This is a genomic window from Vibrio sp. 10N.261.52.C11, assembly GCF_041471405.1.
Classification (GTDB): domain Bacteria; phylum Pseudomonadota; class Gammaproteobacteria; order Enterobacterales; family Vibrionaceae; genus Vibrio; species Vibrio crassostreae_C.
Window position 1 is genome coordinate 1 of record NZ_JBFROI010000010.1, and the last position, 57,671, is coordinate 57,671.

Genomic DNA, 57,671 nt, shown 5'->3' on the forward strand with positions numbered 1-57,671 from the left:
TAAAGTAATTATATGAAATATAAAAATGAATGAATCATAAATAAAGTTCAAGAATGAACTCAATATTTCACTGAGAGGTGTCAAATGAACAGCACACTTTTTCTTACAGGCTTCGGCGTGTACGTATGTTTTCTAATTTGGTTAGGCTGGTTTGTCTCGCGTAATCAAAAATCTGGCGAAGATTTCTTATTAGGCGGCCGTGGCCTGCCATTATTCTTAGTACTTGGTACAACGGTTGCGACTATGGTCGGCACGGGTTCAAGTATGGGCGCGGTTGGCTTCGGCTACGCAAATGGCTGGGCAGGTGCTCTGTACGGAATTGGCGGTGCTGTGGGCATCCTATTGCTTGCACTTTGGTTTGCTCCGGTTCGTAAACTGAACTTCATGACCATGAGTGAAGAGCTGGCTTATTACGTTGGCGCTAACCGAATCGTAAAAAACGTGGTTGGCCTACTTATCTTTATCGCGTCAATCGGTTGGTTAGGTGCGCACATTCTAGGTGGCGGCATGTACCTAGCGTGGATTGCAGACATCGACCTTAACCTTGCGAAAATTATTATTGCTGCAGCTTTCACTATCTACGTTGTTATCGGTGGTTACACAGCAGTTGTATGGACCGATACGATTCAAGCAATCATCCTTTTTGCTGGCTTCATCCTAATGGCGGTAATGTCTGTTGATCACATTGGTGGCATGGATAACCTTTACGCTGCGATGGACCCTGCTGCTACAAGCTTTTTAGCAATCGATAAACTGGGCATTCTGCCTGCTGTTTCTCTGGCTGTGGTTATCGGTGTGGGCGTACTTGCAACACCTTCATTCCGTCAGCGTATCTACTCTGGTAAAGATGTTTCAACTATCCGTCGCTCATTTGTCGCTTCTGGTGTGTTGTACCTTTTCTTCTCTATTATTCCAGCAATCATTGGTATGGCTGCGCACGCAATCGACCCATCATTGGATAACCCGAACTACTCGTTCCCATACGTAGCTGCAACGGTTCTTCCAGTTGGCGTAGGCATGATTGTTCTTATCGCAGGTCTATCTGCAACCATGTCGAGTGCAAGCTCAGATGCGATTGCCGGTGTATCTATCCTACTGCGTGACGTGTACGTGATGTTCACAGGCCGCGTACCAAACAAAGAATCAATGTTGAACTACTCTCGTCTAGCTTTGGTTGTGGTGATTGGCTTCGCACTACTGTTCGCACTGACGTCAAACGACATCATTGGCTACATCACTAAGATGATTTCAACGGTTATGTCGGGCATGTTTGTGTGCGGTATGTTGGGTAAATTCTGGAAACGCTACAACTGGCAAGGTGCGCTTGCAACACTAGCGGGTGCTTCTGTAGCTTCATTCGTAGTAATGTTAAACGCTGACTACACAGCCTTCTGGGGCAACCCAGTTATCCCATCATGTCTGTTTGCTCTAACGGCAGGTGTGGTTGTGAGCCTAGTGACTCCGGCTAACCAAGTAACACCTGAAATGGCAAAAGCGATTCTTGATGACGAGCGTGCTCTGATGGAGATGGAAATGTCTGAGACTGGCGTACTTGAAGAAGAAGCGGCACCTCAACGTCCTGCAAATCAAACAAGCTAAACCTAGTCTCCACAACTGGTTTGCTTAATTCAGGCCCTGCTTAGTGGCAGGGCCTTCTCCCACATATATCTCTCTATTTTAGGATCGGCTATGCCTGCATCTTCTCTGTTCAATATTGCTTTCTTCGGCGAATGTATGGTCGAAATCAGCGGCTCTCCATTAACCAAAAAGTTTGGCGGTGACACACTTAATACCGCACTTTACCTTTCTCGCTTAACTCAACATCAAAACCTCTCTGTGCACTATGCGACAGGTCTTGGTAGCGATGAACTGTCTCAAAATATGATTGATAGCTGGCAGCTCGAAGGTATTCAAACCAATTTCGTTGAACGCATTGCGAACAAGCTTCCTGGACTCTACATGGTCGAAACCGATGAAACGGGTGAGCGACATTTTCACTACTGGCGCAACGATGCGGCGGTAAAGTTCTATTTTCAAATCGATAACTTAAACAAGCTTGAAATCGCCCTGACAGAGAAGCAAGTCGACGCGGTTTACATCAGCGGTATCAGTATCGCGATCTTGGATGATGTCTCTCGCGAGCGTTTATTCAAAGCGATTAGCGTGTTCTCAAATCAAGGCGGCAAGGTGATTTTTGATAATAACTATCGCCCGCAACTTTGGAGCACTGAACAAGCTCAACATTGGTACGCCAAGTTACTGCCGCTGGTGGACATCGCCTTGATTACCGAAGACGACGACCTGCTTGTCTGGGGTAACTCAGAGAGCGTTCAACAACGCTGCCTTCGTTTGGGTTGCCAAGAGATCGTCATCAAACGTGGCTGCGAGCCATGCAAGATTGTTCAAGTTGAACAGGGCAACATTATTGAGAATTATGTCTCAGCGACTCGTGTTTCTAACGTGGTCGACACCTGTGCTGCGGGCGATTCATTCGCTGCGGGCTATTTAGCTGCGCGTCTTACTGGCGAGAGCGCCACCGACGCAGCCGAACTTGGCCATCAACTGGCTTCCATTGTTATCCAATACTCTGGCGCCATCATCCCTGTGAGCGCTATGAATCACTTAATTAAAAAATAGAAAAACAAAGCGAATTTATTATGTCTCAAGAAATGATCAACACACTTATGCAGTTCAAAGTTATCCCTGTTATCCAAATCAACAAGGTGGAACATGCGATTCCACTGGCAAAAGTGTTGGTAGAAAACGGCCTACCCGTTGCTGAAGTTACATTCCGTACAGACGCGGCAGCAGACGCGATTCGTGCAATGCGCGATGCGTACCCAGAGATGTGTATCGGTGCAGGCACAGTATTAACGCCAGCACAGATCGACTTAGCGAAAGAGTCAGGCAGTGAGTTCATTGTGGCTCCGGGCCTGAACCCAAACACCGTAAAACGCTGCCAAGAGATCGGCATGCCAATCGTTCCGGGCGTAAACAACCCAAGCCAAGTAGAGCAAGCGCTAGAGCTTGGTCTTAACTTCTTGAAGTTTTTCCCAGCAGAAGCGTCTGGCGGCATCAACATGGTGAAATCTTTGCTAGCGCCTTACGTTGATGTGTCACTAATGCCAACGGGCGGTATCGGCAAACACAACGTGAATGATTACTTAGCCGTTGATCGCGTCGTATGTTGCGGTGGCACGTGGATGGTTTCTCCAAAGATGATCGAGAACGAACAGTGGGATGAGATCGCGGTGTTGGTTCGTGAAGCGGTTGAGTTGGTTAGCTAATCATAAGTTTGTGAGCTCATTCGTTTTTCACAGACGATAGGCTTTGAGCTCACGATAAACAACAGCAGTGGCTGAAGGTTCTGTTTTGTGAATCGCCTCCGATAAACAAAACAGAACGTCCGTTATATAGGAAAACTAATAATGAAAAAAACTATATTGTCTCTATTGATTTCAAGTTCAGTAGTGTCCCCAATGGCGTTAGCAATGGCTCCGAATACCGATCTAAATTTAATGCCGTATCCACAAACAGTCGAGCTGCAAGCTGGGCAAGTTAAGGTCGACGGTAACTTCAAGGTTTACATCAAAGGCTTTAACTCTGATCGCGTTGAATACACCGCGAAACGCTTTATCGATCGCCTAGAGCGCCAAACTGGCGTGCCGATTCTAAACTGGCAGGTTGATAGCGCAGACGAAGCGAACCTGATCATTGATATCGACGCGGCGCCAAAGTCTGAAGTACAGAACATCGACTCTGTAGAGTCTTACAAAATTACGACTCAGGGTGAGCAAATCACGCTGAGCGCACCAAGCCCATATGGCGCTATTCACGGCATCGAAACCCTTTTACAGCTCGTTGAAACCACAGCAACTGGCTACCATATTCCTGCCGTAACCATTGTTGATGAGCCCCGCTTTCGTTGGCGTGGAGTCTCTTACGATACCTCGCGTCACTTCATTGAATTTGATGTGTTGATTCGTCAGCTAGATGCGATGGCTTCTGCGAAAATGAACGTGTTCCATTGGCACTTCTGGGACGATCAAGGTATCCGCATTCAAACGGAATCTTGGCCACGTTTGTGGTCTGAAACCGCTGATGGTAACTACTACACCAAAGACCAAGTCCGTTACTTAGTGGAATACGCTCGTAATCTTGGTATTCGTGTTATTCCAGAAGTTTCACTGCCGGGACACTCTTCTGCTGTGGCGCACGCTTACCCACGCTTGATGTCGGGTGGTGAAGGTCAAAGCTACGAACAAGAACGTGGCTGGGGTGTATTTGAGCCATTGATGGACCCACTTAACCCAGAGCTCTATGAAATGCTGGGCGACGTGTTTGATGAAGTGACAGAACTGTTCCCAGACGAGTACTTCCACATTGGTGGCGATGAGCCGAACTATGCGCAATGGAAAAACAGCGAAAAGCACCAACAGTTCATCGAAGAGAACAATATCGATGGCGAGCGCGGCTTACAGTCTTACCTCAACGTAAAAGTTGAAAAGATGCTGGAAGAGCGTGGCAAGAAGATGACGGGTTGGGATGAGATTTGGCATAAAGATCTGCCAACTTCTATCGTGATTCAAAGCTGGCAAGGACACGACAGTATCGGTCGTGCGGCGAAAGAGGGCTACCCAGGTATTCTGTCTACGGGTTACTACCTAGACCAACCTCAGCCAACCAGTTACCACTATCGCAATGATCCAATGCCAAGTGGCATCACGGTTGACGATAAGCTGCACAGTGGTGAGAAGTTTGTGACTTACCAATGGCAAAAGCCTCGCTCTAAAGGCAGCCCACGTAAGGGAACACTGACTATCATTGAAGCGCAAGACGGTACTTTCCGCGCGTTCAGTGATTACAACGGTAAGTCTCGTGAAGAGATCTACATCCTTGATTATGTGCCGGGTAAAACCTTTGTCGGCCACTTCGATAACTTCATGTCGTATACCGAATTCAACCTGAACTTGAATCCAAATGGGTTTGCGGAAGGCAGCTATCAGTTAATTGGTAACGTGCGCTGGCCAACCACAGGCGAAGTGATTGCGAGCAGCGATGTAGAAGGCAGCGTGATCCCTGAGCCAAACGGAGGCTACCCCGCGGAGCTAACCGACAAAGAAAAAGAGCTGATTTTAGGCGGCGAGATCACCATGTGGCTAGAAAACAAAGACAGCCTCACGGTCGAAAACTACCTATGGCCTCGCAGTTATGCAATTGCAGAACGTTTCTGGTCGGATGCAGAACTGACAGACGAACGCAGTATGTATAAGCGCATGAAAGCAATGGATACATGGTCGGAAGTATCGGTAGGGCTACGTCATCACGCAGATGCTGATATGCTGTTGAAGCGCATTGCCAAAGGCCAAGATATTCACGACCTGCGCGTGCTAGCGAAATACACCGAGCCGGCTCAATACTATGCTCGCAACTGGGAAAAGTGGAACTCCACTGAACCTAAGGGCACCTTGTACAGCCAATACGAGCGCCTAAATCGCTTCGTGGATGCTTTGCCAGTAGAAAGCTACGCGGTGTATGAGATGCAAGACTTGGTCAATGAAGTGGCGACAGGCAATCAACAGGCGCTAGAGCAACTTGCAGAGCATTATCAGCAAGCAAAATCAGCTGCACTAGCGGCGGAAACTGTCTTCGCTGGTAACGTGTCTTCGGTCGATACCGTGGTGGTTGCAGAGAAAACCGTTGAAGTCGCAGACTTGGCGTTAACCTTGATTGCTAAAGCACAAGCAGGCGAGAAAGTAAGAGCAGCAGACGTGAATGCCTATCAAGCGATACTGTCTGATTCGGCGAAAATCTACGACGAATCGATTATCGCGATTGTTCGCCCGACAGAGCTTTTGTTGAAGCAGTTGGCTGAGTAAGTCGTTAACGGATTAGTGAATAAGTCACACGCCAATAAGTGAATCAAAATCGCCCTCTGTGGGCGGTTTTTTAGTTCTAGCGCTTCAATAGAATGTGGAGTTCAAGGTCTGTGTAAGTAACTACTCACTATCGCTATTGTTTAGTGTTAACGTAAATGTCATGCCTTGGTCTGAATTGTTCTTCGCTATTAATGTGCCTTGCATATCGCGCACGTTGTTCGCTGTGATAGCCAACCCGAGCCCCAAGCCTTCGCCCATCTTTTTGTTGGTATGAAATGGTTCGAAAATGGTTTCGAGTTGATCTTCAGACACACCACAACCGTTATCTTGAACCTTGATGATCACGCGTTGTTGCTCGGTATGAGCGCTGATCACAATGGTTGCTGGTTTCTGATTCTGCGTGGCATCGACAGCGTTTCTAAGCAGGTTACCAAGCACTTGACGAAGTCGCGCCTCTTCTCCCATTACCATCGAAATATTGGAAGCGACACGCACACGAATATCGACGCTGTCTAGCTCGGTTTGATGAATACGCAGGGTTTCTTGCAGTGCGTCTGTTAGGGAAACAGGATAAGGTTTCTCAAGCCTTTGAAAGGCGAACGACTTCAGCTGGCTAGTCATGTTAGCCATTCGGTCGATTAGGCTCATCACCAGATCCATGTTCGCTTTCAGCATCTTAGTCTCGCCTCTTTCCATCAGCAACTGGTTACTCGAAAGTAGGGTTTTTAGGCCAGTAAGCGGCTGATTGAGTTCATGAGTAATCGCACTCGACATCCGCCCTAGTGCAGCCAGTTTGCTAGATTCGACAAGTTCTTGCTGCGCATCTTTTAGATCTTGAGTTCGCTCTTCGACCCGCAGTTGTAGCGTTTTATTGGCGTTTTGCACCGCAATTTCGGCTTTCTTACGTTTGCTGATATCGATTACGGTACACAGGTAGTAAGTCGTCGCATGCCAAGGAAAGGCGCTAATAGAGAATAAAACAGGGAAGTAGCTGCCATCGCTGCGTCTTGCCATGGTTTCGACGCTAGTTATCTCGGCCAGCTCTTGATGCTGCTCTAAGTTTTTGAGCAGTTGCAAGGTGGTTGAATTCGGGTTACCTGCCTCAAATAACTGCCACGCCTTGATGTTATTGATCATTGAATCAGATAGTGAAAAGTAGTTCTTCGCCATCAGGTTGATATCGTGAATGCGTCCGTGTTTATCGATCAGTATTAACCCAACATGGGTTTTATTGATCATCCCAGACAGTCGTTTCTCAGACTCTTCGATAAGCTTTTGGATTCTCAGATTGCTGAGCTTTTTCTGGCGTCTTTGGTAAAGAATAACCAACAGTAACAGAATGAAAAGACAGCCAACCGCCACACTCCAGCTGATCCAGTTCGTGGTCTGGTTGAGGCTGGTTAATGGCGTTAGGTAGGTTAAACGCCAATTCAGATCGTCTAACTTGATGGACTGAATTAGGTAATCTTTATCTTGCAATCGCCACACGCGAATATGGGTTTGGTCATACAGCTCACGTTTTGTCGCTGTGGGCTGAGAATTGAAGGTGTCATTGAACCAATCGGCACTCAACCTGTTGTCACTGGAGAGAAAGAACTGATCGCGAGGGTTCTGAAACAGTATCGCCTCACCATCGGCAAACCATTGATCGGTTAACAATGACAAATCGATTTGCACCGCGACAATGCCAACCACATCAGAGGCTCGATATACGGGTGCCGCTATGAAGTAATCGGGTGTCACGCCTTTGTTTTTTGTCACCACTGAAATCGCACCACCTTGTTGGTGGATCTTCGAAACAATTGTACTGGCGTTCTTATTGCTCAGTTTGCTTCTTTCAACACTCGATACCAACAAGTCCCCTTCGCCAGAAAGCAGATACCAGCCCTTGGTGTTGGCGGCTTTATCCAATTGAATCAGCTGCTTCTTAATGCGTTTTTCTAGGCGGGCTTCACCATCAATGAAGCGCACACTGGTTTCATCATTGGTTACTAGGTAGGGCAGATAATAGAAACGCTTAAGGGTTCGCCTTGCTTCGGCAATGTAGCCAAGGAAGCGCTGTTCGGCATAGCGTTGGGCTTGTTCAAGCTTCCACTGGCTGATGCCATTCTTGGTGGTGACCTGCACCAAACCAATCAATAAACAGGTACACAGGAATAACCAATATCGATTGTTATTCATCATTTCTGATCAAATCCCTTTAAAATTAGTGGCTTGCCTCTTTGAGCTAGTGGTTTGACAAGGTTTTATGTTTGCTTTTTAAGCGAATGGAGAGTGAGACAAATCGAAGCTAACAAACATTATTAAACTGTTAAAGGAGTGTTATTCAAAGTGGGAGCTAGCTCCTTTTCGTCTGAGGTTTTTTTACATACCGTGGACGATATTAATCAGATGTAGAGTGGCGGAACCAAACTATGCAGCGTATTGCTTTAATTGAAGATGACGCGATTGTGCGTCAAGCAACCAGCCAATGGTTGCAGCTGGCGGGCTTCGATGTCACCGCATTTGAAGTAGGACAAGATGCGTTAAACGCCGTAGAGCAGGGTGATTTTCAAACCATTATCACCGATGTTCGTTTACCTGATATTGATGGTGTTGATCTGCTAGGGCGTTTCAAAGGTCTTGTGCCAGATGTGCCTGTTATTTTGATTACTGGGCATGGTGATGTCGATATGGCGGTGAAAGCCTTACAGCAAGGTGCCTATGACTTCATTGAGAAGCCATTCGACCCAGAGCGTCTGTCTCAAACGGTATCGGAAGCGGTAGATAAACATCAAAGTGGCCAAGACAGAAACAGTCGTCAGAACTATCTGGATAACCTTAAGGGCATTGAACAGGTGCTGATCGGTCGCAGTAAAGTGATGTGTGAACTGCGCGAGCAAATCCAGAAAGTCGCTTCCATAGACACCAACGTGATCATCTATGGTGAAACGGGTTGTGGTAAAGAGCTGGTCGCCTCTTGCTTACATGAATTCAGCCAACGTAAAACCCATCCGTTTGTTCCGCTCAACTGTGGCGCAATCCCAGAAAATCTCTTTGAAAGCGAGCTGTTTGGACACGAAGCCGGAGCGTTTACTGGTGCGGCCAAACGACGCATTGGTAAGCTGGAATTTGCCGACAAAGGCACAGTGTTCCTTGATGAAATAGAGAGTATGCCGCTGTCGATGCAGGTAAAAGTGCTGCGCACCTTGCAAGATAATGTCGTCGAACGCGTGGGGGGGAATCAGCAACAACATGTTGATCTACGAGTGGTCTCTGCCTCGAAAAGCGATCTACTGAATCACCCCGACTTTCGCCAAGATCTATTCTATCGTTTGAATGTTGCCCAGCTGCATTTGCCTCCACTCAGTGAGCGTGAAGAAGATGCCTTACTTTTGTTTGAACACTTCACCCAAGAAGCCAATTCCGAAACACGTATAGCCAGTGAGGCTGATCGCTATGCACTGCTCTCGTATGCGTGGCCGGGCAATGTGCGTGAACTGCGTAATGTTGCGATTCGTTTTGCATTGGATGAAAGCTTGACCGTTGGGGATATTTTGGCGTGTCGTCCCAATTCTGTCACAGAGTCCACAACGGCGGGCATCCCTTTGGCGGTTCAAGTACAGAGCTTTGAAAGGAAAGTGATTCATGATGCCTTAGTTCGTTATAAAGGGCGTATCAATGACGTGATGCAAGATTTGGATTTACCTCGTCGAACATTGAACCAAAAGATGGTGCGTTATGGGTTAAATCGAAGTGACTATGTTGACCCTTAGAGAGCGGCTTCATCGCAGTGCTTGTTGATTTTTAATGAGCAATAAATGGCTCATTGCATATTGATCAATTTACATACATTGATCACACAACTGCAACATGGTGTGACTTGCTTCCCGATCTACAGGTGTTAATTCCGGTAGCCGATAAGCCAAAAATGGCTTACTTAATAACAGGGGAATAAGCAAAAAACGGCTTATTTTAAATAGGTTTTAAAATAAAAGTAAATTAAAACAAATGGTTAAAAACTGGCATTGTGCTTGCTATCTAGTGATTGTTGTTAACAAAAATATAACGTGAATAACCCTACATGGAGAGTAACAATGAAATACAACAAGCTGGTTAAAACTTTAGCGCTAGCAATGGCTTCTCTTGGCCTTATCAGTAATGCGTCAGCTGAAGAAGATCGCAGCTATATTTTAGCGACGGCTTCAACGGGTGGTACCTATTATCCAGTGGGTGTGGCCTTAGCGACATTGAGTAAAGTTAAGCTTGCGCCTAAGCAGCATTTTTCTTTAGCGGCTATCAGCTCTGCGGGCTCGGGTGAGAACGTAAAGTTGTTGAACGAGAACGAAGCTCAGTTCGCTATTCTACAAGGTTTGTATGGTGCTTGGGCTTGGCAGGGTTTAGGGCCATATGAGAAATCTGGCAGACAAACTCAACTGCGTTCAGTTTCCATGTTATGGCAAAACGTAGAACACTTTATTGTGCGTTCAGATCTAGCAAAAACAGGTACGGTAAGCGATCTAGAGAACCTAAACGGTAAGAAATTCTCTATCGGTAAGAAGAACTCTGGGACTGAAAACTCAGGTCGTCAAATCATGCAAGGCTTATCCGTGGACCCAGAACAATTTAAACTCGCCTTTATGGGTTATGGTGGCAGTGCGAGCGCATTACAAAATGGCACAATTGATGGCATGAATACGCCTGCTGGTGTGCCTGTTGGTGCGGTAACACAAGCCTTTGCTGCCTTGGGTGAAGATATTCAAATCTTGTCGTTTACCGATGCACAAATCAAACAAGCGAATGGTGATTACAATATTTGGACCAAGTATGAGATCCCAGCAAACACTTATCCAGGTGTCGATAAACCAATTACTACGATTGCCCAACCTAACTTCCTAGCGGTTCGTGAAGACATTTCTGAAGAAGATGTGTATCAACTGACCAAAGCTATCTATGAAAACCTACCTTTCCTACAAGGTATCCACAAAGCAACCAAAGCAATGGCACTTGAGAAAGGGATCGCAGGCCTTCCTGTTCCGCTTCACCCAGGTGCTGCTCGTTACTATAAAGAAGTGGGTATAGAAATCCCTTCTGAGTTGATCGTCGACTAACCCTTTGTCTTCGATTAGCCATTTATCTTTAACTCGCTATTTGGCGTGAACTGAATATTCGCGTTAATTAATTGCTTGGTGCGTTTTCATCTGTTTCGGCTACTTTGTTTGATTTGACCGTCTCCGGCTCGTTCGATTATTTGAAGTGAAAACGCACCACCTTACTTTATGGATTTTCTCTGCGCGTTTGGCTGTGGAGAGCAGGAGTTTTCTATGAGCGATTCGCTGCAGCAGGAACTGAAAAAATTCGAATTGCCTACCCGAACAGATTTCCCTTGGGTAGGCAAAGCAATAACGACAATGGGAGTGATACTCTCCCTCCTACATATTTGGTTTAATACCTTATCTACCTTGCCAGAGCTTTGGATTTCGGCGACGCATTTCGCTGGTTTCGCAATCATTTGCGCACTTTGGTATCCCGCCCATGTCTCGCTTAAAAAAAGCAAAATAGCATTAGCTATCGATATTGGGATTGCCTTGGCTGCTTTAGCTTGCCTTATCTACATTCCCTTTGCCGAAGATGCGTTGTATGACCGAGGCGTAAAATTTATCGCCAGTGATTGGTTTTTCTCTATCTTGGCGATTGCCATCGTCATTGAGCTGATTAGACGCACTATGGGCTGGTTCATTCCAGTGCTTATCTTAGTGTGCTTAAGTTATGTAGTGCTTTGGGGACAATGGACCAGCGGTATTTTTCATTTTCCGGGTTTAAGCCTTGAGACGTTACTTTATCGAAGCTTTTACTCATCAGAAGGGATGTTTGGTTCGATCTCAAGAATCAGTTGGACCTTCGTGTTCATGTTCATCTTATTTGGCGCATTTTTAGTTCGATCTGGTGTCGGCGACTACATTATTGATGTATCCCGTGCCGCGGCGGGCAAAGTGATTGGTGGCCCTGGTTTCATTGCCGTTATTGGCTCCGGCTTGATGGGCTCTGTCTCCGGGTCGAGCGTAGCAAACACAGTATCGACGGGCGTGATCAGTATTCCCTTGATGCAAAAGGCAGGTTTCCCTTCGCGCTTCGCGGCAGGTGTTGAAGCGGCTGCATCTACTGGCGGGCAGCTGATGCCACCTGTGATGGGTGCGGGCGCGTTCATCATGGCCTCTTACACGCAAATTCCTTATGTCGATATTATTGCGGTTTCCTTCGTTCCTGCGCTTATCTACTTTTTGTCTGTGGCATTCTTCGTGCGCATCGAAGCAAAACGCAGTGGTGTGCAAAAGGTGACTTCTGGCTGTGAACCTCTATTGAAAGTATTGCTGTCGGGTTGGCACAACCTGATCCCATTAGCGGTGTTAGTGACTCTGTTGGTGAAGGGCTTTACGCCGACTTACGCTGCGGGCATCTCGATTCTGTCTGTCGTGGTGGCTTCATGGTTCTCTAAAAATCACAAAATGGGTCCAAAGGCGATCATCGAAGCGCTTTCTCAAGGCGCAAAAAACATGGCGACCACGGCTGTGTTGCTAGTGGGCATTGGTCTGGTGATCAACGTGATCAGCACGACTGGTATTGGTAACACCTTCTCGTTGATGATCAATAGCTGGGCGAACGGCGATTTGTTGGTGATGATCGCCTTAATTGCACTGGCGTCTTTGATTCTGGGCATGGGGTTACCAGTAACCGCGGCTTATATCGTGTTGGGTACTCTGTCTGCACCAGCTTTGTATAAACTGATTGCTGAAAGTCAGTTGCTCGACCTGTTGGTTTCGGGACAGTTACCGGAACAGGCGAAAGCTATCTTCATGTTGGCTGCGCCAGATAAGCTTGATTTGCTGAACGCGCCAATGGCACTTGAAACAGCCAAAGAGATGATTGCGTTAGTCCCTGCTGATTTTGTGGAAACTCTGCTTGAACAGAGCCTTGGCTTAGAAGCGATCAGCCTTGCACTGCTTTCTGCCCACTTGATCATTTTCTGGCTATCGCAAGACAGCAACGTGACTCCGCCTGTTTGTTTAACTGCATTTGCGGCTGCAACCATTGCTAAAACACCCCCGATGAGAACGGGATTAATGGCATGGAAGATAGCCAAAGGCTTGTATTTAGTACCATTGTTGATTGCCTACACTAACTTGGTAAGTTGGGATGTGATCTCCGTGTTAGTCACGGGTGGCTTTGCTGTTATTGGTACTTACGCGTTTATCGCGGCGATTGAAGGCTATCTAGAGAGCGAAGTTAATATTATTACTCGAGTAGCGTTGGTTGCGGTAGGTATAGCTCTAGTATGGCCTGATGTTTCAGTCGTGATCCGTTTGGTATGTGTTGCCATTTTTGTTGGCATCTTTATCTACAGCGGTCGTAAATACGATGCTAATCAAGTGAAAATGGAATCAGAAAGTGAGGAAAAAAAGTTACCTCAAACCGGGTCTAACACTGTCGCGTCTTCCCTATAATTAAAAGGATTGAATGTAGGAATATTATGAACTCAATATACGACTATATTATCGTTGGTGGCGGCATTGTTGGCGTGTCGACGGCTTGGCAATTACAGCAAGCTCACCCTGATAAAAGTATCCTTTTAGTCGAGAAGGAACGTGGTTTCGCGCAGCACCAAACTGGCCATAATAGCGGGGTGATTCATGCTGGTGTTTACTACGCTCCGGGCAGTTTAAAGGCGGATTTTTGTAAACGCGGCGTAGAGCGCACCATCGCCTTTTGTAGCCAACACGATATCCCCGTCGAAAACTGCGGTAAGTTGTTGGTCGCGACCAATGAGCAAGAAGTGGAGCGAATGAATGCGCTCTATCAGCGTTGCCACGATAACGATATTGATGTTGATTTGTTGGATCAAGCTCAGCTCAAACTTGCCGAGCCAAATATCACGGGTTTGGGTGCGATTTATGTCAAAACCACCAGTATCGTCGACTACAAAAAAGTCACCGAAGTGATGGCTCAAGAGTTTGTTGAGGCGGGTGGTAAGCTTAGCCTTGGTACGGAAGTGATCATGGCCGATGAGCAAGAAGATGAAGTGCAGTTAACGTGCAAAGTAGATGGTCAGACTCTTCAACTGAACAGTCGATTCTTGATCACGTGTTCTGGCTTGATGGCCGATAGAATGACCAAGATGTTAGACATCGAAACCGACTTCCAAATCGTGCCTTATCGCGGTGAGTATTATCAGTTAGACGCTAAGCACAACCAAGTGGTGAATCATCTTATCTATCCGATCCCTGACCCAGAACTGCCTTTCTTGGGCGTGCATTTAACACGCATGATTGATGGCTCCGTAACAGTAGGGCCAAATGCAGTTCAAGGCTGGAAGCGAGAAGGTTATGGCAAGCTTAACTTTAGCTTCAAGGACACTTGGCAGATGCTGAGCTTTGCGGGTTTTTGGAAAGTGACTGCGAATCACTTGAAAACGGGTTTGGTCGAGTTTAAGAACTCGTGGTGGAAACCGGGATATCTAAAGCTAGCGAACAAATACTGCCCGAGTATTACGGTTGATGATTTTAAGCCTTATCCTGCTGGGATTCGTGCTCAAGCGGTACTGAAGGATGGCACCTTGGTCCATGATTTCCTGTTTGCCGAAAGCCCAAGAAGCTTACATGTATGTAACGCGCCATCACCGGCTGCGACCTCTGCAATGCCGATTGGTGAGTACATCTGTGGCAAGGTAATGAAAAAGACGGCTTGATGATAACTAAAGGTTATTAAGTTGAGATGCTCTCCGAAGACAATAAAAAATCCGCAAGCTCCAATCTATTTATGATCGTGGGCTCGCGGGTTTTTAGTTTTCGCCATGTTTGTTCGGATTAACGTTAGTTAGTCAGTCAATTAACCTTACAGCCAATCAGGAACGAAATTAGCAACGATAGATACGTCGCTGAAGTTGCGATAGCCACGCACCATGATGTTGAACTCACCCGCTGGCTTGTTCAATACACACTGTTCGTTGCTGCTGTTCTGGTATGGGCGGCAGTCGTAGTTCGCTTTCGATACGGTGCCGTTGTGTTTCACATATAAGTCGGCATCGCCACTACGAGGGCCTGTTAATGTTACCGTTAACTGACCTGCACTTTCCGTCGTAAATGTGAAAAATTGCTCTTCACCATATCCTGCAGAAAGCCCTTCAACGGGGACGTCATTTTGCAGCTCTTTAGGGCCAGCAACCGGTGAATCAAGGCTGGTTTCGACAAGGTAAGCAATCGCCAACTTAGCGAACTTGGTCGCGTGTGTTGCGGTTGGATCGGAATTCTCAAGCGTGTCGTGTTGGGTATGAATACTTGGGTTGTAATCATTGAACATGCTTTCGAATGGCATGGCAGCTGGGTAGCCAACATTGTGCCAAGATGCGTGGTCAGAACAGGCATAGCCACAATCATCAAAACCGTAACTGATGTCGCTCGCGTAAGTGTCGATTAGCTCGCTTAAGTAGGCGGTGAGGTTGCTGTCGGTGTAGTCCGTGATGAAGGTGATATCGTGCGCAGAACCGTTGTAGTTGGTCATGTCTAATTGCAATACGGACAAAACGTTGGCTTGCTCATCTCTTAAAGCGTTGGCGACATCTTGTGAGCCACGTAGCCCTACTTCTTCAGCAGCATAACCATAGAACTTAATGGTTTTGTCTGGTTGAATGCCACTGGCGATCATCAGGCGAAGCGACTCTGTTACCGTTGCAATGCCAGACGCATCATCATCGGCTCCCGGTGAGATGGTGCCTTCGCTTGTCCAAGATCCAACGGTCGAATCAAGGTGTCCACCAACCACGACGATCTCTTCAGGATATTTAGCGCCAAGCAGTGTCACTTCAACGGATTTCTGTGGGTATTCGGCATGCGTGATCTGGCGTGCAGACGCATACGGCACATCTTTAATTTCCGTCTCCCAACGTTCTAAAAGCCAATCTGAAGCAGCGACACCAGTAGAAGTAGTATAAAAACGGTTGGTGAAGTTGGTTAGATTTTCGATGGTCGTGACCATGTTGTTCGGCTCGACCTGAGCGAGTAGGTCGTTCACCGTATCTTGATGGCTGATAACTGGCTTTTCGAAGTTGCTCATGGTCAGTGGCATAGCTGCCGCTTTGAGTGCGCTTGCTTTGTCTTCGTGCACCATGTAGCCACCACAACGGTGGGTTTCTTCGTGCATGTGGCTAGATAGTTTCGCCAGCTCTTTCTGGTTGATTTTCGCGACGATGGAATGCTTGTTTCCGGTCACGCCTGGGTAAACCGTTGCGCCATGTTGAGTCATAATATGTTGTGCGTCCGCATCGGTGGTGATCCAAACCTCTTCGTTCGCTGGTGGTGTGATACCTAGGGATGCGTAAGCCGAAGTACTGTTGATTAAGGCTAAAGAGCCTCCGAGCACAGCCAAAGCTAGCATGCTTTTTTGAATAGCCATTTATCGTCCTTTTTATGGTGAGTATTGTTATGTTGATGGGGGTGATTTTTGTGTAATACGTGGATGTTTTTGTGTAGATGTTTCATTTTCTGAACAGTTAACCGCGAAAAGGGCCCCTTTCGGAGCCCTGAATTTACTATCGATTATTGTGTTTTAATGAAACGGTAATGCTTGGTTTCTGAACAGATATCGCTTGAGGTACACACTTGGTACTCCACATCTACTGTTCCGTTATGACGGAACTTGTCGACGTATGAGTTGAAGTCTGTTGCACCAACATTCTTGCCATTGCGCTTAATCACGAAGTAGTCGTTGGTGTCGTAATCCCATGCCAGCTTAACGCGAGCTTTGCCGTTCGGGTTTTTGTTACCAAACTTCAGTTTTAGCGGGAAGCCTTCTGCTGAGTCACCTTCAATCGTGATCGACTTGCTGGTTGATGTTGCAACGCCTGCATCGTCAGTCACGGTTAGAGTCACCACGTAGTCGCCAGCTTCAGCGTAGGTATAACGAGTCACTTCACCGGTTTGCGTGTTGCCATCGCCTAGGTTCCATTGGTAAGAGACGATCTGGCCATCGCTGTCCGAACTTGTGCTACGCAGCTCTACTTCTTTGCCTACGACCGTGTGTTCGAAAGAAGAAACTGGCGGTACGTTAGCATTGCCTGATTCGTACGATGCTTTCAGATTTGCACCTGCGTAATCTGAGTAACCCAGAATGTTCACCGTGTAGCGACCAGCTGTTGGGTTTTCAATTACACATACTTCATCGGTTACGCTTTCACTCTTACAGATATTCTCTTGAGAGCTTGGCGCATAACCTAGACCAACATACATATCCGGATCACCAGTAGACACAGCAAGATCAATCGTTAGTTTGTCTTGGCCTTCTGGTACTTCGATATCGAAGTAAGTTTTTGAGCCTGTTTCACCAGCAACTGCGGCTTCAACACCGTTTTCAAGGCGTTGATATTCCGGTTCTGGTGGAAGTGGTGGTTCGCCACACGGTGATACACCCACTAAGTTAAACGCAGAAACAACATCATCGGCACTGTAGCCAAGGTCGGTTGCTGAGTTTTTCACGCCACAGGCGCCCTGCCAAAAGTCACTGTTTTCAGACCAGTAGATCTGGTTGGCTAGCACGAACAGTTCGAACGCTTTTTTGGTGTCCCAACCTTGTGTGGTTGCAAGATGGTAGAACGCCTTGTTGAACACGCCAGAGCTGTAGTGCACGTTTAAGCCATCGTAGTACTCGGATGCGTTGTTGATTGAAGAGCCATCGCGTGATGGATCGTCCATGTAACGCAGCGCACCTTCGCCTTTAAAGATATTGCGTCCGACCATCCAGTCGTTGGTGCCTTTCATATAGTATTCTGCGGCTTCACCGGCCATGTCAGAGAAGGCTTCGTTCATACCGCCCGATTGGTTTGCGTAGATCAAACCTGAGTTTTGCTCAGTGAAACCGTGGCTCACTTCATGGGCTGATACATCTAGGCTAACAAGCGGGTAAAAGAAGCTCTCCCCATCACCAAAGGTCATGGCTCTGCCGTCCCAAAATGCATTCTCGTAGTTTTCACCGTAGTGAACACGCATCATGAGCTTGAAGGAGAGTGGCTCTGTGTCGAACCAGTTTTTATACATATCGAACACGATGTTGCCAAAGTAATGGGCATCGTTGAGTGGTGAGAATGCGCCGTTCACGGCTTTATATTCGTTACGAGGACATTCATAGCTGTAAGTGGTGTCGCCGTCGGTCGCGCCATTAAGGTCAACGGTAACGACATTTTCAGACTCCATTACACACTCTGTGCCCACTTCTTGAACATCAAGGTAGTGGTAGTCGGTGCCGTATTCGTACATGCCGGTTTTTTCGTTGCCGCCAGGGCCAGTGCCGATCTGAGCATGGGCAATACCTTCCCAGCGGTCGATGACTTCGCCTGTGTGCGCGTCTAGCATGGTGAACGGTCGAGTCGGCTGTTCACTGCCTTCTACTAGGTAAGAGACAACGTACACTAGTCGTGTTTTATCTACGCTTTGCTGTCCGATGCCTTGCTTCACAGAGCCTTGATAGATAAATAGCTGATGTTGAACGTTGTCTAGAGATTTGCTGGTTAAGCCTTGAGTCTTTAGATCTTTACTTGCGAGTTCAACCGCTTGAGCGCTGTTGATTGATGGCTTAACAAAAGATCGCTCTAAGGTCGTTGTTTTAAGGTAGCGACCTTGAACGGACTTAAGTGCGCCACCTTGGACACTTTGGGTGGCATTTAGGTAATGTCCCCATACCGGTGTTCCCCAGATGTTCTGCTGGATCTTAACTTTATAGATACCACGCTTTTTCAGGTTTACTTCTTTCACCATCTTGAAGCTAGAGGCGTTACTGACTCCTAACTGAGCGTTTAACCCAGAGAAGCTAGTAAAGTTGATCGGTTGATCGATTTGAACGGATTCACTTGCATGCACTGACAAAGACATAGCACTGGCTATAGCAACGGCAACTAAACGTTTTCTTATTTTCATTGTTGTTTTCTCTTTCCATGTAAAATTCAAGAAAACGTAACAAATTAATCACAGCGAATTTACATCATTCGATCTGATTAATTATTAGCATGGCAATGATCTCTTTTATTCATGAAACTTATATTTCTCGTATTTACAGATAGTTATCATTTCTGTTTATTTTTGAACGCACCTATATGTTTATTTATAAAATCGTGACACTTTTATTAAGTGTTTATTTCTCTTGGAAATTAAGATTTTCGAGTAAATTGATCTGTGTCTCAATTAACGGATTCTGGGTTGATAGAAGGATCAACGATTTGAAAGTGTCACTTTAAACAGAAGGCCATTTAGCGAATTTAGGGGCAATTTTGATAAGAAATCGAAGACTTTTCGGCTTATTTTTCGAATTGTTAGTTAAAAGAGGGAAGGGGAATCGGGCTCTTGTTTGGCACAGAGTACAAAATCTGCTGGATGAAAAAAGCCAGCGACGGGTCACTGGCTTAGATTAACTTAGTTTGTGCAGGCTACTGAATATAGGTAGGCAACTGCGACACTTAATTATGGTACGTGGCTAACGTCACTATAGCGAATTACTGCTTTTTACCGCCAACTTGTACGTAGTCGATACCGATAATACGGTTGATGATACCCAGAACAGAGCTCGTATCAGAGTTTGTTGAGCGAATCGTATCAACCGTTGCACCTTCAGGTACTAATTCCATTGCGCGGTCTTGAGTGTTACCTGGCACTTGGAAACCGACAATGTTGAAGCTCTCTGCGTGCGCTGTGTACACTTCTTCGTTGTGGCTGATACCAGAACAACCCGCTAGAGAAACAATGCCTAAAACAACTAATAACTTTTTCATAAAAATACCTTAAGAATGATTGGAACCGAGATGGCAAGCCACAAAAGCAGTGTCGTGATTATCAAGATTCAATAAGTTCATGGGAGACAGCATCTCCCGACCGATGTTGAACATTATTCCAGAGGTGTTTTGTAGTTACTGTATGGGTTTGTCAGCTGAATCATTACACAGCTGAATGGTAATGGTGAATACCGCACCCTTTAAGGCTTGGCTCTGACCTACCTCCACGGTAGCGCCGTGTTGAGCACAGATCTTCTCGACGATAGACAGCCCTAAACCATGGCCGCTCTTGGCTTTGTTACGCGCTTTGTCGCCAACGTAAAAGGGTTCGAACAGGCGAGCTTGATGTTCTTGAGCCACACCATCACCGTCATCGTGTACCGCAATCTGTAGCTGATCTTGATGCACGGTCGCTGCAATCGACACTTGTGAGCGTGCGAATTTCATTGCGTTACGCACTAGGTTATCTAGTGCTCGGTTAAATAGCGTTTCATCCGCCATTATTGAGCTAGGTTGCTCTGGTAGCGATAGGTCGATGTTGAGCTGAGTGTCTTTGTTCCAACGCGCCATTGCGTGGTCGAGAAAGTCTCGAATCTCTAATGGCTTTTTTAAGTTTTCTAGGTCAGTGCTATCGAGTTTGGCGTAATACAATAGTTCATCGACCATCTTTTCCATCTCTTCCGTGTCTTCGACAATACTCTCAATCGTGCTTTCTTGCTCTGCGTTTAGCTGGGTGTCTTTCAACATTTCAGCTTGCCACTGAATACGGAATATTGGCGTGCGCAGTTCATGAGCGACAGCATTAGTGAGTGAGCGATTACTTTCTACCAAGCGATGAATTCTGTCGGCCATTAGGTTGAAGGATTTGTTCAGTGAACCAATCGCAATACCACTTGAAGTCTCGGCTCGTGTCGAGAGATCGCCCTCCGCAAAACGCAGAGTGGCAGCCTCAAGCTTTTTAACTCGGCGGAAGATAATAAATAGATGACATAACCCATATAAGATAAAGCTCGCTAAAAAGAACAACCAAATGAGGTCATCCTCCAACTCTATTTTTTGCCTAACGAACGCTTCACTGTTGGGGAGGTAGTGATAGGTATTGTCACTGCTTGCTAAGCGAAACCATAGGTCCCGTTCATCATCGTGAAAAACAAAGGTATTCGGATTCGTGCTGAAGAACTCTGAAACGGGGCTGGGTATTTCATCGTCTGGGCTGAATGTAACCAATTTATTTCGTGTGGTTTCTACAAACTGGTTTATCGCTTGATGAGCCGCTTCAAGGCCTTGATTTTTAGCGATGTTCTCGATCAATTGCTGGTGGGCAGCCGCTTCGTAATCTTCCAGTACGTATTCGTAGTCGGTATTGAGCTGATAGACGCTAATCTCGTAGGCGACAAGGCCGGCCATAAAGCAAACTAACAGCCCTATTAAGGACTCCAAAAAGATACGTCGCATAATCGCTCTCTTTTATTACGCTCGTATTGAGCGAGGTTAACGCCAGGCGGTCGAAACAAATAAGTAACCCTTCCCGCGAATGGTCTGAATTTTCTCTGCTGGTGTGTGGTCGTCGCCCAAAATCTTTCTTAGACGTACAACCTTGTTGTCAATCGTCCGGTCTATTCCGTCGTACTCAATCCCGCGCAATGTTTGCGTCAAGTAGTCACGAGATAACGGCGTGTCTGGGTTGCTTGCCAATAACCAAAGTAGGTCAAACTCGCTGTCAGTGAGTGATAAAACCGCACCTGAAAGTTCACACTTCTTATAAGTGTTTTTCAGAACGAGTTGATCGAACTGAAGGGTGTCTGAGTCATCGACTGAAGCGGTATTGGTGTCTTGGCGGCGTAATAGCGAACGAACTCTGGCCAGCAGAACTCTTGGTTTGATTGGCTTGGTGACATAGTCATCAGCCCCTGTCTCTAAACCAGCGACGTGGTCAAAGTCGTCATCGCTAGCAGTGAGCATCAAGATTTTACCTTTATAGTGCGTACGCGTCTGTCGGCAGATTGTAAGTCCATCAGTTACAGGAAGCATCAAATCCAGCAGTACGATGTCAGGTTGCTCCGTGAGGATGGTGTGTGCGGCATCACTGCCATCGTCCAACACCGTGACATCAAAATCTTGCGCGACGAAGTAGTCCTGCAACATTTTCTGAAGTTTCAAATCGTCTTCCACGATGATCATTTTAGGTTTTGTCATTCCATTATCAGCCTTGTCGTGCGTTTCACTTATTGAGATTAGGTGAGCGAGTCTTCGTCGTGATGAACCATTACGATTATACGCTATTGCATATAAGTTCAGATGCTTCGCCAAATACCTAAAGCGAATGATTAAACACTTTATAAGTTAGTTCAATGATGAATTGGCATTTATAGGAAAATAAAAAACATCGTTCAAATAGGATCGACATTCTCATACATTTCCACGACAGATAAATTCAGCGCTAAACAATAGAATTTTCTCATCAAACATTTTGGGAATAACGGTATGAACGACTATAGAAATGCATTACTGGCGTTACCTTTGATTCTGCTAGCGGGTTGTAACTCAAGCTCTAACTCAGGTAAAGCTGCCAACAAAGCGCAAGTAAAACCTCAAGCTGATTACGTATTTTCATCAGCGAAACTGGGTGAGTTGTATAAAGAGCGACAAGAGGTCCAAGAATCCATAAAACTTGATTACAACGGTGTGCAGTATGAAATCGTTCTGTTTGCGGAAGATATTAGTGATAAGCAAAAAGTGGTTAGGCTTGCGGATAGTTTAGGTCAAAGTGTGGATCTGTACCTCCCTGATGCAGGATTTGATAGCTGCGGTATCTACACAGAGAGCAAGGGTTTGGACGTGTTTGATTGTGGTGCGGCTCAACGCTCAATCGGCAATGACACCACGTTAATTAACACGACGACGAATACTCATAAGCCCGTCGAGCTTGAGTATCACAATGAACTGGTTCAATACGTGACTAGCCTTGGGTCTACCATTCTGAGTAACACTAAAAGTGGGAACAAGGTAACGATAACCACCTCGTTTGCTTTCAACGCTTTTTACCGTGATGTGCTCAACGAGACTGCCGCTGTTGATCGCATTACTTCCACTCTAGGCGCATCAACCTATTCTCAGCTTTTTGATATCGTGAAATTGTATCAAGGCAGTGAGATGACGTTGAAGTTTACCAACCATATTGGTGGAAGTGCCGACGATGATATCAATATGTACACCGGTCGCATGATCCACAGTAACAACATGACGACGATCGTAACGCCTACGGGGTCGGTGTTCTCTGGCGGCACGGATCTTTTCGCTGCGGGTAACCCACGAGTTTTGCAACGAGCAGATACCACTAAAGCCATTGAGCTTAATAAGCAGGTTGGTGTGCACAGTTGGGCTGAGGATGATAAAACAGCCAAAGACTTCCCATACACGAACGAAAGCCATCGCAAGCAAGCGACCTACTTTAAAAAGGTAATGGGAGACAAAGGAATCGACTTCTATATCTTCACGTTGGATTCTGCTCCGGCTTCTGGCGAACACTGGGTGACTAAGGCTGAGTCAGATAAATACGGTTTCATCACACGCATTGAGTAGCTTAGGCTTGCAATAACATTAGAAACGACTGAGAAGGTTGGTGATGACGCTGTTGTCGCCAACCTTTTTTGTTCATTTTTTGATTCGTTACCTGTGTTGATTGTGGATTTCCTTGTCTTAAATTTCAGTATGAAAATTCCTTGATACTTCCTTTCCACTCCCTCCCCAAAAAGTTTCTACAAGGACTCTCACTGATTGATTCTTGAACTTTCTAAGCAAAAACATTTGACCAATAACTATCACACCTCAAATCTTTAATTGTTTTCGTTAGTGCTCTAAATGATATTTAATTTATTGTTTTATAATGGTTTTTTTTGATTTGAATGCTGTATTGTTACGAGTTTGTTTTAAATAATCATTTGAACCCTAACTAAATTTCTGTCATTTTATATTTAACTGAACGTTCAATATAAAATAAAAGGACTAAGAAATGCCGAAGGTTGGGATGCCTGATATACGTAAACCACAGCTTGTTCAAGCCACCATGACGGTGATTGATCGAGTGGGTTTGCATGCCGCGAGTATTGCGTTGATCAGCAAAGAAGCGGGAGTCTCCACTGGCATTATTAATCACTATTTTGGTGGAAAGCATGGGCTGCTCGAAGAGACCATGCGCGAAATCCTTCGCCAACTTTCCAATACCATCACCACGTCACTAAAAGCACTTCCTGTTGATGCTCACCAACAGAGAATTAACGCGATCATCGATGGTAACTTCGAAGGTTACCAAGCAGAAAATAAGGTCGCGAAGGCGTGGTTGGCATTTTGGTCATATTCAATGCATGACGAGCAGCTGAAAAGACTGCAACGTGTGAATGAAAAACGTTTGATTTCACACTTACGTCTTGAGTTGAAAGGTATTTTGAATCATGAACAAGCGGATCTCGTTGCTCACGGGATTGCGTCTCTGATTGATGGTTTGTGGCTGAGAGGCACATTAAACCCAGATGGTATCGATGCTCAAAAGGCGCGTGCCATCATCAATGATTATCTAGATAAACAACTTACGTTCTACTCGTGTCACAGCAAATAGATCGCAGTGGTAGCGCTAGACGTTGAGCTAGAGCAAGAGCAAGAGCAAGAGCAAGAGCAAGAGCTAGAACGACCACTATTCGCACCTAATACTCACATATAGACCAGTAGAGTCTAATAACAATAATTAAGTCAGAATCTCAAATGGAAATGAACTCGTTATACATCGATGGCGCAGCGGTTAAAGCAACCTCTGGTGAAACCTTTGATAGCATTAACCCTGCAAACGGTGAACCTATCGCGACGTTAGGCCAAGCATCTTCTGCGGATGTCGACAGTGCTATTGAATCTGCGAAACGCGGATTTGCGGTATGGTCAGCAATGACCGCTGTGGAACGCAGCCGCATTCTTTTGAAGGCAGTGGAAATACTTAGAGCTCGAAATAATGACCTTGCAAATCTTGAGGTTGTTGATACGGGCAAGCCTCTGCAAGAAGCGATTGAAGTGGATGTGGCGTCTGGCGCTGATGTTATTGAATACTTTGCTAGTTTGGCTCCAACGCTACAAGGCGACCAACAGCCGCTGAGCGAATCTCAATTTTTCTACACTCGCCGCGAGCCGCTAGGCATTTGTGCGGGCATTGGCGCGTGGAACTACCCAATTCAAATCGCGATGTGGAAATCGGCTCCGGCATTGGCCGCGGGTAACGCGATGATTTTCAAACCTTCAGAAGAAACGCCGCTAACGGCGCTCAAGCTTGCAGAGATCTTTACCGAAGCTGGTCTTCCTGATGGCGTGTTCAACGTGGTTCAGGGCGATTACCGTGTAGGTCAAATGCTAACGGCGCACCCAGATATCGCGAAAGTGTCGTTCACGGGCGAAACCGGTACCGGTAAAGCGGTAATGGCAGACAGCGCTAAGACGCTGAAATCAGTCACCATGGAACTTGGCGGCAAGTCACCGATGATCGTGTTTGATGATGCGAAATTGGATGGTGCAGTTTCCGCTTCGATGGTGGCTAACTTCTACACCCAAGGCGAAGTGTGTACTAACGGTACCCGTGTTTATGTACACGAAAACATCTACAACGCATTCATCGATCAACTTAAAACACGCACTGAGAAGCTGATCATTGGTGATCCAATGGACATGGAGACTCAGATCGGCGCGTTGATTTCTAAAGAACACCTTTCAAAAGTCCTTGAAGCCATTGAGCTAGCTAAGCAGTCGGGCGCAACTCTGCTGACGGGCGGCTATCAAGTGACAGACAACGGCCTCGAAAACGGTAATTTTGTTATCCCAACCGTGTTTGTGGATTGCGAAGACAACATGCCTCACGTTCAACAAGAGATCTTCGGCCCTGTGATGTCAGTGTTGAAGTTTTCGGACGAAGACGATGTGATTCGCCGTGCAAACGACACCAAATACGGCCTTGCGGCTGGTGTGTTCACGCAAAACCTTTCTCGTGCGCACCGTGTTATTCACCAAATGCAGGCGGGTATTTGTTGGGTTAATACGTGGGGTGACTCACCAGCAGAAATGCCAGTTGGGGGTTACAAGCTTTCGGGTATTGGCCGTGAAAATGGACCAGAAACTCTACTTCACTATACGCAGACTAAGAGCATTCTTATTGAACTTGGCGACTACGCCAGCCCTTATGCCTAACGCGTAACACTCAATTTTATGGGTTAGCTTAACAGAGCTAGCCCTACTGACTCATCTCAGGGAAATCAAAACATGGAACAACGCTACGATTATATTATCGTCGGCGCGGGTTCGGCCGGCTGTGTGTTAGCGGATAGGCTAACGGAAAGCGGTGAACATAGCGTTTTATTACTGGAAGCTGGTGGCACGGATAAGAGTATTTTTATCCAAATGCCAACCGCGCTTTCTTACCCAATGAATACTGAAAAGTACGCTTGGCAATTTGAAACAGAGAAAGAACCGGGCCTTGATGGACGTGAACTGCACTGCCCACGTGGCAAAGTGTTAGGCGGCAGCTCATCGATCAACGGCATGGTTTATGTTCGTGGCCACGCGTGTGATTTTGACCAATGGGAAGAAGAGGGTGCAGCGGGTTGGAACTATCAAGCATGCTTGCCTTACTTCCGCCGCGCTGAATCATGGAACAAAGGCGGTGATGAATACCGTGGTGACAATGGCCCTGTCGGCACTTGTAATGGTAACGATATGGAGCTTAACCCGCTTTACCAAGCATTCATCGATGCAGGTAAAGACGCTGGTTACCCAGAAACCAACGATTACAACGGCTACCAGCAAGAAGGCTTCGGCACTATGCATATGACGGTAGACAAGGGTGTTAGAGCCTCAACCTCTAACGCTTATTTACGTCGAGCATTGAAGCGTTCAAACCTGACCTTGAAGAAAGGTATCGTGGCGCGTCGTTTCTTACTTGAAGCACAAGACGCACAAGACCAGTCATCAAAAGGCCAATCGGGCTTGAAAGCCGCCGGTGTCGAGTTTGAAAAGTCAGGCAATACTCAAGTGGCTGTGGCGAACAAAGAAGTGATCTCTTCTGCGGGTTCTATCGGTTCTGTTCAACTGCTTCAGCTTTCTGGTATCGGCCCGAAAGCGGTGCTTGAAAAGGCAGGCGTTGAGCTTAAACACGAGCTGAATGGCGTAGGTGAAAACCTTCAAGATCACCTAGAAGTGTACTTCCAATATCACTGCAACGAACCCATCACACTCAACAGCAAGCTTGGCTTGGTCAGCAAGGGTATGATTGGCGCGGAATGGATTCTGACTCGTAAAGGCCTTGGTGCCACTAACCACTTTGAATCGTGTGCGTTCATTCGCTCTCGCAAAGGATTGAAGTGGCCAAACATTCAATATCACTTCCTACCAGCAGCGATGCGTTACGACGGACAAGCGGCCTTTGATGGTCACGGTTTCCAAGTACACGTTGGCCCGAACAAGCCAGAGAGTCGCGGTACGGTTGCGATCACTTCTGCTGATCCGCATGCCAAGCCAGAGATCATTTTCAACTACATCTCGACTGAACAAGACCGCCAAGATTGGCGCGATTGTATTCGTCTAACGCGTGAGATTTTGTCTCAACCAGCAATGGATGCTTACCGAGGTGAAGAGATTCAGCCGGGTCTAAGTGTGACTTCCGATGAAGCAATCGACGAATGGGTTAAACAGAACGTGGAAAGTGCGTACCACCCTTCATGTGGCTGCAAAATGGGCGCTGATGATGATCCAATGGCAGTGCTTGATGAAGAGTGTCGCGTTCGCGGCATTGATAATCTGCGCGTTGTTGACTCATCTGTTTTCCCTGTTATTCCGAACGGAAACTTGAACGCCCCGACCATTATGGTGGCTGAGCGTGCTTCCGATTTGATTTTGGGTAAGCCAATGCTCAAAGAGCAGGACGTTCCAGTGTGGATTGCACCTGAATGGCAAGAGAAGCAAAGAATAAATAAACCAGTAAGAGAAGCGTAAGTCTCTGTTATTAGTTAAAAAATAGAAAATATTTCAAAAATAGAAAAAGCAAAAAGTAACAACAAAAATTAGTCAAAAGTCAGAAGAACTGCTCTCTATCGGTGTTGATATCGAGCAGAAAAAGGAAAGATAAAAAGGAACCATTATGACGACTCTAAATATTCAGAACATGACCACGAAAACGTTAACAGCACTAGCCATTAGTTCATTTGCATTTGGTGCTAACGCTTCTATTGAACCACAGCAATGTGAAAACGTTCGCTTCGCTGATGTCGGCTGGACTGACATTACCGCAACAACCGCCGTTACTTCTGAACTATTAAAAGGCCTTGGTTACCAAACCAAAACCGACCTACTTTCAGTACCGGTGACTTACTCTTCAATGGCGAACGGCGATATTGATGTATTCCTAGGTAACTGGATGCCAACCATGGAAGGCGATATTGCTAAGTACCGTGAAGCGGGCACGGTTGAAACCGTTCGTGCCAACCTTGAAGGCGCAAAATACACGCTAGCCGTACCAAAATACGTGTACGACTCTGGCGTAAAAAGCTTCGCAGACCTAGCAAAACATGCCGACAAATTTAAAGACCGCATCTACGGCATCGAGCCGGGTAACGACGGTAACCGCTTAATCCAATCAATGATTGATTCAGACGCGTTTGGCTTGAAAGATTTCAGCCTAGTGGAATCAAGTGAAGCGGGCATGGTATCGCAAGTATCTCGCGCTGCTCGTCGTAGCCAATGGATCGTTTACCTTAGTTGGGCTCCGCACCCAATGAACAGCAATGTTGAAATGGAATACCTATCAGGTGGTGACGACTTCTTTGGCCCTAACTACGGTGGCGCGAATGTTTACACTAACGTTCGTTCAAACTACCTGTCTGAATGTGCAAATGTCGGTCAACTTCTACAAAACCTAGAATTCACTCTAGAGATGGAAAACCAGTTGATGGAAGAGATTCTTAACCAAAAAGTGAAGCCAGAAAGAGCGGCTCAACAATGGTTGAACAAGAACCCTCAACAAGTTGAAGCTTGGTTAGACAACGTAAAAACGCATAAAGGTGAATCAGCGACTCAAGCCGTTACTGAATACCTAAAGCAAGTTAAAGCTTAGTTCTACCTATCTCAACAGCTACATAAATAATAAAGGTGGGCTTGCCAATTTATCGATTGGTTTGAAGTAGCCCACCCATAATAAAAGGCAATATTGTGAATTTTATTACGGAAAACAAAATCCCTGTCGGACAATGGATGGAAGCGGGTGTTGATTGGCTAACAATCAATGCAGCAGGACTCTTTGACGCTATTTCGATTTTTCTAGAAACCGTCATTATGTTTTTAGTCGATGTATTTAAGTGGATGCCGCCTGCACTGCCAATCGTGATGACTGCTGCGATTGCATGGTACTTACACCGTAAACCTTCGCTGGTGATCTTTGTGGTCGCAGCACTGCTGACTATTCTTAACCTCGGCTATTGGCAAGAAATGCTGGAAACCTTTGTTCTCGTCTTTGCGGCGACAACGATTTCCGTATTAATTGGCGTACCGGTTGGCATCATGGCTGCTCACCGTCCTTGGCTCTATACAGTTTTGCGTCCAATCCTTGATTTGATGCAGACAGTCCCAACTTTCGTTTATCTGATTCCAACTCTGGTTCTATTCGGGTTGGGCATCGTTCCTGGCTTAATATCGACCATTATTTTCGCGATAGCTGCACCGATTCGTTTGACTTACTTAGGGGTAACGAAAGTCCCTGAAGAGTTGATTGAAGCGGGTAAAGCGTTTGGTGCCAGCCGCATGAAATTGCTGATGAAGGTCGAATTACCGGCGGCTTTACCAAGCATTATGGCGGGTGTAACCCAATGTATTATGTTGTCGCTTTCGATGGTGGTTATCGCCGCACTTGTTGGTGCTGACGGACTTGGTAAACCTGTTGTTCGTGCATTGAACACAGTGAACATCTCACAAGGTTTTGAAGCTGGATTAGCGATTGTATTAGTTGCAATCATCCTTGACCGCTTGTGCAAAACACCAAACCAGAAGGAAGCTTAATCATGTCTAACTCTCAGGAAAAAAAGACAATGGACGCGATTACCATTAAGAATCTCGATGTTGTGTTTGGTAATAAATCGAAACAAGCGCTTGAGCTACTCGACCAAGGTAAAACTCGCCAAGAGATCATTGATGAGACTGGCCAAGTGGTTGGCGTAGATAATGTGTCGCTGACCGTTGAAGAAGGCGAGATTTGTGTGCTGATGGGGTTGTCTGGTTCTGGTAAATCATCTTTGCTTCGCGCAGTTAACGGCCTGAATGAGATCAGCCGTGGCTCATTGGCGATCAAAGATGGAGACAAGCAGGTTGATTTAGGTGAACAGTGCGACGAAGCGACCTTGCGTCATCTTCGTACTCACCGCGTTTCTATGGTGTTCCAAAAATTTGCCCTAATGCCTTGGCTAAACGTGTTAGATAACGTGGCGTTTGGTCTAGAAATGCAAGGCGTAGCCAAAGATGTTCGTCGTGCTAAAGCGCGTGAACAACTTGAAATGGTGGGTTTGGCAGAGTGGGAAACCAAGTATCCGCATGAGCTTTCTGGCGGTATGCAGCAACGTATTGGTCTAGCGCGTGCCTTTGCGATGGATACCGACATTCTTCTTATGGATGAACCGTTTTCAGCGCTTGATCCGCTGATTCGTGCGCAGTTGCAAGATGAGCTAATTTTATTGCAAAACAAGCTTAACAAAACGATTTTTTTCGTGAGTCATGACCTAGATGAAGCACTGAAGATTGGTAATAACATTGCGATCATGGAGTCAGGCAAACTGATTCAACACGGTAAGCCTGAAGAGATCGTACTGACGCCAAAAACCGAATACGTAAAAGACTTCGTTGCTCACACCAATCCATTGAATGTGCTTAAAGGTCGTTCTTTAATGCAGCCTCTTGATTCACTGACGCAAGAGAATGAAAGCTGGAAGATCTGCGATTCTAAAGATCTCTGGATTGAACAGAATGAAGGTGCTTTATCGGTGAAAGGTGAATCTACCTTGGCGCTTGTTGAGTGGAGCGAGTCTGACGACCTAACCGCGATTAACGCGTCTAGTGTGGTAGTGACAAGCCCGGAGATTGGTATGCGTGATGCGATTAAGCTTAAGCAGATCAGTAACCACCCAATTCTGTTGGTTGAAAATAATCAATTGGTAGGGATTTTGGATAACAGCGAGTTTTACAACGCGCTAACGGGTAACTTTCAGATGAATACCGCTGCGTAAAATTTCGTTTTTCAGCTTAGCTATTGAGGCTGGTTTTTTATTGGGTGGAGAGGATTAAATCTCTCTACCTCTATGATTATTAAAATATATTATTCTTTGAGTTTGTATTCTCTGGTTCATTATTCTTGTCTTCATTGAAGCTTTCATTCCCCCTTCATTAAGCAAAAGTGCCGTACCACGCAAGTTTAGTGGTATAGAAAAGATTGAGAATAGTATGAACATCAGTACAATGCGGAAAAATCAATGAAGTAATTTATCAATTTACAGTGTAATTCGAGCGCGCGTGACGTAATCACTCGAGACATTTCATCGCTTCGACGCTGTAAAACCATTCACAGTATATTAGTACAAAGGTCTGCATCTTGGACAAACATGACGAAATCCTGGTCGCTATTCGCCAAATTATTCGCGCTATCGATTTACACTCGAAGAAGCTGAGTAAAGAGTATGGTTTGACTGGCCCTCAATTAATCTTAATGAGAGCAATCCAAGAAATGGGTAATGTGACGATCAAAGAATTGTCTAATCAGACCAATGTAAGCCAAGCAACGACGACGACGATCATCGACCGTCTTGAGTTAAATGGCTATGTACAACGAGTACGCAGTTCATCGGACCGCCGTAAAGTACACGCGAACCTGACTGAAAAAGGTCAAGAGTTGCTAAACAATGCGCCACCGCCGCTGCAAGATAACTTCGTTAAAAAATTCCAAAACCTAGAGACGTGGGAGCAAAGCTTACTGCTTTCTTCGATGCAGCGTGTATCAGCAATGATGAACGCAGAAGACATCGACGCTGCTCCAGTGCTTCAGCTTGAAGGCATTGCAAACGTAGCCAAAAGCTAACGTTAGTTTTAAATTATCTATTTAAAACAAAAACTTAAATAATTATTAAATGGTCGCATTAAGCGGCCATTTTTGATCTCACTATGTAAAATTTCTCGTTATACTGCCTATTCGCTACGCCCTTCTATTTTAAATCTCCTTGGGTTTTAACCCTACGTTGTAATCACCCTATTTATTTGTATTCAAAAATGCATTGACGATTCTCTGACAATAAAATTATAGACCGACCGGTCTTCTTTGTATTATTGTGTGCTCATCTTAACCACGAGGTGATGTATGAAATACGAATTGACGCCAACACAAATGACCATGACGTTGAACAACATGCAGGGAGCTTTTGCACAGAACCCGATGCCAGCGGTATCGGTGAGAATTGAGCAGTTGCTTGCACTTAAATCTGCGCTTATCGACTACACAGATCGTTTGTGTTCAGCCGTGAGTGAGGACTATGGTCACCGCAGTCGACAAGACACTTTGATGGCCGACATATTGCCTTGTATCGGAAATATTGATCACAGCATTGAGTGTTTACCTCATTGGTCGACATCTTCGATTCGTCATTCCGGCCCTTTGCTTTCAACCTCTCGTGTTGAAGTGGTTTATCAACCCAAAGGCGTTGTCGGGATCATTGCTCCGTGGAACTTTCCGGTCATGTTATCCGTCGGCCCGCTTATTTCGGCGTTGGCTGCGGGCAATCGCGCCATGATCAAGATGAGTGAATTTACCCCAGCGACGAACCAAGTATTAAGAGCGCTATTGGCGGAAGTCTTCCAATCCGATGAGGTGTGCTTGGTTGAAGGTGAGGTAGAAATCGCAGCCGCATTTTCGGCGTTGCCGTTTGATCATCTTCTGTTTACAGGGTCAACCCAAGTGATGAAGTCAGCGGCTGATACGCTAACCCCAGTCACGCTAGAGCTGGGTGGAAAGTCGCCGGTTATCGTGGCAGAAGACATGCCGATCGATATTGCGGTAGAGCGAATTATTTATGGTAAAAGCTTAAACAACGGCCAAGTACGTGTCGCTCCAGATTACGTGCTACTCCCTGAAGATAAGCTCGAAGCCTTCATTCTGGAGTACAAAAAACAATACCAACAGCTGTTTGATGAAGGGATCTACTCTGAGGGTTTAACCTCGCTCATTAACCCTCGCCAATGTGATCGTATTGTTGGTCTGTTGAATGAAGAGCAGCAAGCTGGGACACGAATCGTTGCTTGCCATGACGAAGCGATGGACTTAGATACTCATCGATTGGTGACACATTTGATCGTTGAACCAAGCCTGTCATCCAAAGTGATGAACGAAGAAATTTTCGGCCCATTATTACCCTTGATTACGTATCGCAATGTCGAAGAGGCGTTCCAAGTCATCAATAGCAAACCAAGGCCGTTAGCACTCTACCTGATGAGCTTTGATTTGAGTTTACAGGCTCAGGTTAAGCACCAAGTTCACTCCGGTGGCATGTGTATTAATGACTGTGTTTTCCATTTAGCGGTTGATGACGCGCCGTTTGGTGGCATTGGCGAATCAGGCCAGGGCAATTATCACGGTAAAGAAGGGTTTATCACTTTCTCTCACGCTAAAACTGTGTTGGAAACAGGTTTAGATCATCGAGTTAAGCATCTGTTTTCAAAAGAAGACAACGAATTAAAAACAGCAGTGATGGGCATGCTTGGCCAGTAAATCACTGTTGGTATGACACTGTTTATTTTTCAAAAAGTTATTTTCACGAAATTATTTTAAGAGGTTACTTTTATGTTGGAACGTTTTTTTGAACGTACGATCAAATCGTATTTGATGATTACAGGTTTCTTAACGGCGACGGCTTTTTCCACTTTCCTAGCGCCTGATTGGAGTATGCAGACGCTGTTCTCGTACAACGATACCATGATGGAAAACAAAGAGTATTTGCTCGGTACTTATCAACACTGGGGTGTGGTGGTTGGCTGTATTGGTGTGTTGTTGATGTTCTCGGCGAAGTACAAATCGCTGCGTACCTCAACCATGATTTACAGCGCATTTGAGAAGTCGATGTTTGTTGGCATCTTCTTATACAACGTGTGTATCAACGATTATGAGTGGTTCTATGGCTGGAGCGGCGTGTTTGCGCTCGATGGATTTGTGACCGTTTATTCTTTGGTTTATCTGTACTACTACCTCACTAGAGATAAGAGTAAGGTCCCAGCTCACCTTCGTTAATCGTTAACCGTTTGTGAGTTGCTCAGGGTGAGTCAATGACACTTCTTTAATGATCAATAGCTTACTTATGATTACAGCCCGCATTTGCGGGCTTTTTTCGTTTTGGGGCAATGATCCATAAAGATCTTAATTGACATATCTTTGACATTTACGCTCTAGACCGACCGGTTTGTTTTGGTTATTGTTTAGTCATCAACTAGAAATGAGGTAAACACCATGACAACCAATAATTTTAACTTTCAACTTAAAACCATTGTTCATGCTCAAGAGAACGGTATTGAAAATATCCCTTCTTTGTTTGGTCGCTTAGGTGCGCAAAGAGTCGTGCTCTTTTCTGATAAAGGTTTGGAGTCTCTTGGCTTTGTTGAGCAGTTCTCGGCGTTGTTTGTAAACCAGAATGGGAATCAGGAAGCGAACCAACAAGCGGTTCAGCTTGTTGGCGTTTACACCGATATCGCGCCAGACGCGACTTGCGACAACATCAACGCGGCCATTGAGTTTGCAAACAGCGTCAATGCTGATGCGATCTTGTCTGTTGGCGGCGGCAGCGTAATTGATGCGTCTAAAGGTGTGAAATACGCATTTCATAAGCAGATAGATGACATTCGCACCGTAATTGCAGGTGGTGGTCATATGGATGTGTGGCCAAACAATGAAGATATTCGAGTGCCCCACATTACTGTTCCGACAACGGCTGGTACGGGTGCAGAAGCTTCTCCTATTGCTGTTTTTTACAACGAACATGAAAACATTAAGGCAAGCCTAGTTGCATCGGGATTGGAAGCTGATATCGCAATCCTTGATCCAACGGTGACCACTAAGCTGCCAGCTCACCTGACTCGTTCTACCGCTATGGATGCACTAACTAACACACGCCGTTGAAGCGATTGTCTCGCCAATGAGTAATGCATTCACTGACGCTTACGGCATTCAGGCAGCAAAACTGATTATTGAAAACTTACCCTTGGCATTGAAAGAGCCAGAAAACCTAACAGCACGCGGCAACCTTCTTCAAGCGAGCACCATGGCGATCTCTGCTTTCTATTCGTCTTTGGGCGGCATTCCGATTCACAACTGTGCTCACGCTTTTGGTGCGATTAGCCACATTCCACATGGCGATGCCAACACGGTACTGATGCCGGTTGTGATTGAAGCGCTGCCGGAATTTTATATGCCAAATGCGGCGAAGTTAGCTCAAGCTTTCTCGGTCGACACTACGGGAACCGATGAGATGGTTTACCAGAGAGTGTTGGATTTCTTAAACAACTTCCAAACCAGTGTCGGTGCGATGAAGCGTTTCAGCAGCTGGGAGTTTGATGAGCAAGAGAAGAGCAACATTGCAGAAGCGATTGAAAAAGACATCTGCTTTCAGTTCTACCCAATCTCGAAACAGACGATTGAAACCATCATAGAGAAAGCGATTTAAGTCTCTGTCTTAATCGACTGAATGTTATGACCATTTAATTCAGTCGATGATTCACTCAACAATCATTACTCGAGAGCCAATTATGAAAATTGAAAACGTATTGCTATCAAGCTTGTGCATCATCGCGCCATTCCTACTTTTCACCTAATTCATTCAACAGGGACGTCGTGACCTTTATTCCCGAGGAGGAAATAAATGCTCAATAAACGTTTAACTACCGTGATTTTGGCGGGTGTTTTGGTTGTTCTGTTTTTTGCCAAGGCAAGTTTTGGAAGCGAGAGCTTTGAGAATGAAGCCACAATGGCGAAAGCGCAGCAGCATCAAGATGTCGTGCAATTGTTGGATGAAGCTTACCAAGGGCAATTGGAAGCTCAGCTCTCTGTCGCTTACTTATATCTGAGTGGAGAAGGCGTAGAACAGAATGACGAAAAAGCAGCGGAGTGGTTCGTCACCGCAGCCAATAACGGTAGCCCTGAAGCTCAAACACAGCTTGGGTTGATGTATATCTCTGGAAGTGGCGTTCAAGCCAACCAAGCGGAGGCTGTCACCTGGATTGGCATGGCAGCAACTCAAGAGTATGACCCCGCGCTCGACTTATTACATTGGATGTCGCAAGCCGCGCACTAATTCAAATCCTAACTCAGGTTAATCACAGAAAGGTTAGCCTCAGAAAAAGTTATTCGCAGAAATTGGAGAACGTCTTATGCAGACATTCAAGAAATCGTTAGTCTTCACTGCAATGGCCGCGGCAAGCAGTGCTGCTCTGGCCGCAGAATCAGAAAAACCGAATATTGTTGTCATTGTTGGCGATGATGTGGGCTTTGCCGACACTCAGCCTTATGGCTCAGAAGCCAATACACCAAACCTAATGGCGCTGGCTGAAGAGGGGGTTAAGTTTACTAATTTTCACGCGTCACCAACTTCATCGGTAACGCGCTCTATGATGTTAACCGGAGCAAATAGCCACGAGGTTGGGCTAGGCACCTTCGACTATGCTGTCTATCCGGGTGCGATTGGCAAGCCGGGTTATGAAGGTTACCTCACCAAGAAAGGGGTTACGGTCGCAACGCTGCTTAAAGAGAGTGGCAATAACACTTACCTCTCTGGTAAATGGCACTTGGGGCTCGAGGATGGCTTCTTACCTGACGATCGAGGTTTTGAAGAGAGTTACGGTATATTAGCGGGCGGCTCTAATCACTTTAATCGAGATATGATGTTCCCGGCCAAAAATGCCGCGACAGCGGATGCGCTGCAAAAAGGGGATATTCCCGGCGTCGAAGTTGAGCCAACTTACCGCAACGGCGAGGTGGTTGAGGATAAATACAAAGGCGAGTACTCAGACCAAGTTTACACCAACGAGATCATCAAGATGATCGACAGCAAGAAAGACGACGGCAAGCCTTTCTTTGCCTACGTTCCATTCACCGGTATTCACCTGCCACTGCAAGCGCCTGAGTCTGCCTATCAAGATAAAGTCGATTACTACGTTGAACATGGTTGGGACTCGGTTCGAGAAGATCGTTTCCAACGTATGAAAGATATGGGTGTGATTCCAAAAGACGCCGATATTTCAGATCGTAACGCATTAAGCCGACCTTGGGACTCGCTCTCTGAGAAAGAACAAAAGTGGTACGGCAAGAAAATGGCTGTCGCGATGGGCATGATGGAAATGCAGGACCAACAAGTCGGCCAGATAGTCGATTACCTGAAAGAAATCGGCGAATACGACAATACCTACATTATGTATCTAGCGGATAACGGCCCAGAAGCGGCGGATATTACCGGTGAAAATATCAGTGATTTGATCCGAACATGGACTGCTCATCATTTCGATAATTCGACTGAAAACTTGGGTAAGGCGAACTCCAGTGTGTCACTTGGTCCTGAGTGGGCAAGCGCTTCAACCGGTGGCCTATCTTGGTACAAAGCTTACACAGCAGAGGGCGGTATCCGTGTGCCATTTATCGTTAAGCCAGCCAAAGCGCTTTTAGACGGTGAAGATGCGTTGCAACCGGGAACTCAGACAGACGACTTATCCCAAGTGAAGGACATTGCAGCCACGATTCTTGAGATTGCAGAGGTCGATCATCCAGGAACCGAATATCAAGGTCGAGAAGTGGCGCCGATGAGTGGTGTGAGTTTGTTGCCTTACTTCAAAGGGGAAACGGCAGACGTGCACAGTGCCAACAATGCGATTCCATTTGAATTGTTTGGTAGCGGAATTCTGCTTAAAGGTGATCATAAGATCATCCGAATTTCTACGGGAATGGGCGGTGACAGTGAGTGGCACTTATACAACACCAAGAAAGACCCAGCCGAGCAACATGACTTGAGAAACCAAATGCCAGATCTGTTCCTTGAAATGGTCGCTGAATATCAAGAATACGAAAAAGCGCAAAATATCGTCCCGGTTGACGAAGCGTGGAACCCGTTTGAAAACGTGAAATAGAGGAAAAACCACTCGGCCAACCTAATGCCATCAAGCTTGGTTGGCCGATGAACACCGTGTAAAGGAATTACGAATTGTTTTAGCTAATACAATAACTTTTACATCGAGGCACTCTTCATGACGACATTATCGCTATCAAATTTGAGTTCAGTTCCGCAGTTCAATGGCAAAGCACACAGCAAACTTCAGGCGTTAGCAAAACCGATTGGGGCGGTGTGTAATATCAGTTGCACCTACTGTTATTATTTAGAAAAACAACAGCTGCTTGATTACCCAAAAGGCTCTCAATATACGATGGATGAAGTTCTGTTAGAGCGTTATATCAAGCAATATATAGAAGGGCAGAATACGCCTGAAATCATCTTTTCTTGGCATGGTGGAGAACCTACTTTGTTGGGGATTGAATATTTTCAAAAGGTGGTCGCACTGCAGAAAAAATATTGCCCTAGTCACAGCAAGATCAGCAATGACCTTCAAACCAACGGCACCTTACTGAATGATGCGTGGTGTGAGTTCTTCAAGAAGAATGACTTTATCATTGGTGTGAGTATTGATGGACCAGAGCACTTACATAATCACTACCGAGCCAACCGTGCAGGCAAGGGCACTTTTTCTCAAACCATCCTTGGAATCGGTTATTTAAAAAAACATAACGTTGAGTTTGCGACTTTAACCTGTGTGAACGATGTAACGGGTAAATACCCGTTAGAGGTTTATCGTTTTCTACGTGACGAAGTGGGGTCAAAGCAATTGCAGTTTATTCCTGTGGTCGATAAGCGCGAAGCTCACACCAACAATAAATGGTTGAGCAACCAACAAGCGATCATTCCCGTATCAGGCGAGGTTGAACCGTGGAGTGTCGGCTCTGCGCAATGGGGACAATTCCTCACTACCGTTTTTGATGAGTGGTTTGAACACGATTTTGGTCGAGTGTTAGTGCCGTACTTTGAAAATTTTGTCGGTGTATGGATGGGCAGAGAAAGCACCATGTGCACGCTGAGTGAGATCTGCGGCAAAGGGTTAGCGGTTGAGCCCAATGGCGATGTGTACTCATGTGACCATTATGTATTTCCTGAATTTCAGTTAGGTAATATTCAGGAACAAGCACTTTCAACTTTAGCCTTTTCGCCAAAGCAGCAGAGTTTTGGGTTCGCCAAACAGAAGTCTCTGCCGAAACAATGCCAAGCCTGTGAGTTTAAATTTGCATGTCATGGCGAATGCCCCAAAAACCGTATCATCACAAGCCGAGATGGTGAGGCGGGGTTAAATTATCTCTGTGAAGGTTGGCTGAGCTTCTTCAAGCATATCGACCCTGTTATTAAGGACTTATTCAAAGCCAATAATATCCCGTCTCGTCTGGGGTAACGGAGTAAGCGTGAATGGATTCAATCTAGATTTAAAGTTAGATAAAAGGCTCGCTAAATTGTGCGAGCCTTTTGGTATTTGGTTACGGGTATCTAGTCAGCCGATTCTTGGGCTGGGCTCATGGCGAGAAGAGTCTCTTCCATGGCATTGTTTAGAATCGAACGGTTACGCTGCATGGCGGCCATGAGCGTTGAGCCAAGCCATAAACCATAAAGCGTTCGAGATAGCGATTCTGGCTCTGCGATAGTGAAATCACCGGCCTCATTGCCTTCTTCAAACAGCTTCGCCATACGCAGGATGATCTTTTCCGCGCCTTCAGCCATGGTCGATTGCAACGGGTTTGCAGACCCAGATACTTCTCCCGCCAGTTTTACGACAAGACATTGGATATTGAAGTCTTCAGTCAGTTTCGACGCACACCAAAACTCGAAATAGGCTTTAACGCGGTCACGACGAGAAAGCGATTCATCACTTAAAAAGTCATCCAGCTTAGCGAGATGCTCATCAAAGTAGTTAGTAAGAAGGATCTCACCAAAGTGCTCTTTGGATTTAAAGTAGTGGTAAAAAGAACCCTTCGTGCCTTCCGCTTGGTTGATGATCTTCATCAGGCCAACACCAGCAAACCCGTGTTCATTAATAAGGCTAAATCCTGCATCGAGCATAGCTTGTCGCATGTCTTTCATTGTTCTTACTCTTTATGCTGAGAATGAGGAATAGTGTAACGAGCAACATACCAACCGTCCAGTCTAGCGCGTTAGGACGCGGTCAATAATTGACTCGTTTCGTCAAAGTAACTTTTTCTCTTATTGGCACTTCTAAGCGACAAAACTTTTTTCAAGATAAGCACATCCTATAAATCGAAAATAACAACCTTAAAGGGCCTGTTTGGTGCCTTAAAATGGCTAAATTTGGGTGTTTTAAGTTGCTGTTTTTGTTCGTTTTTAATTTGGTGTTTTCTTAAGATCGCAATGGTAGTCTTAGCTTAATTTCTTTAGGGGGCTAAATGGACACCAATAACAGCACTTATCATCACCACAATTTTGCTCAGCAAGACTTATCAGAGCTTACATTTACAGCCTGTACGTTTATCCGTTGTGATTTCAGACGTTCGAACTTACGTGATGCAACGTTTATTAACTGTAAGTTTATCGAACAAGGCGATATTGAGGGATGTCACTTCGATGTTGCAGATTTGCGTGATGCAAGTTTTCAGAACTGTCAGTTGGCGATGGCGAATTTTAGCAACGCGAATTGCTACGGTATTGAGTTACGTGATTGTGACCTGAAAGGGGCGAACTTTACTCGCGCTAACTTTGCCAATCAGGTGAGCAATCGCATGTATTTTTGCTCGGCATACATCACGGGTTGCAACCTGTCTTACGCTAATTTTGAACAGGCTTGTTTAGAGAAGTGCGAACTGTTTGAGAACCGTTGGATAGGCACTTACCTTGGCGGCGCGTCATTGAAAGAGTCTGATCTCAGCCGAGGTGTGTTCTCGGAAGATGTATGGGGGCAATTCAGTATGCAAGGGGCGAATTTGTGTAATGCAGAACTAGAAGGGTTAGATCCTCGCAAGGTAGACACATCGGGGATTAAAATTGTCGCTTGGCAACAAGAACAACTGCTTGAAAGCATGGGTATTGTGGTGATGCCTGATTGATAGCTGTAATTTCTAACTACAGGCTATTTGGAATATGTAAGAATTCGCTATAGAAGAAAAGCCCAAAGCTAATAACTTTGGGCTTTTCCGTATTTGGTAACCAGCATTTTATAATGAATTTTTAAAAAGAGAATGCTTGGTGATAGAGAACTGATTGGTTGATTAATGCATGCCTGAGCGCATTTTGTCGGCGAGCGCAAAGAAGACAAAAACGACGAAACAGACTAGAGCAGCACACAGTGAAGTTAAGATGGTTGTGGCGTCTTTTGAAATCAATGGAATGGTGATAGAAGCTAGCGCTATCAACATAACAAGGATATGAACAATTCGACCCGGAATTGGATTTTTATGACAGAATGAAGCCCAGAGGTAACGCATTTTCAACACCAGTATAAAATTAGTGGTTTTATTCTATTTTCTTAGTGAGTATTTTGTAAATAACAATTGGTTACAATTGGTTGTAAATATGATCTAAGTCGAATTAGTATTAAACCAGTTAAATAACAGCAGTTTATTGATCTTTTATTGAATTTTAACTTTCAAAATGAACATCATAATATTCCGTATTCTTTGGAATGCTAAGTCAAATATTATTCGAATTTTTGTTTTTTGACTTAAGATCTCATTTATTGAGTGTTCTGTTAAGAGACCGTTTGCGTACAGGTATTGGTGGCGTAACTATCAAGCGAATTAGAGTCATCCTAGAGCCTGTTATTCGTTTTATGTTATTTATCAAAGTGACTCCTCAAATTGAGAGCGAAGTAATCTTGTGAATTTTTCGGTTTGATATACTCAATATTCATTCGATAAAGATGATGGAGATGATATGTCGAAAACCGCGAAGATCATTAATGAAGATAAGCTGGTAAAAAAAGCAGTTGAAGTCGGTTTTAAGATGGCTAAGCTACAAGGTTTTGATTTGCCACATTCATCTCAACCAATAAAGGTCAAAGCGGTGTACTTGTTCCTTGTTGAAGTAAATCAGATCACGCCGTTACCAGAAAGTAAGCTTGATGGGGCAAACATTAAAAAGCGTCTGGCGCTATGGATACATAAAGCATTGCCTGATAATGATCCCTTGAAGTAAACCTTTTCCAAGCTGATATTTCTGGACTCGTTTCCTCTGAGTTCATTATTCATCGATATGTTAGATAAGAAACCTAGCGAGCTCTCGCTAGGTTTTTTTGTTTTTGAGGCCGATATTTTAATAGTGGATAGCGAGTCACTGCCATTCGAAGCGTTGTTATCTACTCGATAGAATGTTCAACACTGAGAGTGTTGGTGATTTATGCCGCTTGATTGGCAATCTGAGCACATAATTTACTAATGACTCTAACCTTCTTTTGACGCTTATTCGGTTAAAGACATTGTCTTAAGATCTCCACCGATCAAATACATTAGAACTCAAAGTATTATTTAATTCATGCTGACCGCTATTAAATGTGATGCAGATCACTAATTTTTGTTTTTTAAAGTTAAGGTGTTGATCTTAGTAGGGGGTAAATGCTCATAATAAAAAGGAATTTAATTAGAGTTCAAAGGAATTTCTCGGTATGATTACATCAGCGCCTTGGGTGTTGTGTCCAGAAGTGATAGAAAAAACGAGTGAAGAATGGAGTTTTCGCGAGCCCAAAGCTTCAGATGGCAACGACATTTATCGACTGATTTCAGAATGTCCGCCACTAGACACCAACTCGTCATATTGCAATTTTTTGCAATCCACTCACTTTAGTAAAACTTGTATTTTGGTTGAGAACAAAGGTGAGCTTGCGGGCTTTATCTCGAGTTATCAAAAACCGAGTGAGCCTAATGTTCTCTTTATTTGGCAAGTTGCAGTTGCCCCTCGATTTAGAGGTCACTCTTTAGCTTACAAGATGTTGAACAGCTTACTTCGTCGAGAGTGGCTGAAGAGTATAGAAGCTATTGAAACAACCATTACTAAGTCAAATCAAGCGTCTTGGGCACTCTTTAAAAAGCTAGACGCAAAAAATAGTAGCACTGGAAAAGTGACCACTTTCTTAGATGAAAATGTTCATTTTAAAGGGCTGCACGATACTGAGTATTTGTATCGAATACCCCTTAAATAATCATTAACTTATAGGAATCAAATAACGGCCTTATCATGGATATTTTTAAAGAGCAGGAATCTAACGTACGTTCATACTCGAATAGTTTTCCAGTCACTTTTGCTAAATCAAAAGGCTGCTGGCTTGAAACAAAACAAGGTGATCGTTACCTCGATTTTCTTGCTGGAGCAGGATCTCTCAATTACGGTCATAACAATCCAATACTTAAGCAAGCTTTACTTGAGTATATTGAAATGGATGGAATTACACATGGCTTGGATATGCATTCAGAAGCCAAAGCTGAATTCCTAGAAGCTCTTAGTCGCTTTATTTTGGAACCTCGAGCATTAGATTACAAAGTTCAATTTACCGGCCCGACAGGAACAAATGCGGTTGAGGCAGCGATTAAGTTGGCGAAAAAAGTAAAAAGTCGAAGCAGTATTGTTGCATTTACCAATGGTTTTCATGGTTGTACGGCGGGTGCATTGGCTGCTACAGGCAACCAACACCACAGGCAAGGTGCGGGCTCAAATCTCAACAACGTTACGCGTTTGCCATTTGAAGGTTACGCTGGAATCGATGGTTTAAAATTATTTGAAACGATGTTAACCGATAATTCCGCTGGTATGGATAAACCTGCTGCCGTTTTATTGGAAACGGTTCAGGGTGAAGGTGGGTTAAATGTCGCTTCAAATGAGTGGCTACAGAAGTTAAGCAAAATCTGTAAAGCCCACGATATCCTACTTATTGTGGATGATATTCAAGCCGGTTGTGGTCGAACAGGAACGTTTTTTAGCTTTGAACCTTCAGGTATAAAACCAGATATCGTTACGCTATCTAAGTCGATAAGTGGTTATGGCTTACCGATGGCTGTGGTTTTATTAAAACCTGAACTAGACAAGTGGGAGCCGGGAGAACACAACGGCACCTTCCGTGGTAACAACCATGCGTTCATTACTGCTGCTAAAGCGTTAGAAATGTATTGGTCAAATGATGATTTTGAAAATCATATTCAACGTAGCTCAAGCATGGTCGATGATGTCATTCAACGCAATCTCAAGCGTTTCCCTGAGCTATTTGTTCAACGCAAGGGACGCGGAATGATGATTGGCATTGAATGTAAAGATGGGAACACAGCTGATGAGATTGCAAAAGTGTGTTTTGACAAGGGCATGGTAATTGAGACCGCAGGTCCAAACGATGAAATCTTGAAGTTCTTTTGTCCATTAACCATTTCAGAATCGGAATTGATGCAAGGTTTAACTATTTTCGAAGACTCAGTTGAAGTGGTAGCAACCAAGCATTTCAAGAAAGCATCGTAATAGGGAGAGTAAAATGATTGTTAGAACACTTGATGAATGTCGTAATAGTGAAAGACGTATTGTATCGGATAACTGGGAAAGCACTCGCATGTTATTGAAAGATGACAATATGGGATTTTCTTTTCATATCACAACAATTTACGAAGCGACAGAAACACATATCCATTACCAAAACCACTTGGAGTCTGTGTTTTGTATGAGTGGTGAAGGGGAGATTGAAGTCGTTGGTGGTAAAACTTACCCAATCAAACCCGGTACGTTGTACATCCTAGATAAGAATGATGAGCATTATTTACGCGCATATAAAAACAAAGAAATGACAATGGCTTGTGTGTTTAACCCACCAATTACTGGCGCTGAAGTACACGATGAAAACGGCGTTTATCCACTCGTTGATTAACCCATATCTTCAGGGGTGATATCTCACCCCGCTCCCTATTATTTCGTCTTTAATCTCTTCAAGAACAAAAGGTCTTTTATGACATTTACCGTAGAAAAAATCGGCGGTACATCAATGACAGCATTTGATGCTGTGCTCGACAATATTATTCTCCGCCCTCAAAATCCGTATAACCGAATCTTTGTTGTGTCCGCATACAGCGGTATGACGGATGCATTGTTGGAATGTAAAAAAACAGGTAAGCCTGGTATCTATCAATTGATAGCGATGCGTGACGATTCGTGGAAGGATGCTCTATCTTATATTGAACGCCGCATGCTATTGACCAATGAGCATATTTTTGCGGATCCAATGAATCGTATGAGAGCTGATAAGTTCATCCGGTCTCGTATTTCAGAAGCTAAAAACTGTATCACTAACATTCTTGAAACGTGTCAATACGGACAGTTTTCACTGAGACATTATTTACCACAGATTAGAGAGTTTCTTTCTTCAATTGGAGAGTCACATAGTGCATACAACACGGCTCTTAAATTAAAAAACATTGGTATAAATTCGACCTTTGTTGACCTTTCTGGTTGGGACAACAAAACCCCTCAAAGTTTGGACGATACGATTAGAGAGGCTTTCTCTGACATTGATGTTACTGAGGAGCTTCCCATAGTAACTGGTTATGCGTATTGCAAAGAAGGTTTGATGCATACTTATGATCGTGGTTACAGTGAGATGACGTTTAGTCGTATCGCTACTATTACTGAGGCATCATTGGCGATCATCCATAAGGAGTATCACTTTAGTTCGGCTGACCCAAAAGTCGTTGGTGTAGGTTCGGTTAAACCGATTGGGGCAACTAATTATGATGTTGCCGATCAACTGGCTAACCTTGGTATGGAAGCTATTCACTCTAATGCGGCTGCTGGGTTACGAGAAAGTGGCATAGAACTGCAAATCAAAAACACCTTCGAGCCAGAACATGAGGGAACACTGATTTCTTCTGATTACCGACCAGACACGAATCACATTGAGATCATTGCCGGAAAACAGAAGGTATATGCGTTACATGTTTTTGACCAGGGAATGGTCGGTAAGGCGGACAATGTTAGTTATGAGTTAATGGAGATTATCGCAGATGCTAGAGTGAACCTTATTGGTAAAGAGATGAACGCCAATTCTATTACCTATTATCTAGGTGGTAGCACCGAGAGTTTAAACAAGGTGTCTTATAAGGCTGAGAAACGTTACCCTCAGGCATCTATTTCAGGTCGAATGGTCGCTATAATCTCAGCGATCGGTTCTCAAATTGATACCAATAAAACGCTCGCTAATGGTGTATTGGCTTTGATGAACCATAGTGTTACGCCTATTGCATTACATTCGTCTATGAGAAACGTAAATGTGCAATTTGTTGTGAGTGATGACAAGTATCAACAAGCGATTTGCGCGTTGCATGAAGAATTCTTTGACCAAGATAAAAGAACCGAGACATCGGTGAATGCAGCATAAAATTTAACAGTGGAGGGCTCACCCTCCACTGTTAAATTTTCATGGAAAAGCAAAACATCAACTGCAAATTAACGATCGCCTGTATCTATTTTGATCACACAGCAACATCAGATATGAGTATTACTACTCTTGATACTTATCGAGCTTGTTATAAAGCGTTTTGATGCTGATTCCCAAGTCTTGTGCTGTTTCCTTTTTGTTGCCTTCATTTTCTTCGAGCGTATTGATAATCGCCGCTTTCTCAATCTTCTCAAGAGAAACACCCGCCGGAACCATATCCTCAACGGTAGTCCCTGTTTCTAAAGGAGGAGTATCAAAAATTAGGTGTTCATCTTTAATCGTCTCATCTGCCAATATAAAAGCTCTTTCAATACAGTGTTTTAATTCCCTGACATTCCCTGGCCATGCATGGGCTGATATTTTTTGAAGCGCTGATGTGAAAATGGTCTTCGCAGTGGTTTCATTTGCGTTGCGATGAGCAATAAAATGTTTTGCTAAGCCGACGATGTCGTCGCCTCTTTCACGCAATGGAGGGACATGTATGGGGAAGTGAGCCAACCTGAAATAGAGATCCTCTCTCAAAAACTGTTCTTCAATAGCGACTTGTGGATCTCGGTTTGTCGCTGCAATGACTCGAGTATTAGCGATACTCGTTGCATTACTGCCTACAGGGCGATATTCACCTGTTTCTAAAACTCGTAGTAATTTGACCTGGTGTTCAAGTGGCATTTCGGTGATTTCGTCGAGAAACAATGTGCCACCTTCTGCTTGCCTAAACACCCCTTGGTGTGTGCGATTCGCCCCTGTAAAAGCGCCTTTTTCATGACCAAATAATTCACTATCAACTAACTCAGGGCTGATAGCACCGCAGTTGATCGCAATAAAAGGTTGGTTTTTACGATCACTGGCAAGGTGAATCGTTTGTGCGACTAATTCTTTACCTGCCCCACTTTCGCCGACAATCAAAACATTGGTGTCAGTCTTCGCGACTCTTCTTAAAGTTCGATACAGCTTATGCATGGGCTTAGAAGAACCGACTAACATACCGAACTGGTCTAAATCGCTGGTGGACACTTTACGCCCTTCTTCCTGCTTCTGGAGGAAGTATTGACTGAAGTCTGCAAGGGTATCTTCCAATATTTGCATGTCGACGGGCTTTCTATAATGGAAGATTGCGCCATGGTTCATCATCATGTCTAAATTTTTGTTTGGCGTACCTGTACTGATAATAATCAAGTCCATTTCGTCCAACCCTGTTGCACTCGATAAGGACTTAAAATCATCGTTAGTAAATCGAGAGACTTCAACAATAGCAGTATCTGGTTGCAGTTGTTGTAGCTTGTCAATCCAATGAACATCCATAGTACTTTGAATTATTTCAAAGCTTGATAATTCATCTAGAGAGTTTATTTTAGACCGCAATAATTCATCTTTTAACTCTATAAAAAGTGTCGGTAATGACATGATTTAACTCTCTTTTTGTACGACAGAAAACGACCTTGATAATAACATAATGTCCTTCAAATACGAATCTATCATTTACTATACGCCACCTTTTAAATGTAGTTACAATATTACTGATAGTAGAAGTGGCTAATTAACAGTATTGATATTAATTATTCTAGGATCTCCATTGATGATAATTTTTACAAAATACTCGTGTAATTAATACACCTCCGATTATTTTACCAATGGTAAATTTTCAAAATTAAAGTGTAAATCCTTTATTTTCAGTCAGTTAAAAAGTTGGCATGCTGGTTGCAATTGTACAAGTGTCAGTTAACTAGAGGAGATAATTAATGAGAAATACTGCAAGTAAAATATTATTAGCTACTTTGATTGCAACTTCTTCATCAACTGTTTTTGCTAATAGCATGTGGGAAAAAGAAACTTTCGATGCGTGGATTGATGGAAAAGCAGAAACGACTTTATTACTGAATACTAATTTAAACTCATTTGACATCAACACCTACGTTAAAAATCGAGTGGTTACTTTAACTGGCTCGGTTAAAAATGAAACAGAGAAAGATTTGGCAGAAGAGTTAGTGCTAAGCCTAGATGACGTTAAGTCTGTAAAAAACGAACTTACAGTGATTGATGAAGACAAAGAAAAAACACCCGCAGCCGTACAAGCTTTGACTGATGCTCACATAAAGACACTGGTAATCACTCGTTTATTAATGAATACCAATGTTAGTGGTAGCGATATTCAAGTTGAAACCGAAAACAGTGTGGTTATCTTGAAAGGTTCAGTTTCATCAAGCAGTGAACACGACTTAGCTTTATCTATAGCAAATAATACCCCGAATGTAGAGAGAGTGGTGGATAAATTAAATATTATTTAACCTCTCTACAATTGGTAATTTATTAAAAATTGGGGAATAACGATGATTCGCTGGTCGCTAATATTTTTTATTGTCGCAATTATTGCCGCCCTATTGGGATTTAGTGGTATCGCTGGGGCTGCTGCGACAGTAGCAAAGATCATATTTTATATATTTGCAATATCACTACTGGTTTCAGTGGTAATTATGTTGCTGAATAAAAACAAACATTAGGAGTTTATATGAACATCAAATCGAACGCTTACCGTTTTTTAACTATTGTGGGTATTACATTTGCACTTGCGGCATGTAGTGATGAAGGTCCGATGGAACAAGCCGGGGAAAATGTAGATGAGGCTGTAGAGGATACTCAAAACGCAATAGAAGATAGCTGTGAAAATATTAAAGAGCATTTAGATGCGAAAGATGAAGATTGCTAGAACTGTCATCTAGAGTGCAATGAGATGCCAAAATCCTCATAAAAATAAACCAATGAAGTAGGAATTAGACATGAAAAATATATTTGATGTGCTCAAAGACAGTCATGAAAAGCAACGACTTTTGATGGATGCGTTACTCCAAACTTCGGGAGACACACAAGCTAGGCAAGAACTCTATGTTAACCTTAAGGATGAGTTAACCAAGCATGCGATTGCAGAAGAGCGCCATTTTTATGCACCTTTGATCGAGAGTGATCAATCCATTGACATGACTAGACATGGAATCGCTGAACATCATGGAATCGACAAAATACTCGCTCAACTCGATGATACAGAGATGTCTTCACCAGCTTGGCTTGTTTTAATGAAAACATTAAAAGATAAGGTTGAACATCATTTAGAAGAAGAAGAGCAGCGTTTTTTTCAAACCGCAGGTCGAGTCTTAGATACTGAACAAAAAGAAACATTAGCTCGTAAATATGAAAAAGAGGTTGCTTGAATCACGAAGTAATCAAATTCTTTAAATAAGTATAAAACTGCTTTGTTATCAAGCTAAGGGCTCATTCTTGAGCCCTTCTTTTATTTAATTTAGAGATAGATAAATTTACGGATAAATATATTTAAATTCACGGATAAATTAAGGCGTAACATGTTTATTATTAAATATTATATGCTTCTTGCTATAGCTTGTTTTTTTGCTGCTGCTCTTATACCACAGCTAATAATCCGTGGTGTTTTTGCCTGGTGTAGTTTGTCGATGTTCATCGTTAGTGTTGCCTACATCTTCGATATGCCGTCAATATTTAGGAAGACTAGCGATGGGAAAATAGTGTGGTGGATTAGATGGATCTTCATTCCATTCTTCTTAGGTGTTCGACTGTACAATGCATGGGCAATTAAAAGAGATAAAGTTGAACCAATACAGAAGGTTGGAAAAGGTTTATATGTATCTCGTCGTTTGTTCCCTTCAGATTTATCGTTCTTAGAATCTCAAAACATCCATTGTATTGTAGATGTTACAGCTGAGTTTTCTGGTTTAGAAAGTGCAATGACCGGTGATCAATTTCGCTATTTAAACACCCCGGTTCTTGATCATAAAGTCCCTAAAATGCATAAGCTTAAACATGCTATAAATTGGATCGATACCCAAATCAATCAATCTAGATCGGTTGTTGTGCATTGTGCTCTCGGTCGAGGACGTTCTGTCTTTGTCGTAGCTGCCTATCTTTTAGCAAAAAATCCGTCACTTACTGTAGAGCAGGTCTTGAAAAGTATTAACGACGTGCGAAGTACAGCCCAATTGAACCATCTACAACTGAAAACACTTCAAGCAATCAGTGATAAAGGTTTGCTCACTCTTGGCCATAAAGCTTGCCTTATTGCCAACCCTGTTGCAGGTGGTGGTAAATGGTTGGCGAATGAACAACAGGTTATTCGTGAACTTACGAGAAAGTACAGTTTAGATATTTTTCTTACTAGCCAAGAAGTATCAGCAGAAATATTAGCTAAGCAGGCCAAAGACCGGAATACTGCGCATATTCTCGTTGCAGGTGGCGATGGGACGGTTAGTGAAGTCGCAAGGCAAGTTAGGAAGACTGATACACAACTCGGGATTATACCTTTGGGTACCGCGAACGCTCTATGTCATATGCTTTATGGATTGACCTCGAAAATATCGCCTGTTGAAAAAGCGTGTGAGGCTATTTTATCTGGCAACTCAAAAAGAATCGATCTGGCGTTCTGTAATCAACAACCAATATTACTGCTTCTTGGTATTGGGTTTGAAGAACAGATGATCGATTACGCACATCGAGAACAAAAAAATGAAAAAGGGCAATTCGCGTATTTGACTGGGTTCTTCAATGCAGTAATCACCGACGATAATCAACACTTTCAAATTTCAATCGATGACCAACCATCACAAAGTATGAAACTACAAAGTTTGGTCGTGGCGAACTCTTCCCCTTTTAGTACTGTGCTTGCTCAAGGGGGACAGCCTCCTAGGCCGGATGATGGGAAGCTGCATATTACCTATTTGGAAAACACAAATTCACTTAGTAAACGAGCTATCGCTCTATCTGATCTGTTGTTATCGAGTCTCGGAGCGAAAGAACAAGCTAGTTACTTTACTTATGCTTCGGCACAGCTCGTTAAAATTGATTCTGACCGACCTATTTCATACGTGATTGATGGAGAGACGTATTCGGCTGATTCGCTGGAGATAAGTATTGATAAGCAAGCCTTAACGGTTTGTATTCCATGAATGTATTGAATAATCCGCATATTGAATAAGAAGGAGACACCATGGACATGAATCTCTCTTTTAACTTAGAGAAGTTTCAGCATCTGATAGAGGGTAAGTTAGAGCATTGGTTAGTTGAAGCAATTAAACTTATCCCTAACCTGATTGTTGCTTTTGTTACGTTTCTTATTTTTATCTTTGTTGCCAACATAAGCGGTAAGTTGTTTAAAAGATTGAGCAATAGAGTTGTCGACTCTCAAGAAGTCATTAACTTACTGGCTTCTATTGTTAAGGTTACCATTGTTACTATTGGATTTTTTGTCGCGTTAGATTTTGTTGGGCTCCAAGGTACGGTTACATCGTTGCTTGCCGGTGCCGGTATTCTAGGTTTAGCTATCGGTTTTGCTTTTCAAGATATGACTGAGAACCTCATTTCAGGTATTACAATGAGTATTCGTAAACCTTTTAAAATTGGCGATGTTGTTGGTTCCAACGATGTCATGGGTACCATAGTCAAAATAAACTTACGAAATACACTGGTTGAAACGTTCTCTGGTCAACACGTCATGATTCCCAATAAGATGGTTTTCCGAAATATTTTGACGAACTACAGTCGAAAAGGACGAAGAAGGGTCGAGATCCCTGTGGGGATTTCCTACGCAGACTGTCCCAAAAGAGCCGCTGAGGTGATAACCAAAGCGATAAACCAAAAGTCTTATGTTAGTCGGAAAGAAGATACGACGGTTTACGCTTCAAGCTTTTCTGATAGTAGCGTTAACTTATTGGTTTGGTTTTGGATTGAGTACCCAGGAGGTTTTGGTTATATGGACGCAAAGCACGACGGTATTATAGCGGTTAAAGAGTCATTATCAGAGGCTGGAATGACAATACCGTTTCCGATTAGAACACTTGATTTTGATCCCAAAGGCGGTAAAAGTCTGTCTAGAATGATGACTGGGGCTGTCGATGACGCTTCCTAGAATAACATAGCGGTCCCTCTCGTAAAAAAGCGTCAAGGCAATATGCCTCGACGCTTTTTATTTTGAGTGATGTCAGAATTAGATCAGAATTAAACCTAGATTATTCCCACTGTTTAATGATTGTGTTGTAGGCTTTGATTCTCTTCTCAAGTTAATTAATCGTATCTATTTTAGATGGGTTATATCTGTTACAAATGCTTTGCTATCTCATCATTTTCAACTTGCAACGCCGCAACCCAATAGGAGAAAAAAGCAGACATATGTTGATTGTTAAACTTTCTAATAGTGTTCTTGAGGTAAGAAATTAGGCTTAAATTACTCTGGTACATATCGTTATAACTAACAATTAACGCAGGGGGCTGACTCAATATGTCATTGTCATTAACTTCATTGTTAATGCAGAACTTGGTGTTTACTTCGTTTATTAATGAACGTTCAACTTTTATAAATCGATTTGCAGCTCTTGCAATGTTCCCATGTGCTTTCTGTTCAATTAGGTCAACACATGAGAAGTAGTGATCTTTCAATGTACATAGTATTTTTTCTATGCCTTTATAGTGAATTACCTCAAGGGGATCATTGTCCTTTTTAAACAACATATCATTACTCCTTTTCATCTCAGTAGTATTTATAATTTCAGTTGATTTATAAGAATTAAAATAAGCCTTTTCTTTGATTCTGATTTCCAACCATCATTCGCTAATAACTAATTCTGACGCATGTTGTGTATTTGGTCTCGACATGATTCCATTTCATTTTTTACCACTTTTAATCTTCTTCTCCCTTCTAAATCAGGGTTAGTTTCTAGCAGTGATTCAATGTCGGAAATGATCTTTGTCTCGACACCTTCTAGGTGCTTTAAATAGAGCTCTTGATTGTTTTTACCTTTTGTATCTTCCGCTTCAATACAGCGCTCTCTGGCATTTATCGTATAACTAGCGGGTATCTGTTCTTGATGTATTTTTGAGTAGTAAGTTAAAGATTGTAACTTTAACTCTGCACATTTCTTTACCGTGTAGATATCAAAAAGATTTTTTGCCATCTTTTCACTTCTTATGTTGGATATCGCTTTTTCGTAAATAATATTTCCACTTTTTATCAGGTTAACAATAGATAATATACTTTGGTTTCTCATGAATCCTCATTTGGTTCTAAGCTGTATTTGGTTTATTGCATTTTTTATGCCAATTAATAACCCTATATTCAGCTTGTTTCGTCTAAGGTTTTACTTTGTTTTTGTAAAAAATACATTAATAGATGTTTTCTAGTGAAATTATTACATTGATTAATGCCATTTATTAATGATATGGGAGCTTATCTTCAATTATTCTGGTACTTGTGAAAGTTGGCACGATGCTAGCATTGATTATTAAAGTAGCTAGAGATTAATAGTATTAATATTATTATCTGGCTTATGATAATCAAATAAGGAGAAAACTTATGCCAAAGTCAAACGCTAAAAATTCAGAAGCCAAACAACAAATTGAAGAAACTTATGAAAAAGCTGAAGAGGCCGCAGTAGAAGTTATCGAAAATGTGAAAGAGGCGGTCCATGAAACTCTCGAGGCCAGCTCTGAAAGTGTGAAGAACACGTCTGAGAAAGCGGAAAACATCATTAAAGAGCGTCCATTATTGAGTGTTGGCTGTGCGTTTCTCGCTGGTTGGGCTGTCTCGAAGTTAATCAAATAGCCATATATCAACATCGCAATTGAGAGAGCACCGTTATGCAGGTAAATAGTCAAAATGATCCAGTAAACTCTGCCAATGATAAATCGAGCGATCGTAAGGTGGATGATCTTAAACGTTCTGCTTATGAGTTAAATGGATTGTGGAAAGACTTAGCTATATTACAGACACATACCCAGCAATGGTCTCAATCGACCTTAGAGCTTTTCTTATTGGAGTTTCGCAATAGTGTTGATGCATTTAAAAAGCGTCTTGTGTTTCAGCTCCTCTTTGTTGCGTTGTTACCGCTGTTTCTTTTTAGTATCGCCGTCGGTGCTGGAGTAGTGATCTACTACTTCACTTTGAATCTGTTAGCGGGTTACGGCGCGTTTATATTCACACTCGGTTTGATTCTAATATGCTTGGTACTTCGTTCTAGTTACTTAAAGCAATTTATAGGTTTTGAATGTACGAAAGAGCAATTGAAGGAGGGGTTACATGTCAGCACTCAAGAATCGACAAAGACAGATTCAAATGAAAAGACTTGAGGGGAGAAGTAGAGCTCGTCAAGTTGCACTTTGTATGGGACTTATTCGTCACAAAGGAAAAGAGTTTGTTCACAAGTACCCCTTGTATGCTCTTGGCATCACAGGCCTTGGTGTTGTAATTTTGAATCGAACTCATCGTTTTAAATCGTCTGTTTTTGGTTATAAACAGCTATCGCTAATACTTAATTTACTTAAGTAACCATCATTTTTAATTCAAGTTAGTGTTGGCTGACGGTATCGAGTGCCTGATTCAAATTGACGAAGCCTCAAAAACAAAACCTCCTACTCATAGGAATAAAATGACATCAAAAAAATACAGTATTCTTAGACAACGAAGTGTGTTGCAAACTAGTTTTATGCTCCTTGCTGTTCTCATGATGTCTATTTTTACATTACATATCGCCAAGCCATTTTTGTTGCCAATCATCTTTGGTGCTTTTATTTCTTTGCTATGTAGCCCTCTAGTTAACTACCTTACTCGCTTCGGTATCCCTCGAGTCATTAACGTAATGGCTGTACTTATTGGTTTTATTGGCTTTGTTGTGATTAGTTTGAATATGTTGAGTGAGCCCGCTCAGCAATGGTGGTCAAAATTACCAATGTTGGTTGAGAATGTATCTAATGAAGTGAGTGAGGTTACTCAAAACAGTCGCTTAACTGACGCCACCGGGTTCTCCATGAGTAGTACTGTTACCAATGATGGGCTTACCAATAACACGGCTTTTTCCATTATAGAATCAGTGCTTACGACAACACCAACCATTGTTACTCAGTTGTTGGTTGCGTTTCTTATGGCGTATTTCATGATGAGTTACGGTCGAAAAATTTATTCTCAAAGCTTATCTCTTTTTGAATGCTTTTCAGATAAGCGTAGGGCTGTTGAATTGGTTAAAGTTGTTCAAAAGGATTTGTCTCGTTACATAGGCGCCATCACCATCATTAATGTTTGCTTAGGACTCACTGTTGGCTTTGCTTTTTATATGATGGGATTGCAAGACCCTTTCCTTTGGGGCGCTTTTGCAGGCTTAATGAATTTTATCCCCTATCTTGGCCCGATGGTTTCAGTTACGTGCTTTGCTTTAGTCTCTTTTATACAGTTTGAGTCGTTTAGCTACGCATTGACGGTCGCTGCGATCTTCCTGGCGATTAATTTGATAGAAAGCCAATTGGTTACTCCTACATTACTGGGGAAAAGGTTTAGTCTCAATCCGCTGATTTTATTTGTATGGCTTGTATTTTGGGGTTGGCTATGGGGCTCTATGGGAATGCTAGTAGGGGTCCCATTACTTGTCTGTGTGAATGTATTTTTTGAACAGTTAAGACATCCAAGGTTGAATGCTCATAAAGGTCAGTAGAGCAGAAGTAAGCCTTGATAACCACTCAGCGTCACTTCTTTCTGTGAGTGTTAGTTCTGTTGCTTTATGACTCCTTTTTGGACAGCTGGCTGAGGTTAAACTCTGTGTGAGATCAAACTAGTATCGCTATAGGCTTCAAAAGCAATAGTTGCTGGTTCTATTTCACTTAGAAAGGTTAAGAGTCGGTTGCGACGAAGCGCCTCCACCTCACAACGGTTATGTGCGATAGCATAGAAGCAATGTTTACCTAGGTCGATACCTAAAGTATGGATAGAAGATATTTGGTTCACCTCACTCTGAGAGCCGACTCTAAGCTTAAGGGCTTGAGAGTGAGGCGGATCATATAATTAAGCCTCACCAAAGTGCTGTGGCTTTATTGTTAGAAATTAAACAGGCTCTGTTTACCTGAATGACATAGACTAGTGATTCACCTGCTCAACAATCTCGCGTGTTAGGCGTGCGATCTCGTCCCACTCCCCGTTTATAACCAGCTTCTTGTCCACCATCCATGTACCACCGCAAGCTAATACTTGAGGCACTGCTAAGTAGTTATCGATGTTTGATGGCGTGATACCGCCTGTAGGCATGAGTCGAATATCGCCGTATGGGCCAACGAGCGATTTCACCATGCTGATGCCGCCAGATGCTTCTGCTGGGAAGAACTTCAAGGTTGTTAGGCCCATCTCTAATGCCGCTTCAACGGTGCTTGGATTGTTCACACCTGGAATGATATCGATGCCGATCTCTTGGCATGCTTTAACTGTGTTCGGATTAAAGCCCGGTGAAACCACAAACGTTGCGCCCGCTTCTTTTGCTGCGAGTGCTTGCTCACGGTTCAAGATGGTGCCCGCGCCGATCAGCATGTCAGGCTGAGCTTCTCGAAGCAGTCGGATAGCTTCAACAGCGGCGTCTGAACGGAACGTAATTTCAGCGGCGGGAAGCCCATTCTCAGCCAATACTTTGCCTAGAGGGATAATATCCTCTGCGTTATCAATGGCGATAACAGGGATAACTTTAAGTGCGTTTAGCTGTTCGTTAATTGTAGACATGTGTACTTCTTAATATCAGTTTGAAAGAGTGTCGGTGATGGATTTTGGGATGATTGCGCCATTATGTTGAATCACCAATCTGGCTAATGCATTACCTTGATGGCAGGCTTCTTCAATAGAACCTCCAGCGAGATAGCAAGATAAGAAACCGCCGTTAAAAGAGTCGCCAGCAGAGGTGCTATCAACCACAGTCTCGACAGGTGTCGTTGTGATTTTTACTGGCTCATTTGCGGGGTTTTCGCTGATCAAGCAGCCTTCAGCACCAAGCTTGACAACAACGGTTTTGACACCGAGCGTATGCAGCCTTGTTATGGTGTCTTGTGGCGTTTGATCGCTCCACAACAGTTGTTCATCATCGAATGTGACTAGGGCTATATCGGTCGTTTTATAGCCTAATAGATAGCATTCTTTAGTTGCGGCCTCTGAGCTCCACAACTTTGGTCGGTAGTTACTATCAAAGGCGATGGTAACGCCACGTTCACGCAGGCCTTCAATGATAGTGAGCAACTTTAGCTGATCGCTGTGTGGCAGTATCGCGAGGGAAATGCCACTCAGAAACACCATATCAACATCGTGAAGTTGGTTGGCTATCTTATCGAAATCGGGGTGCTGTACCATGTAGCGAGCCGCCGAATCGTTGCGCCAGTATAGGAAGGTGCGCTCACCAACATCGTCGAGTTGAATGAGATAGAGCCCGGGTGAACGCTGCTCGTCAATAAGCACGAATTCGGTTGATAGTCCTTCATCTTGCCATCGGTTAAGCATCTCTTGGCTGATAGCGTCAGAGCCAAGCGCCGAGACATAGCTAGTTCGCATCGCTGGATTCGCAGTGTTATTGCAGTTCATGGGGTTGCTAACCGCAGCGCTGCGGTTCAAGTAG

General features: G+C 44.0%; 50 protein-coding genes and 1 pseudogene (1 of these 51 running past the window's edge). 38 read left to right on the top strand and 13 right to left on the bottom strand.

The genetic code is table 11. From position 1 onward, the window contains the following. Window positions 1-84 precede the first annotated feature (84 nt). The 4 genes from AB4323_RS03310 (at window position 85) to AB4323_RS03325 (ending at window position 5,879) form a co-directional block, all read left to right on the top strand. A complete protein-coding gene (locus AB4323_RS03310; protein WP_048660497.1) occupies window positions 85-1,599 on the top strand; it encodes a sodium:solute symporter family protein in 1,515 nt (504 codons plus the stop codon). A 90-nt stretch (window positions 1,600-1,689) separates the two neighbouring features. Further along, complete coding sequence (locus AB4323_RS03315) at window positions 1,690-2,637, top strand: sugar kinase (protein ID WP_372151604.1); 948 nt, start codon at window positions 1,690-1,692, stop codon at window positions 2,635-2,637. A 20-nt stretch (window positions 2,638-2,657) separates the two neighbouring features. Further along, window positions 2,658-3,287, top strand: coding sequence for a bifunctional 4-hydroxy-2-oxoglutarate aldolase/2-dehydro-3-deoxy-phosphogluconate aldolase (locus AB4323_RS03320; RefSeq protein WP_372116837.1), 630 nt, complete (start codon window positions 2,658-2,660; stop codon window positions 3,285-3,287). Window positions 3,288-3,428: 141 nt separating this feature from the next. Beyond that, window positions 3,429-5,879, top strand: a complete 2,451-nt coding sequence (locus AB4323_RS03325; RefSeq protein WP_372151606.1) for a family 20 glycosylhydrolase — start codon at window positions 3,429-3,431, stop codon at window positions 5,877-5,879. 120 nt (window positions 5,880-5,999) lie between these two features. Here AB4323_RS03325 and AB4323_RS03330 read toward each other — a convergent pair whose 3' ends face one another. Further along, window positions 6,000-8,063: an ATP-binding protein gene (locus tag AB4323_RS03330; RefSeq protein ID WP_372151608.1), complete on the bottom strand. Its 2,064-nt coding sequence runs from the start codon at window positions 8,061-8,063 to the stop codon at window positions 6,000-6,002. A gap of 230 nt (window positions 8,064-8,293) precedes the next feature. On the opposite strand from AB4323_RS03330, the gene AB4323_RS03335 reads away from it, so the two are divergent. The 4 genes from AB4323_RS03335 to lhgO all read left to right on the top strand — a co-directional run bounded on the left by AB4323_RS03335 (window position 8,294) and on the right by lhgO (window position 14,601). Next, window positions 8,294-9,634: a sigma-54 dependent transcriptional regulator gene (locus AB4323_RS03335; protein WP_102321268.1), complete on the top strand. Its 1,341-nt coding sequence runs from the start codon at window positions 8,294-8,296 to the stop codon at window positions 9,632-9,634. Window positions 9,635-9,955: 321 nt separating this feature from the next. Further along, on the top strand, window positions 9,956-10,969 hold the full coding sequence (locus AB4323_RS03340; protein WP_371724761.1) for a TAXI family TRAP transporter solute-binding subunit: 1,014 nt from the start codon (window positions 9,956-9,958) through the stop codon (window positions 10,967-10,969). Window positions 10,970-11,182: 213 nt separating this feature from the next. After that, a complete protein-coding gene (locus AB4323_RS03345) occupies window positions 11,183-13,360 on the top strand; it encodes a TRAP transporter permease (RefSeq protein WP_065584462.1) in 2,178 nt (725 codons plus the stop codon). 26 nt (window positions 13,361-13,386) lie between these two features. Further along, on the top strand, window positions 13,387-14,601 hold the full coding sequence (gene lhgO, locus AB4323_RS03350; protein WP_372151610.1) for an L-2-hydroxyglutarate oxidase: 1,215 nt from the start codon (window positions 13,387-13,389) through the stop codon (window positions 14,599-14,601). A gap of 146 nt (window positions 14,602-14,747) precedes the next feature. On the opposite strand, the gene AB4323_RS03355 is transcribed toward lhgO, so the two are convergent. The 5 genes from AB4323_RS03355 to AB4323_RS03375 all read right to left on the bottom strand — a co-directional run bounded on the left by AB4323_RS03355 (window position 14,748) and on the right by AB4323_RS03375 (window position 21,861). Continuing rightward, the gene (locus AB4323_RS03355) at window positions 14,748-16,304 is read right to left on the bottom strand and encodes a M28 family metallopeptidase (RefSeq protein ID WP_372151612.1); all 1,557 of its coding nucleotides are present in this window, start codon (window positions 16,302-16,304) and stop codon (window positions 14,748-14,750) included. 143 nt (window positions 16,305-16,447) lie between these two features. Next, a complete protein-coding gene (locus AB4323_RS03360; protein WP_372151613.1) occupies window positions 16,448-18,817 on the bottom strand; it encodes a M4 family metallopeptidase in 2,370 nt (789 codons plus the stop codon). Between the two features lie 572 nt (window positions 18,818-19,389). Continuing rightward, complete coding sequence (locus AB4323_RS03365) at window positions 19,390-19,665, bottom strand: hypothetical protein (RefSeq protein ID WP_017065177.1); 276 nt, start codon at window positions 19,663-19,665, stop codon at window positions 19,390-19,392. Window positions 19,666-19,800: 135 nt separating this feature from the next. Continuing rightward, window positions 19,801-21,120: a cell wall metabolism sensor histidine kinase WalK gene (locus AB4323_RS03370; RefSeq protein WP_102333556.1), complete on the bottom strand. Its 1,320-nt coding sequence runs from the start codon at window positions 21,118-21,120 to the stop codon at window positions 19,801-19,803. 36 nt (window positions 21,121-21,156) lie between these two features. Then, complete coding sequence (locus AB4323_RS03375) at window positions 21,157-21,861, bottom strand: response regulator (RefSeq protein ID WP_029235682.1); 705 nt, start codon at window positions 21,859-21,861, stop codon at window positions 21,157-21,159. A gap of 288 nt (window positions 21,862-22,149) precedes the next feature. On the opposite strand from AB4323_RS03375, the gene AB4323_RS03380 reads away from it, so the two are divergent. The 14 genes and pseudogenes from AB4323_RS03380 to AB4323_RS03445 all read left to right on the top strand — a co-directional run bounded on the left by AB4323_RS03380 (window position 22,150) and on the right by AB4323_RS03445 (window position 39,237). Then, a complete protein-coding gene (locus AB4323_RS03380; protein ID WP_372151615.1) occupies window positions 22,150-23,247 on the top strand; it encodes an alpha/beta hydrolase in 1,098 nt (365 codons plus the stop codon). A 430-nt stretch (window positions 23,248-23,677) separates the two neighbouring features. After that, window positions 23,678-24,280 carry a transcriptional regulator BetI gene (betI, locus tag AB4323_RS03385; protein WP_004732441.1) on the top strand — a complete coding sequence of 201 codons (603 nt, stop codon included), beginning with the start codon at window positions 23,678-23,680 and terminating at the stop codon, window positions 24,278-24,280. A 143-nt stretch (window positions 24,281-24,423) separates the two neighbouring features. Continuing rightward, window positions 24,424-25,884, top strand: a complete 1,461-nt coding sequence (gene betB / locus AB4323_RS03390; RefSeq protein ID WP_372151617.1) for a betaine-aldehyde dehydrogenase — start codon at window positions 24,424-24,426, stop codon at window positions 25,882-25,884. Between the two features lie 72 nt (window positions 25,885-25,956). Further along, complete coding sequence (gene betA, locus AB4323_RS03395) at window positions 25,957-27,684, top strand: choline dehydrogenase (RefSeq protein WP_372151619.1); 1,728 nt, start codon at window positions 25,957-25,959, stop codon at window positions 27,682-27,684. A gap of 145 nt (window positions 27,685-27,829) precedes the next feature. Further along, window positions 27,830-28,801: a choline ABC transporter substrate-binding protein gene (locus tag AB4323_RS03400; protein ID WP_372151621.1), complete on the top strand. Its 972-nt coding sequence runs from the start codon at window positions 27,830-27,832 to the stop codon at window positions 28,799-28,801. Window positions 28,802-28,896: 95 nt separating this feature from the next. Then, window positions 28,897-29,739 (top strand): choline ABC transporter permease subunit, encoded by an 843-nt coding sequence (gene choW / locus AB4323_RS03405; RefSeq protein ID WP_102333552.1) that lies wholly within the window; start codon window positions 28,897-28,899, stop codon window positions 29,737-29,739. Window positions 29,740-29,741: 2 nt separating this feature from the next. Next, a complete protein-coding gene (choV, locus tag AB4323_RS03410) occupies window positions 29,742-30,956 on the top strand; it encodes a choline ABC transporter ATP-binding protein (protein WP_372151623.1) in 1,215 nt (404 codons plus the stop codon). Window positions 30,957-31,318: 362 nt separating this feature from the next. After that, complete coding sequence (locus tag AB4323_RS03415) at window positions 31,319-31,801, top strand: MarR family winged helix-turn-helix transcriptional regulator (RefSeq protein ID WP_004732429.1); 483 nt, start codon at window positions 31,319-31,321, stop codon at window positions 31,799-31,801. Between the two features lie 276 nt (window positions 31,802-32,077). Then, window positions 32,078-33,481 (top strand): coniferyl aldehyde dehydrogenase, encoded by a 1,404-nt coding sequence (locus AB4323_RS03420; RefSeq protein ID WP_372151625.1) that lies wholly within the window; start codon window positions 32,078-32,080, stop codon window positions 33,479-33,481. Between the two features lie 72 nt (window positions 33,482-33,553). After that, complete coding sequence (locus AB4323_RS03425) at window positions 33,554-33,997, top strand: hypothetical protein (protein ID WP_372110413.1); 444 nt, start codon at window positions 33,554-33,556, stop codon at window positions 33,995-33,997. A 216-nt stretch (window positions 33,998-34,213) separates the two neighbouring features. After that, window positions 34,214-35,423 (top strand): annotated as a pseudogene (locus AB4323_RS03430) (iron-containing alcohol dehydrogenase). 195 nt (window positions 35,424-35,618) lie between these two features. After that, complete coding sequence (locus AB4323_RS03435) at window positions 35,619-36,050, top strand: tetratricopeptide repeat protein (RefSeq protein WP_372151627.1); 432 nt, start codon at window positions 35,619-35,621, stop codon at window positions 36,048-36,050. A 76-nt stretch (window positions 36,051-36,126) separates the two neighbouring features. After that, the gene (locus tag AB4323_RS03440; RefSeq protein ID WP_372151629.1) at window positions 36,127-37,872 is read left to right on the top strand and encodes an arylsulfatase; all 1,746 of its coding nucleotides are present in this window, start codon (window positions 36,127-36,129) and stop codon (window positions 37,870-37,872) included. 117 nt (window positions 37,873-37,989) lie between these two features. Continuing rightward, complete coding sequence (locus AB4323_RS03445) at window positions 37,990-39,237, top strand: anaerobic sulfatase maturase (RefSeq protein ID WP_372151631.1); 1,248 nt, start codon at window positions 37,990-37,992, stop codon at window positions 39,235-39,237. A gap of 92 nt (window positions 39,238-39,329) precedes the next feature. Here AB4323_RS03445 and AB4323_RS03450 read toward each other — a convergent pair whose 3' ends face one another. Beyond that, window positions 39,330-39,920 carry a TetR/AcrR family transcriptional regulator gene (locus AB4323_RS03450; protein WP_102458015.1) on the bottom strand — a complete coding sequence of 197 codons (591 nt, stop codon included), beginning with the start codon at window positions 39,918-39,920 and terminating at the stop codon, window positions 39,330-39,332. Between the two features lie 320 nt (window positions 39,921-40,240). Here AB4323_RS03450 and AB4323_RS03455 point away from each other — a divergent pair, with 320 nt between their 5' ends. Continuing rightward, window positions 40,241-40,897: a Qnr family pentapeptide repeat protein gene (locus tag AB4323_RS03455; protein ID WP_372151633.1), complete on the top strand. Its 657-nt coding sequence runs from the start codon at window positions 40,241-40,243 to the stop codon at window positions 40,895-40,897. Window positions 40,898-41,059: 162 nt separating this feature from the next. On the opposite strand, the gene AB4323_RS03460 is transcribed toward AB4323_RS03455, so the two are convergent. Further along, on the bottom strand, window positions 41,060-41,275 hold the full coding sequence (locus AB4323_RS03460; protein WP_029235681.1) for a hypothetical protein: 216 nt from the start codon (window positions 41,273-41,275) through the stop codon (window positions 41,060-41,062). A 448-nt stretch (window positions 41,276-41,723) separates the two neighbouring features. Between AB4323_RS03460 and AB4323_RS03465 the strand changes: the two genes are divergently transcribed. From AB4323_RS03465 to AB4323_RS03485, 5 genes are all read left to right on the top strand, one after another. After that, entirely contained in the window at window positions 41,724-41,984 is a 261-nt protein-coding gene (locus tag AB4323_RS03465) for a DUF5062 family protein (protein WP_010431978.1), read from the top strand. Window positions 41,985-42,450: 466 nt separating this feature from the next. After that, window positions 42,451-42,984 carry a diaminobutyrate acetyltransferase gene (ectA, locus tag AB4323_RS03470; protein WP_010431975.1) on the top strand — a complete coding sequence of 178 codons (534 nt, stop codon included), beginning with the start codon at window positions 42,451-42,453 and terminating at the stop codon, window positions 42,982-42,984. A gap of 35 nt (window positions 42,985-43,019) precedes the next feature. After that, window positions 43,020-44,285 carry a diaminobutyrate--2-oxoglutarate transaminase gene (gene ectB, locus AB4323_RS03475; protein WP_372151635.1) on the top strand — a complete coding sequence of 422 codons (1,266 nt, stop codon included), beginning with the start codon at window positions 43,020-43,022 and terminating at the stop codon, window positions 44,283-44,285. Window positions 44,286-44,298: 13 nt separating this feature from the next. Then, window positions 44,299-44,685 carry an ectoine synthase gene (locus tag AB4323_RS03480; RefSeq protein WP_010431969.1) on the top strand — a complete coding sequence of 129 codons (387 nt, stop codon included), beginning with the start codon at window positions 44,299-44,301 and terminating at the stop codon, window positions 44,683-44,685. Window positions 44,686-44,763: 78 nt separating this feature from the next. Beyond that, window positions 44,764-46,188 (top strand): aspartate kinase, encoded by a 1,425-nt coding sequence (locus AB4323_RS03485; RefSeq protein WP_017065849.1) that lies wholly within the window; start codon window positions 44,764-44,766, stop codon window positions 46,186-46,188. 123 nt (window positions 46,189-46,311) lie between these two features. Here AB4323_RS03485 and AB4323_RS03490 read toward each other — a convergent pair whose 3' ends face one another. Continuing rightward, window positions 46,312-47,652 (bottom strand): sigma-54-dependent Fis family transcriptional regulator, encoded by a 1,341-nt coding sequence (locus AB4323_RS03490; RefSeq protein ID WP_010431963.1) that lies wholly within the window; start codon window positions 47,650-47,652, stop codon window positions 46,312-46,314. A gap of 335 nt (window positions 47,653-47,987) precedes the next feature. Here AB4323_RS03490 and AB4323_RS03495 point away from each other — a divergent pair, with 335 nt between their 5' ends. The 6 genes from AB4323_RS03495 to AB4323_RS03520 all read left to right on the top strand — a co-directional run bounded on the left by AB4323_RS03495 (window position 47,988) and on the right by AB4323_RS03520 (window position 52,174). After that, on the top strand, window positions 47,988-48,533 hold the full coding sequence (locus tag AB4323_RS03495) for a BON domain-containing protein (protein ID WP_017065851.1): 546 nt from the start codon (window positions 47,988-47,990) through the stop codon (window positions 48,531-48,533). 42 nt (window positions 48,534-48,575) lie between these two features. Continuing rightward, a complete protein-coding gene (locus AB4323_RS03500) occupies window positions 48,576-48,746 on the top strand; it encodes a DUF1328 domain-containing protein (protein WP_010431958.1) in 171 nt (56 codons plus the stop codon). Window positions 48,747-48,754: 8 nt separating this feature from the next. Then, window positions 48,755-48,952, top strand: a complete 198-nt coding sequence (locus AB4323_RS03505) for a hypothetical protein (RefSeq protein ID WP_010431955.1) — start codon at window positions 48,755-48,757, stop codon at window positions 48,950-48,952. 70 nt (window positions 48,953-49,022) lie between these two features. Further along, entirely contained in the window at window positions 49,023-49,451 is a 429-nt protein-coding gene (locus tag AB4323_RS03510; protein ID WP_010431952.1) for a hemerythrin domain-containing protein, read from the top strand. 150 nt (window positions 49,452-49,601) lie between these two features. After that, a complete protein-coding gene (locus tag AB4323_RS03515; RefSeq protein WP_171387505.1) occupies window positions 49,602-51,215 on the top strand; it encodes a diacylglycerol kinase family protein in 1,614 nt (537 codons plus the stop codon). A gap of 41 nt (window positions 51,216-51,256) precedes the next feature. Beyond that, a complete protein-coding gene (locus AB4323_RS03520) occupies window positions 51,257-52,174 on the top strand; it encodes a mechanosensitive ion channel family protein (protein WP_017065202.1) in 918 nt (305 codons plus the stop codon). A gap of 188 nt (window positions 52,175-52,362) precedes the next feature. Here AB4323_RS03520 and AB4323_RS03525 read toward each other — a convergent pair whose 3' ends face one another. Further along, complete coding sequence (locus AB4323_RS03525; RefSeq protein ID WP_010431943.1) at window positions 52,363-52,773, bottom strand: hypothetical protein; 411 nt, start codon at window positions 52,771-52,773, stop codon at window positions 52,363-52,365. Window positions 52,774-52,880: 107 nt separating this feature from the next. Further along, window positions 52,881-53,309: a DUF2383 domain-containing protein gene (locus tag AB4323_RS03530; protein ID WP_010431941.1), complete on the bottom strand. Its 429-nt coding sequence runs from the start codon at window positions 53,307-53,309 to the stop codon at window positions 52,881-52,883. A 305-nt stretch (window positions 53,310-53,614) separates the two neighbouring features. On the opposite strand from AB4323_RS03530, the gene AB4323_RS03535 reads away from it, so the two are divergent. The 4 genes from AB4323_RS03535 (at window position 53,615) to AB4323_RS03550 (ending at window position 55,742) form a co-directional block, all read left to right on the top strand. Further along, window positions 53,615-53,863 (top strand): hypothetical protein, encoded by a 249-nt coding sequence (locus AB4323_RS03535; RefSeq protein WP_010431939.1) that lies wholly within the window; start codon window positions 53,615-53,617, stop codon window positions 53,861-53,863. 35 nt (window positions 53,864-53,898) lie between these two features. Next, entirely contained in the window at window positions 53,899-54,387 is a 489-nt protein-coding gene (locus AB4323_RS03540; RefSeq protein ID WP_372110435.1) for a hypothetical protein, read from the top strand. Further along, on the top strand, window positions 54,374-54,586 hold the full coding sequence (locus AB4323_RS03545; RefSeq protein WP_016795981.1) for a hypothetical protein: 213 nt from the start codon (window positions 54,374-54,376) through the stop codon (window positions 54,584-54,586). The genes AB4323_RS03540 and AB4323_RS03545 overlap by 14 nt, the downstream gene beginning before the upstream one ends. 100 nt (window positions 54,587-54,686) lie before the next feature. Beyond that, window positions 54,687-55,742, top strand: coding sequence for an AI-2E family transporter (locus AB4323_RS03550; protein ID WP_102428895.1), 1,056 nt, complete (start codon window positions 54,687-54,689; stop codon window positions 55,740-55,742). Window positions 55,743-56,161: 419 nt separating this feature from the next. Here AB4323_RS03550 and AB4323_RS03555 read toward each other — a convergent pair whose 3' ends face one another. Both AB4323_RS03555 and AB4323_RS03560 read right to left on the bottom strand, forming a co-directional pair. Beyond that, window positions 56,162-56,791: a bifunctional 4-hydroxy-2-oxoglutarate aldolase/2-dehydro-3-deoxy-phosphogluconate aldolase gene (locus AB4323_RS03555; protein ID WP_229647613.1), complete on the bottom strand. Its 630-nt coding sequence runs from the start codon at window positions 56,789-56,791 to the stop codon at window positions 56,162-56,164. 15 nt (window positions 56,792-56,806) lie between these two features. Then, window positions 56,807-57,671: the 3' portion of a sugar kinase gene (locus tag AB4323_RS03560; RefSeq protein ID WP_102333539.1), read on the bottom strand. The gene runs 104 nt beyond the window's last position; the window shows 865 of its 969 coding nt (coding positions 105-969); the start codon falls outside the window, past its right edge; it ends in the stop codon at window positions 56,807-56,809.

Excerpts from the sequence above, each read along its gene's own strand:
- AB4323_RS03345 (WP_065584462.1), top strand. The coding sequence starts at position 11,183 with ATGAGCGATTCGCTGCAGCAGGAACTGAAAAAATTCGAATTGCCTACC.
- AB4323_RS03445 (WP_372151631.1), top strand. The coding sequence starts at position 37,990 with ATGACGACATTATCGCTATCAAATTTGAGTTCAGTTCCGCAGTTCAAT.
- AB4323_RS03500 (WP_010431958.1), top strand. The coding sequence starts at position 48,576 with ATGATTCGCTGGTCGCTAATATTTTTTATTGTCGCAATTATTGCCGCC.
- AB4323_RS03520 (WP_017065202.1), top strand. The coding sequence starts at position 51,257 with ATGGACATGAATCTCTCTTTTAACTTAGAGAAGTTTCAGCATCTGATA.
- AB4323_RS03370 (WP_102333556.1), bottom strand. The coding sequence starts at position 21,120 with ATGCGACGTATCTTTTTGGAGTCCTTAATAGGGCTGTTAGTTTGCTTT.
- AB4323_RS03355 (WP_372151612.1), bottom strand. The coding sequence starts at position 16,304 with ATGGCTATTCAAAAAAGCATGCTAGCTTTGGCTGTGCTCGGAGGCTCT.
- AB4323_RS03515 (WP_171387505.1), top strand. The coding sequence starts at position 49,602 with ATGTTTATTATTAAATATTATATGCTTCTTGCTATAGCTTGTTTTTTT.
- ectA (WP_010431975.1), top strand. The coding sequence starts at position 42,451 with ATGATTACATCAGCGCCTTGGGTGTTGTGTCCAGAAGTGATAGAAAAA.
- AB4323_RS03360 (WP_372151613.1), bottom strand. The coding sequence starts at position 18,817 with ATGAAAATAAGAAAACGTTTAGTTGCCGTTGCTATAGCCAGTGCTATG.
- AB4323_RS03460 (WP_029235681.1), bottom strand. The coding sequence starts at position 41,275 with ATGCGTTACCTCTGGGCTTCATTCTGTCATAAAAATCCAATTCCGGGT.
- AB4323_RS03480 (WP_010431969.1), top strand. The coding sequence starts at position 44,299 with ATGATTGTTAGAACACTTGATGAATGTCGTAATAGTGAAAGACGTATT.
- AB4323_RS03330 (WP_372151608.1), bottom strand. The coding sequence starts at position 8,063 with ATGATGAATAACAATCGATATTGGTTATTCCTGTGTACCTGTTTATTG.
- AB4323_RS03505 (WP_010431955.1), top strand. The coding sequence starts at position 48,755 with ATGAACATCAAATCGAACGCTTACCGTTTTTTAACTATTGTGGGTATT.
- AB4323_RS03310 (WP_048660497.1), top strand. The coding sequence starts at position 85 with ATGAACAGCACACTTTTTCTTACAGGCTTCGGCGTGTACGTATGTTTT.
- AB4323_RS03465 (WP_010431978.1), top strand. The coding sequence starts at position 41,724 with ATGTCGAAAACCGCGAAGATCATTAATGAAGATAAGCTGGTAAAAAAA.
- AB4323_RS03320 (WP_372116837.1), top strand. The coding sequence starts at position 2,658 with ATGTCTCAAGAAATGATCAACACACTTATGCAGTTCAAAGTTATCCCT.
- AB4323_RS03325 (WP_372151606.1), top strand. The coding sequence starts at position 3,429 with ATGAAAAAAACTATATTGTCTCTATTGATTTCAAGTTCAGTAGTGTCC.
- betA (WP_372151619.1), top strand. The coding sequence starts at position 25,957 with ATGGAACAACGCTACGATTATATTATCGTCGGCGCGGGTTCGGCCGGC.
- AB4323_RS03340 (WP_371724761.1), top strand. The coding sequence starts at position 9,956 with ATGAAATACAACAAGCTGGTTAAAACTTTAGCGCTAGCAATGGCTTCT.
- AB4323_RS03530 (WP_010431941.1), bottom strand. The coding sequence starts at position 53,309 with ATGAGAAACCAAAGTATATTATCTATTGTTAACCTGATAAAAAGTGGA.
- AB4323_RS03455 (WP_372151633.1), top strand. The coding sequence starts at position 40,241 with ATGGACACCAATAACAGCACTTATCATCACCACAATTTTGCTCAGCAA.
- AB4323_RS03490 (WP_010431963.1), bottom strand. The coding sequence starts at position 47,652 with ATGTCATTACCGACACTTTTTATAGAGTTAAAAGATGAATTATTGCGG.
- AB4323_RS03525 (WP_010431943.1), bottom strand. The coding sequence starts at position 52,773 with ATGTTGTTTAAAAAGGACAATGATCCCCTTGAGGTAATTCACTATAAA.
- AB4323_RS03365 (WP_017065177.1), bottom strand. The coding sequence starts at position 19,665 with ATGAAAAAGTTATTAGTTGTTTTAGGCATTGTTTCTCTAGCGGGTTGT.
- AB4323_RS03440 (WP_372151629.1), top strand. The coding sequence starts at position 36,127 with ATGCAGACATTCAAGAAATCGTTAGTCTTCACTGCAATGGCCGCGGCA.
- AB4323_RS03510 (WP_010431952.1), top strand. The coding sequence starts at position 49,023 with ATGAAAAATATATTTGATGTGCTCAAAGACAGTCATGAAAAGCAACGA.
- AB4323_RS03435 (WP_372151627.1), top strand. The coding sequence starts at position 35,619 with ATGCTCAATAAACGTTTAACTACCGTGATTTTGGCGGGTGTTTTGGTT.
- AB4323_RS03420 (WP_372151625.1), top strand. The coding sequence starts at position 32,078 with ATGAAATACGAATTGACGCCAACACAAATGACCATGACGTTGAACAAC.
- AB4323_RS03555 (WP_229647613.1), bottom strand. The coding sequence starts at position 56,791 with ATGTCTACAATTAACGAACAGCTAAACGCACTTAAAGTTATCCCTGTT.
- AB4323_RS03375 (WP_029235682.1), bottom strand. The coding sequence starts at position 21,861 with ATGACAAAACCTAAAATGATCATCGTGGAAGACGATTTGAAACTTCAG.
- ectB (WP_372151635.1), top strand. The coding sequence starts at position 43,020 with ATGGATATTTTTAAAGAGCAGGAATCTAACGTACGTTCATACTCGAAT.
- AB4323_RS03400 (WP_372151621.1), top strand. The coding sequence starts at position 27,830 with ATGACGACTCTAAATATTCAGAACATGACCACGAAAACGTTAACAGCA.
- AB4323_RS03335 (WP_102321268.1), top strand. The coding sequence starts at position 8,294 with ATGCAGCGTATTGCTTTAATTGAAGATGACGCGATTGTGCGTCAAGCA.
- AB4323_RS03315 (WP_372151604.1), top strand. The coding sequence starts at position 1,690 with ATGCCTGCATCTTCTCTGTTCAATATTGCTTTCTTCGGCGAATGTATG.
- AB4323_RS03550 (WP_102428895.1), top strand. The coding sequence starts at position 54,687 with ATGACATCAAAAAAATACAGTATTCTTAGACAACGAAGTGTGTTGCAA.
- AB4323_RS03425 (WP_372110413.1), top strand. The coding sequence starts at position 33,554 with ATGTTGGAACGTTTTTTTGAACGTACGATCAAATCGTATTTGATGATT.
- AB4323_RS03380 (WP_372151615.1), top strand. The coding sequence starts at position 22,150 with ATGAACGACTATAGAAATGCATTACTGGCGTTACCTTTGATTCTGCTA.
- choV (WP_372151623.1), top strand. The coding sequence starts at position 29,742 with ATGTCTAACTCTCAGGAAAAAAAGACAATGGACGCGATTACCATTAAG.
- AB4323_RS03535 (WP_010431939.1), top strand. The coding sequence starts at position 53,615 with ATGCCAAAGTCAAACGCTAAAAATTCAGAAGCCAAACAACAAATTGAA.
- lhgO (WP_372151610.1), top strand. The coding sequence starts at position 13,387 with ATGAACTCAATATACGACTATATTATCGTTGGTGGCGGCATTGTTGGC.
- AB4323_RS03545 (WP_016795981.1), top strand. The coding sequence starts at position 54,374 with ATGAAAAGACTTGAGGGGAGAAGTAGAGCTCGTCAAGTTGCACTTTGT.
- AB4323_RS03485 (WP_017065849.1), top strand. The coding sequence starts at position 44,764 with ATGACATTTACCGTAGAAAAAATCGGCGGTACATCAATGACAGCATTT.
- AB4323_RS03450 (WP_102458015.1), bottom strand. The coding sequence starts at position 39,920 with ATGAAAGACATGCGACAAGCTATGCTCGATGCAGGATTTAGCCTTATT.
- AB4323_RS03540 (WP_372110435.1), top strand. The coding sequence starts at position 53,899 with ATGCAGGTAAATAGTCAAAATGATCCAGTAAACTCTGCCAATGATAAA.
- betI (WP_004732441.1), top strand. The coding sequence starts at position 23,678 with ATGCCGAAGGTTGGGATGCCTGATATACGTAAACCACAGCTTGTTCAA.
- AB4323_RS03495 (WP_017065851.1), top strand. The coding sequence starts at position 47,988 with ATGAGAAATACTGCAAGTAAAATATTATTAGCTACTTTGATTGCAACT.
- betB (WP_372151617.1), top strand. The coding sequence starts at position 24,424 with ATGGAAATGAACTCGTTATACATCGATGGCGCAGCGGTTAAAGCAACC.